55 protein-coding genes and 1 riboswitch (2 of these 56 cut by a window edge) are annotated in these 56,804 nt (G+C 61.0%); of the genes, 26 read left to right on the top strand and 29 right to left on the bottom strand.

The features are described from left to right. Positions 1-1,275 carry the 5' portion of an NADP-dependent phosphogluconate dehydrogenase gene (gene gndA / locus PYR65_RS11545; RefSeq protein ID WP_276118080.1) on the bottom strand. 156 nt of this gene lie to the left of the window's left edge, so the window shows 1,275 of its 1,431 coding nt (coding positions 1-1,275); the start codon lies at positions 1,273-1,275; its stop codon lies off the left edge, out of view. A 268-nt stretch (positions 1,276-1,543) separates the two neighbouring features. Between gndA and PYR65_RS11540 the strand changes: the two genes are divergently transcribed. Both PYR65_RS11540 and PYR65_RS11535 read left to right on the top strand, forming a co-directional pair. Next, positions 1,544-1,942, top strand: a complete 399-nt coding sequence (locus PYR65_RS11540) for an SRPBCC family protein (protein ID WP_276118079.1) — start codon at positions 1,544-1,546, stop codon at positions 1,940-1,942. A 20-nt stretch (positions 1,943-1,962) separates the two neighbouring features. Then, a complete protein-coding gene (locus tag PYR65_RS11535) occupies positions 1,963-2,313 on the top strand; it encodes a VOC family protein (protein WP_060640407.1) in 351 nt (116 codons plus the stop codon). Positions 2,314-2,359: 46 nt separating this feature from the next. On the opposite strand, the gene PYR65_RS11530 is transcribed toward PYR65_RS11535, so the two are convergent. The 13 genes from PYR65_RS11530 to PYR65_RS11470 all read right to left on the bottom strand — a co-directional run bounded on the left by PYR65_RS11530 (position 2,360) and on the right by PYR65_RS11470 (position 14,469). Next, positions 2,360-3,070 (bottom strand): PAS domain-containing protein, encoded by a 711-nt coding sequence (locus tag PYR65_RS11530; RefSeq protein ID WP_276118078.1) that lies wholly within the window; start codon positions 3,068-3,070, stop codon positions 2,360-2,362. A gap of 397 nt (positions 3,071-3,467) precedes the next feature. Then, complete coding sequence (locus PYR65_RS11525; protein ID WP_276118077.1) at positions 3,468-4,400, bottom strand: lipid A biosynthesis lauroyl acyltransferase; 933 nt, start codon at positions 4,398-4,400, stop codon at positions 3,468-3,470. Between the two features lie 11 nt (positions 4,401-4,411). After that, on the bottom strand, positions 4,412-5,440 hold the full coding sequence (locus PYR65_RS11520; protein ID WP_276118076.1) for a zinc-binding dehydrogenase: 1,029 nt from the start codon (positions 5,438-5,440) through the stop codon (positions 4,412-4,414). A 55-nt stretch (positions 5,441-5,495) separates the two neighbouring features. Beyond that, complete coding sequence (locus tag PYR65_RS11515; RefSeq protein WP_276118075.1) at positions 5,496-6,779, bottom strand: beta-ketoacyl-ACP synthase; 1,284 nt, start codon at positions 6,777-6,779, stop codon at positions 5,496-5,498. A gap of 12 nt (positions 6,780-6,791) precedes the next feature. Continuing rightward, positions 6,792-7,997, bottom strand: coding sequence for a beta-ketoacyl-ACP synthase (locus tag PYR65_RS11510; protein WP_060640510.1), 1,206 nt, complete (start codon positions 7,995-7,997; stop codon positions 6,792-6,794). A 2-nt stretch (positions 7,998-7,999) separates the two neighbouring features. Then, on the bottom strand, positions 8,000-8,485 hold the full coding sequence (locus PYR65_RS11505; RefSeq protein ID WP_276118074.1) for a 3-hydroxyacyl-ACP dehydratase FabZ family protein: 486 nt from the start codon (positions 8,483-8,485) through the stop codon (positions 8,000-8,002). Between the two features lie 229 nt (positions 8,486-8,714). After that, positions 8,715-8,999, bottom strand: coding sequence for an acyl carrier protein (locus PYR65_RS11500; RefSeq protein ID WP_112834592.1), 285 nt, complete (start codon positions 8,997-8,999; stop codon positions 8,715-8,717). 234 nt (positions 9,000-9,233) lie between these two features. Beyond that, entirely contained in the window at positions 9,234-9,662 is a 429-nt protein-coding gene (locus tag PYR65_RS11495; RefSeq protein WP_276118073.1) for a L,D-transpeptidase, read from the bottom strand. 148 nt (positions 9,663-9,810) lie between these two features. Next, positions 9,811-10,794, bottom strand: coding sequence for an adenosylcobinamide-phosphate synthase CbiB (gene cbiB / locus PYR65_RS11490; protein ID WP_276118072.1), 984 nt, complete (start codon positions 10,792-10,794; stop codon positions 9,811-9,813). Between the two features lie 12 nt (positions 10,795-10,806). Continuing rightward, positions 10,807-11,811: a threonine-phosphate decarboxylase CobD gene (cobD, locus tag PYR65_RS11485; protein ID WP_276118071.1), complete on the bottom strand. Its 1,005-nt coding sequence runs from the start codon at positions 11,809-11,811 to the stop codon at positions 10,807-10,809. Then, on the bottom strand, positions 11,808-13,112 hold the full coding sequence (locus tag PYR65_RS11480) for a cobyrinate a,c-diamide synthase (RefSeq protein WP_276118070.1): 1,305 nt from the start codon (positions 13,110-13,112) through the stop codon (positions 11,808-11,810). The genes cobD and PYR65_RS11480 overlap by 4 nt, the downstream gene beginning before the upstream one ends. Continuing rightward, a complete protein-coding gene (gene cobA / locus PYR65_RS11475) occupies positions 13,109-13,951 on the bottom strand; it encodes a uroporphyrinogen-III C-methyltransferase (RefSeq protein WP_276118069.1) in 843 nt (280 codons plus the stop codon). The genes PYR65_RS11480 and cobA overlap by 4 nt, the downstream gene beginning before the upstream one ends. Next, positions 13,948-14,469, bottom strand: coding sequence for a cobalamin biosynthesis protein (locus PYR65_RS11470; RefSeq protein WP_328518508.1), 522 nt, complete (start codon positions 14,467-14,469; stop codon positions 13,948-13,950). Before PYR65_RS11470 ends, cobA begins: the two co-directional genes overlap by 4 nt. A gap of 459 nt (positions 14,470-14,928) precedes the next feature. Between PYR65_RS11470 and PYR65_RS11465 the strand changes: the two genes are divergently transcribed. From PYR65_RS11465 to PYR65_RS11455, 3 genes are all read left to right on the top strand, one after another. After that, positions 14,929-15,168: a hypothetical protein gene (locus PYR65_RS11465; protein WP_276118068.1), complete on the top strand. Its 240-nt coding sequence runs from the start codon at positions 14,929-14,931 to the stop codon at positions 15,166-15,168. A 49-nt stretch (positions 15,169-15,217) separates the two neighbouring features. Beyond that, complete coding sequence (locus tag PYR65_RS11460; RefSeq protein WP_060640418.1) at positions 15,218-15,481, top strand: DUF1488 family protein; 264 nt, start codon at positions 15,218-15,220, stop codon at positions 15,479-15,481. A 123-nt stretch (positions 15,482-15,604) separates the two neighbouring features. Then, positions 15,605-16,390 (top strand): TSUP family transporter, encoded by a 786-nt coding sequence (locus tag PYR65_RS11455; protein ID WP_060640419.1) that lies wholly within the window; start codon positions 15,605-15,607, stop codon positions 16,388-16,390. 26 nt (positions 16,391-16,416) lie between these two features. Here the strand turns inward: PYR65_RS11455 and cobO are convergent, their stop codons facing one another. From cobO to cobU, 5 genes are all read right to left on the bottom strand, one after another. Next, a complete protein-coding gene (gene cobO, locus PYR65_RS11450; protein ID WP_060640420.1) occupies positions 16,417-17,061 on the bottom strand; it encodes a cob(I)yrinic acid a,c-diamide adenosyltransferase in 645 nt (214 codons plus the stop codon). After that, positions 17,054-17,644, bottom strand: coding sequence for a dimethylsulfonioproprionate lyase family protein (locus PYR65_RS11445; protein ID WP_276118067.1), 591 nt, complete (start codon positions 17,642-17,644; stop codon positions 17,054-17,056). The genes cobO and PYR65_RS11445 overlap by 8 nt, the downstream gene beginning before the upstream one ends. A gap of 9 nt (positions 17,645-17,653) precedes the next feature. Beyond that, positions 17,654-21,619, bottom strand: coding sequence for a cobaltochelatase subunit CobN (cobN, locus tag PYR65_RS11440; protein WP_276118066.1), 3,966 nt, complete (start codon positions 21,617-21,619; stop codon positions 17,654-17,656). A gap of 180 nt (positions 21,620-21,799) precedes the next feature. Further along, positions 21,800-22,864 (bottom strand): cobalamin biosynthesis protein CobW, encoded by a 1,065-nt coding sequence (cobW, locus tag PYR65_RS11435; protein ID WP_276118065.1) that lies wholly within the window; start codon positions 22,862-22,864, stop codon positions 21,800-21,802. 3 nt (positions 22,865-22,867) lie between these two features. After that, complete coding sequence (gene cobU, locus PYR65_RS11430) at positions 22,868-23,392, bottom strand: bifunctional adenosylcobinamide kinase/adenosylcobinamide-phosphate guanylyltransferase (protein ID WP_276118064.1); 525 nt, start codon at positions 23,390-23,392, stop codon at positions 22,868-22,870. Positions 23,393-23,568: 176 nt separating this feature from the next. Then, a riboswitch (cobalamin riboswitch) is annotated at positions 23,569-23,966 on the bottom strand. Between the two features lie 132 nt (positions 23,967-24,098). Between cobU and PYR65_RS11425 the strand changes: the two genes are divergently transcribed. Continuing rightward, positions 24,099-25,889 (top strand): chloride channel protein, encoded by a 1,791-nt coding sequence (locus PYR65_RS11425; RefSeq protein ID WP_276121040.1) that lies wholly within the window; start codon positions 24,099-24,101, stop codon positions 25,887-25,889. A gap of 12 nt (positions 25,890-25,901) precedes the next feature. On the opposite strand, the gene PYR65_RS11420 is transcribed toward PYR65_RS11425, so the two are convergent. Continuing rightward, positions 25,902-27,356 (bottom strand): cobyric acid synthase, encoded by a 1,455-nt coding sequence (locus tag PYR65_RS11420; protein ID WP_276118063.1) that lies wholly within the window; start codon positions 27,354-27,356, stop codon positions 25,902-25,904. Between the two features lie 246 nt (positions 27,357-27,602). Between PYR65_RS11420 and PYR65_RS11415 the strand changes: the two genes are divergently transcribed. The 4 genes from PYR65_RS11415 (at position 27,603) to PYR65_RS11400 (ending at position 31,747) form a co-directional block, all read left to right on the top strand. Further along, the gene (locus PYR65_RS11415) at positions 27,603-27,746 is read left to right on the top strand and encodes a hypothetical protein (protein ID WP_200953637.1); all 144 of its coding nucleotides are present in this window, start codon (positions 27,603-27,605) and stop codon (positions 27,744-27,746) included. Between the two features lie 763 nt (positions 27,747-28,509). Further along, positions 28,510-29,508 (top strand): ABC transporter substrate-binding protein, encoded by a 999-nt coding sequence (locus PYR65_RS11410; RefSeq protein WP_060640426.1) that lies wholly within the window; start codon positions 28,510-28,512, stop codon positions 29,506-29,508. A gap of 294 nt (positions 29,509-29,802) precedes the next feature. After that, positions 29,803-30,711, top strand: a complete 909-nt coding sequence (locus PYR65_RS11405) for an ABC transporter permease (protein ID WP_060640427.1) — start codon at positions 29,803-29,805, stop codon at positions 30,709-30,711. Next, on the top strand, positions 30,704-31,747 hold the full coding sequence (locus tag PYR65_RS11400) for a quaternary amine ABC transporter ATP-binding protein (RefSeq protein ID WP_060640428.1): 1,044 nt from the start codon (positions 30,704-30,706) through the stop codon (positions 31,745-31,747). Before PYR65_RS11405 ends, PYR65_RS11400 begins: the two co-directional genes overlap by 8 nt. A gap of 12 nt (positions 31,748-31,759) precedes the next feature. Here PYR65_RS11400 and PYR65_RS11395 read toward each other — a convergent pair whose 3' ends face one another. After that, complete coding sequence (locus PYR65_RS11395) at positions 31,760-33,046, bottom strand: acyltransferase family protein (protein ID WP_276118062.1); 1,287 nt, start codon at positions 33,044-33,046, stop codon at positions 31,760-31,762. A 354-nt stretch (positions 33,047-33,400) separates the two neighbouring features. Here PYR65_RS11395 and PYR65_RS11390 point away from each other — a divergent pair, with 354 nt between their 5' ends. Together PYR65_RS11390 and bmt are read left to right on the top strand one after the other, a co-directional pair. Continuing rightward, positions 33,401-34,726 carry an O-antigen ligase family protein gene (locus PYR65_RS11390; protein ID WP_276118061.1) on the top strand — a complete coding sequence of 442 codons (1,326 nt, stop codon included), beginning with the start codon at positions 33,401-33,403 and terminating at the stop codon, positions 34,724-34,726. Between the two features lie 80 nt (positions 34,727-34,806). After that, positions 34,807-35,826 carry a betaine--homocysteine S-methyltransferase gene (gene bmt, locus PYR65_RS11385; RefSeq protein ID WP_276118060.1) on the top strand — a complete coding sequence of 340 codons (1,020 nt, stop codon included), beginning with the start codon at positions 34,807-34,809 and terminating at the stop codon, positions 35,824-35,826. Positions 35,827-35,892: 66 nt separating this feature from the next. On the opposite strand, the gene PYR65_RS11380 is transcribed toward bmt, so the two are convergent. After that, positions 35,893-36,912, bottom strand: coding sequence for a glycosyltransferase family protein (locus PYR65_RS11380; protein ID WP_276118059.1), 1,020 nt, complete (start codon positions 36,910-36,912; stop codon positions 35,893-35,895). A 194-nt stretch (positions 36,913-37,106) separates the two neighbouring features. Here PYR65_RS11380 and PYR65_RS11375 point away from each other — a divergent pair, with 194 nt between their 5' ends. After that, positions 37,107-37,454 (top strand): hypothetical protein, encoded by a 348-nt coding sequence (locus PYR65_RS11375; RefSeq protein ID WP_276118058.1) that lies wholly within the window; start codon positions 37,107-37,109, stop codon positions 37,452-37,454. A 78-nt stretch (positions 37,455-37,532) separates the two neighbouring features. On the opposite strand, the gene PYR65_RS11370 is transcribed toward PYR65_RS11375, so the two are convergent. From PYR65_RS11370 to PYR65_RS11350, 5 genes are all read right to left on the bottom strand, one after another. Beyond that, complete coding sequence (locus PYR65_RS11370; RefSeq protein WP_276118057.1) at positions 37,533-39,641, bottom strand: vWA domain-containing protein; 2,109 nt, start codon at positions 39,639-39,641, stop codon at positions 37,533-37,535. Then, positions 39,641-40,162, bottom strand: a complete 522-nt coding sequence (locus tag PYR65_RS11365; RefSeq protein WP_276118056.1) for an RNA polymerase sigma factor — start codon at positions 40,160-40,162, stop codon at positions 39,641-39,643. Before PYR65_RS11365 ends, PYR65_RS11370 begins: the two co-directional genes overlap by 1 nt. A 72-nt stretch (positions 40,163-40,234) precedes the next feature. Beyond that, complete coding sequence (locus tag PYR65_RS11360) at positions 40,235-40,960, bottom strand: phosphodiester glycosidase family protein (RefSeq protein WP_276118055.1); 726 nt, start codon at positions 40,958-40,960, stop codon at positions 40,235-40,237. Positions 40,961-41,069: 109 nt separating this feature from the next. Beyond that, complete coding sequence (locus PYR65_RS11355; RefSeq protein WP_276118054.1) at positions 41,070-41,771, bottom strand: ferredoxin; 702 nt, start codon at positions 41,769-41,771, stop codon at positions 41,070-41,072. A 107-nt stretch (positions 41,772-41,878) separates the two neighbouring features. Beyond that, positions 41,879-43,450 (bottom strand): trimethylamine methyltransferase family protein, encoded by a 1,572-nt coding sequence (locus PYR65_RS11350; protein WP_276118053.1) that lies wholly within the window; start codon positions 43,448-43,450, stop codon positions 41,879-41,881. A gap of 368 nt (positions 43,451-43,818) precedes the next feature. On the opposite strand from PYR65_RS11350, the gene PYR65_RS11345 reads away from it, so the two are divergent. Continuing rightward, a complete protein-coding gene (locus tag PYR65_RS11345; RefSeq protein WP_060640438.1) occupies positions 43,819-44,517 on the top strand; it encodes a corrinoid protein in 699 nt (232 codons plus the stop codon). 78 nt (positions 44,518-44,595) lie between these two features. Here the strand turns inward: PYR65_RS11345 and PYR65_RS11340 are convergent, their stop codons facing one another. Beyond that, positions 44,596-44,754 carry an entericidin domain-containing protein gene (locus tag PYR65_RS11340; protein ID WP_060640439.1) on the bottom strand — a complete coding sequence of 53 codons (159 nt, stop codon included), beginning with the start codon at positions 44,752-44,754 and terminating at the stop codon, positions 44,596-44,598. A gap of 35 nt (positions 44,755-44,789) precedes the next feature. Between PYR65_RS11340 and PYR65_RS11335 the strand changes: the two genes are divergently transcribed. From PYR65_RS11335 to PYR65_RS11290, 10 genes are all read left to right on the top strand, one after another. Then, on the top strand, positions 44,790-45,410 hold the full coding sequence (locus PYR65_RS11335) for a DUF1638 domain-containing protein (RefSeq protein WP_060640440.1): 621 nt from the start codon (positions 44,790-44,792) through the stop codon (positions 45,408-45,410). Between the two features lie 123 nt (positions 45,411-45,533). Beyond that, positions 45,534-46,172, top strand: coding sequence for an exopolysaccharide biosynthesis protein (locus PYR65_RS11330; protein ID WP_276118052.1), 639 nt, complete (start codon positions 45,534-45,536; stop codon positions 46,170-46,172). 20 nt (positions 46,173-46,192) lie between these two features. Beyond that, on the top strand, positions 46,193-46,969 hold the full coding sequence (locus tag PYR65_RS11325) for a formyl transferase (RefSeq protein WP_276118051.1): 777 nt from the start codon (positions 46,193-46,195) through the stop codon (positions 46,967-46,969). A gap of 112 nt (positions 46,970-47,081) precedes the next feature. After that, on the top strand, positions 47,082-47,384 hold the full coding sequence (locus tag PYR65_RS11320; RefSeq protein ID WP_060640442.1) for a virulence factor: 303 nt from the start codon (positions 47,082-47,084) through the stop codon (positions 47,382-47,384). Further along, entirely contained in the window at positions 47,377-47,958 is a 582-nt protein-coding gene (locus PYR65_RS11315) for a methylenetetrahydrofolate reductase C-terminal domain-containing protein (protein ID WP_060640443.1), read from the top strand. Before PYR65_RS11320 ends, PYR65_RS11315 begins: the two co-directional genes overlap by 8 nt. Positions 47,959-47,960: 2 nt before the next feature. Next, entirely contained in the window at positions 47,961-49,055 is a 1,095-nt protein-coding gene (locus PYR65_RS11310) for a methylenetetrahydrofolate reductase (protein ID WP_276118049.1), read from the top strand. Between the two features lie 94 nt (positions 49,056-49,149). Beyond that, positions 49,150-50,130 carry a methyltetrahydrofolate cobalamin methyltransferase gene (locus PYR65_RS11305; RefSeq protein ID WP_060640445.1) on the top strand — a complete coding sequence of 327 codons (981 nt, stop codon included), beginning with the start codon at positions 49,150-49,152 and terminating at the stop codon, positions 50,128-50,130. 16 nt (positions 50,131-50,146) lie between these two features. Further along, complete coding sequence (locus PYR65_RS11300; protein ID WP_244490247.1) at positions 50,147-50,485, top strand: hypothetical protein; 339 nt, start codon at positions 50,147-50,149, stop codon at positions 50,483-50,485. A 68-nt stretch (positions 50,486-50,553) separates the two neighbouring features. Further along, complete coding sequence (locus tag PYR65_RS11295; RefSeq protein WP_276121039.1) at positions 50,554-52,554, top strand: ASKHA domain-containing protein; 2,001 nt, start codon at positions 50,554-50,556, stop codon at positions 52,552-52,554. A gap of 121 nt (positions 52,555-52,675) precedes the next feature. Continuing rightward, complete coding sequence (locus PYR65_RS11290; protein WP_276121038.1) at positions 52,676-53,701, top strand: DNA topoisomerase IB; 1,026 nt, start codon at positions 52,676-52,678, stop codon at positions 53,699-53,701. A gap of 18 nt (positions 53,702-53,719) precedes the next feature. On the opposite strand, the gene PYR65_RS11285 is transcribed toward PYR65_RS11290, so the two are convergent. Continuing rightward, positions 53,720-54,604 carry a LysR substrate-binding domain-containing protein gene (locus tag PYR65_RS11285; RefSeq protein WP_276118048.1) on the bottom strand — a complete coding sequence of 295 codons (885 nt, stop codon included), beginning with the start codon at positions 54,602-54,604 and terminating at the stop codon, positions 53,720-53,722. A 119-nt stretch (positions 54,605-54,723) separates the two neighbouring features. Between PYR65_RS11285 and PYR65_RS11280 the strand changes: the two genes are divergently transcribed. Together PYR65_RS11280 and PYR65_RS11275 are read left to right on the top strand one after the other, a co-directional pair. Beyond that, entirely contained in the window at positions 54,724-54,969 is a 246-nt protein-coding gene (locus PYR65_RS11280) for a hypothetical protein (protein WP_276118047.1), read from the top strand. 376 nt (positions 54,970-55,345) lie between these two features. Next, positions 55,346-56,804, top strand: the 5' portion of a protein-coding gene (locus tag PYR65_RS11275; RefSeq protein WP_328518488.1) for a sensor histidine kinase. The gene runs 362 nt beyond the window's last position; the window shows 1,459 of its 1,821 coding nt (coding positions 1-1,459); the start codon lies at positions 55,346-55,348; the stop codon falls past the right edge of the window.

Genomic DNA, 56,804 nt, shown 5'->3' with positions numbered 1-56,804 from the left:
GAGCGCTGGAACCGGCAGGCCGCCGAGCACGGCTGCCGACACGACCCGGCGAAGCGCGCCGTCGGTTTCCTTGACCATGCCGGAGAAGGCCGGTGTCACGATCAGGTTGGCAACATTCGGGTCCTTGGTGAAGGCGGTGGTGATTTCGTCGAGGAAGGCCGAGCGGATGATGCAGCCGGCGCGCCAGATTTTGGCGATCGTCGGCATCGGCAGGTTCCAGTTGAACTCGCGCGACGCTTCGGCCATCACGGCAAAGCCCTGCGCATAGGCGCCGATCTTGGCGGCCAGCAGCGCGCTTTCCAGATCCTTGAGGAACGCAGTCTTGTCGGCAACGTTGAACTCACCGACAGCAGGCAGGCCCAGTACCTTTTCAGCCGCTTCGCGCTCGCCCTTCACCGACGAGATGCTGCGGGCAGCAACTGCGGCTTCAATCGCGGTCGCCGGAATGCCCATGTTCTGCGCCTCGATGACCGACCATTTGCCGGTGCCCTTCTGGCCGGCCTTGTCGAGGATGAGATCGACGATCGGCTTGCCGGTGATCGGATCGGCCGCTTTCAGCACCTTCTCGGTGATTTCGATCAGGTAGGAATTCAGGCGGCCCTTATTCCACTCGCCAAAGACCTCGCCGATTTCGGTGGCGCTCATCTTCAGGCCGTCGCGCAGGATGCCGTAGATTTCGGCGATCATCTGCATGTCGGCATATTCGATACCATTATGGATGGTCTTGACGAAATGGCCTGCGCCATTTTCGCCGAGCCAGGCAACGCAGGGATCGTCATTGTATTTCGCAGCGATCGAGGTCAGCACCTTTTCAACGCGCTTCCAGGAGTCCTCCTTGCCGCCGACCATGATCGACGGGCCGTGGCGGGCGCCCTCCTCGCCACCGGAAACGCCCATGCCGATAAAGGTCAGGCCGCTATCCTTCAGATTGTCGAAGCGGCGCATCGTATCGCGGAAATTGGCGTTGCCGGCATCGATCATGATGTCATTCTTCTCAAGATAGGGCTTGAGCAGTTCCATCTGCTGATCGACCGGCTCGCCGGCCTTGATCATGATGATAATCGGCCGTGGCGGGCGGATCGCTGCCACGAATTCCTCGATGGTCTCGCATGGCACGATCTGGCTCTGCAACGCGCCGGCTTCGGCATAGAACTTCCGCGTCACTTCCACGGTGCGGTTGAAGACTGCGATCGTGTTGCCCTTTTCGGCAATGTTGAGCGCCAGATTCGATCCCATAACGCCAAGACCGATAAGGCCGATTTCTGCCTGTGCCACGTATGTGCCTCCGTTGGACAGTGAAGGTGCCAAAGCCCGGCTGGGCGTGCGCACGGCTCCACCAGATTGAAGTTGCAGGGTGACTTTGCTCAGGCTCCAAGAGCCAGGCACGCCCCGCAGATGCTGAGGGAGTTTTGGCATTCAAATCGATTAACGACAAGTGATTGTTGTCGAAAGTGATATATTTCCGGTATGGCGCGGTCGTCTTTGACGCCTCAGTGCAGGCTGCAAAAACCAGACGGCAAATGATCTGAACGGAGGAAACAGCATGGCTGCAATGGACGCGAAAATCATCCATATCACCATCGAAAGACAGTGGCGCGACGTCTACGCGTTTGCGGCAAAGCCTGAAAATATGCCCCTCTGGGCATCAGGTTTGGCCGCCGGACTTGAGCCGGATGGCGAGGACTGGGTTGCGCATGGAGCACTCGGCAATGCCCGCATCCGCTTCACGCCTCTCAATGATTTCGGCGTGCTTGACCATCTCGTCACACTGGAAACAGGAGTTCAGGTGCACAACGCGCTTCGCGTCGTGGCGAACGGCAGCGGAGCGGAAGTCATGTTCACGCTGCTCAGGCAGCCTGCTATGAGCAAGGAACAGTTCGACGATGATGCCGCATGGGTCAAGAAGGACCTCATAGCATTGAAAGAACGATTGGAAGCATAGAGCCTCGTAGGAGAGACAGTATGGGACAGAAGGGCACGGACCGCCAGATCGACAATATCGAGTTCGCAGTTGCCGATATCGCTCGCTCGAAGGCGTTTTACGGCGGCGCCTTCGGATGGTCATTCACGGAATACGGGCCACAATATTGCGAATTCACCGACGGCCGCCTGACCGGCGGTTTGACCACGGGAACGGCAAGACCCGGCGGCCCCCTGATCATCCTCTATGCCGATGATCTTGCTGAAACCCAAGCGCGGCTGGAAGCGCTCGGCGCCCGCATCACGGTCGAAACCTTTTCCTTCCCCGGCGGGAGACGGTTTCAGTTCCAGGATCCGGATGGTTACGAATTGGCTGTGTGGTCAGACAAATAGTCTTCAGAGGACATCGCGCGAGGGCAAGCGCCCTCGCCTCTCACGCTCAGGCCGCAATCGAACGGCGGCGGTCGGCGATTTCCTGCAATACCAGGATGGCGCCGATGACCTTGCCCGTGCCGGACATGCACGGTGTCATCCGGCAGCGGACCACCACGGTGCGGTTTCCAACATCCTTGGCGAAGGTATAGTCCACCAGTTCGCCGGAAAAACACCTGTCGAGATTGGGCTTCACCCGCTGCTCGAACCGCTGGATGCCGACGAACTCGACAATATGGCGTCCAACGAGATCCATCGGACGCTCTTCGAGGCGCGCTGCGTTGAGGGGATTGCTGTACAGATAGCGATAATCCGGCGTGATCACCGCAACCCGGTCCGGCAAACAGTCAAGGATGGCCTCGTTGAGAAACCCTTCGTCGGCCCGGCCCTTGAGGGCCACAACCGGAGCCGGCGATTTCCAGGATTGTCCGGCAATCTCGTTGCTGCCGGTGGAGAAATAGCGGTCGGCCAGCGTCTGCAGGGCCTCGCGCTGACGCAAAACGCTCGAGACGTCGTCGGCTTCCTTGCGCAGGAGGTCGAGGACGAACTGGAACTGCATGCGCGCGTCGTGGACGTTCCCGGCCTTTTCCTCATAGATCGCCGTCAGAACCGGATCGATCTCGCGATCCAGAATGCTGATCAGCAGATCATCGCCGGATTTCACCGCATATTGCAGCTGAGAATATTTGAACCAGAAGAGCTCGATCAGTGCCTTCAATTTCCACCCCACTCCCCACTCAATCCTCCATTTGAGCCAGAACGGCTCGGAAAATTGAACGCAATCAAAAATCAAATCGATTGAAGGCGCTATTTTTACAGACCCGAAGCGCTTGCAATCGTCCTATAGTAATATTCGAAGTTTACACCCAAAATTGTCCGGTTCAACACCCGAAAATTGACCTGAAACGTTTCCGGTGAAGATATTTTAGATGATTTATATAAAATGTCCGGTAAGGGGCAGCGATTTTATGCAACCGGAGCTGCCATCGGCATTCCCGGATCATCCACGGCGTCATAAATGTGCCGATTCCCACGCACAATGCCAGGAAGCCGCGTGGTCCCCTGCGGGATGTGAACACCGCCCCTCCAGGCGTCTCAAATGCGCGGGGTGATGCTTAGTCGTTCAGGGATTTCTTGATGTGCCAGCGGTCGTGATACCAGAGCCATTGTCCCGGATATTCGCGCACCCAGCTTTCCACCTTGTCATTCAACAGCTGCGCCGTTGCATTGACATCGACATTGCCGTTGGGCATGCGCGGGATTTCGATCGCAGGCTCCAGCTCCAGGCGGAAGCGGCCATCCGGCAGGCGGATCGAGCGGGCGGGATAGACCTCGCAGTTGAACTGCCGCACCAGCTTGGCCAAAAGCGGATTGGTGCGCACGTCGCGGCCGAAGAATTTCGTCATCAAGCCCTTGCGGAATTTCTGATCGACGAGAACGCCGACAGCCCCGCCCGCCTCCAGCCTGCGCGCCAGTGTGAACGAAGAGCCCGCATGCGACGGAACCAGATTTCCCATGCGCTGCTTGCGGAAATCGAAAACCTTTTCGGCCACATAAGGGTTGTTCGGCGGGCGGAAAAGAACCGTCACATCCAGCCCGAACGCCGCACTTGCCACCGGCAACAGCTCGAAATTGCCGGTATGGGCGGTAAACACGATGAAGGGACGCGGATTGTCGCGCAGTTCCAGGAACAGGGGAATCCCTGAAACCTCGATCCGGCCGGGCACCGGATTTTCCGGATCGAAATCGAAGATCTCGTCCAGAAACACATATTCGGCGGCAAGCCGGCCGATGCTGCTCCAGCTTTCCAGCGCGATGGCCTCGATCTCCGCCTCGCTCTTTTCCGGAAAGGCATTGCGAAGATTGGTCATCGTCAGCGTGTGGCGCCGCTTCAGTTTCGGCCCCAGCCAACCGGTGAAGCGCGCGGAAAATTCGATGGCGCCTCTCGCCGGAAACAGCTTGAGCAGACCCAAAAGCAGAAAGACGAACTGGGCGATCGACCACTGGCGAAAACGCAGCAGGGACAGAACCAGGCGTGTGATCAGCATGCGCACGGTGTTCAGTCCATCCGCAGAATGATTTTGCCGAAGACCTGGCGTGTTTCCATGCGCTCCAGAGCCTTGTCGATGTCGCCAAAGCCGACTTCGGTATCGATAACGGGGTGAACGAGCCCGCGCGCCATCTTCTGCATGGCGTTGGCCATGTTCTCCATCCGGCAGCCGAACGAGCCGAACAGCTTCAGCTGCTGCTGGAACAGCATCATCAGGTTCATTTCGGTGGAAACGCCGGAGGTCGAGCCGCAGGTGACCAGACGGCCGCCGCGCTTCAGGACGAACATGGACGCTGCAAACGTATCCTTGCCGACATGTTCGAAGACGACATCGACGCCCTTCTTCTTGGTCAGCTTGCGGGTCACGCCCTCGAAACGGTCCTTGCGGTAGTTGATGACATGATCGGCGCCAAGGGCCTTCGCCTTTTCGATCTTGTCGTCGGATCCAACGGTGGTGATCACCGTGCAGCCGATCTTCTTGGCAAGCTGGATCGCCGCCGAGCCAATGCCGGAGCCGCCAGCGTGAATGAGAATGGTTTCGCCGGGCTCAAGCTTGGCATTGTCGAACAGCATGTGCTCAACAGTGCCGAAGGTCACCGGAGCGACGGCAGCAGCAACCGCATCGACGCCCGGAGGAGCCGGAACGAGCAGGCGCGCTGGAAGATTGACCTTTTCCTGCGCAAAGCCATCGAGATGGAAGCCATGCACGCCGCCGACATGTTCGCACAGGTTGTCGCGGCCTTCGCGGCACGGACGGCAAAGGCCGCAGGTGCGCGCGCCGTAGATCGACACGAGCTGTCCCGGCAGGATGTTGGAGACGCCCGGACCGATCTGATCGACCACGCCGGAAGCTTCCGCGCCGATCACCAGCGGCATCTTGCGCTTCGCAAACGCCATGCCGCGCCAGCCCCAGACATCGATATGATTGAGCGCGACGGCCTTGACGCGAAGGGTGACTTCACCGGGACCCGGCGCGTCCGGCTCGGGCAGATCGGTGATTTCCAGCTTGCGGTCATCGACCAGTTGCAAAGCGCGCATGATATAAGTCCTTGAACCCGAGGCATATGTGCCTCGAAAAAAATGTGACGTCCGATTAGGCCGGTTCTGCGGCCATGACAAGGCTGGCATTCTGGCCGCCGAAGCCGAAGGAGTTCGACAGGACGGCGTTAACCTGCGTGTCCCGCTTCACATTCGGCACGACATCGAGAACGATGGACGGATCGGGGTTCTGATAGTTGATCGTCGGCGGCACGGTGCCGGTGAGAATCGTCTGCAGCGAAAACACCGCCTCGACGGCGCCTGCTGCCGTCAATGTATGGCCGATCATCGACTTGTTCGACGAGACCGGAATGGACGGCAAGGCGTCGCCGAATACTGACAGCATGGCGCCATATTCCATCTTGTCGTTTTCGGGCGTCGAAGTGCCGTGCGCATTGATATAGCCGATATCGCCTTCGCTCAGCCCGGCATCGGCAAGTGCAGCGCGGATCGTCGCGATCGCCGGGCCGCCATCGGGCGAAGACCGCGTGCGGTGGAACGAATCGGCCTTTTCGCCGCAGCCCTTCAGGATGCCGTAGATTTTTGCGCCGCGCGCGACCGCCGCTTCCAGCGATTCCAGCACCAGCGTCGCCGCACCTTCGGCAATGACGAAGCCGTCGCGATCCTTGGAAAACGGCTTGGAGGCGCGCTCGGCCGGGTCGTTCTGGGTCGATAGAGCCGACAGGAGGGCAAATCGGATCAGCGCCTCGGCACTGACCGAACCGTCGGTGGCGACGGTGAGCGCCCGGTCGGTGCGGCCCTGGCGGATCGCTTCGACACCCAGCTGGATCGCCGTTGCGCCCGATGCGCAGGCCGTCGACAGCGTCACCGGCAGTCCGCGCGTGCCAAACCTGTCGGACAGGCGCTCGGAGATTGCCCCGAACAGGGCGGCCTCGTGGAACACCGGATCGGCCCGCTCGCGCATGGCGGCGAGAAAACGGTCATAGGCGTCGCCCGGCTTCTGCGATGGCGGCGAACGGTCGGCGAGCTCGAAACGGGCGCTCCATTCCGGCTCGATCGGCGGCGCTGCCAAAAACAGAGGGCCGTTGAAATCGCCGGAAATTCCCGCCTGCGCCAAGGCTTCCGCCGTGGTCTCGCGGGCAAACGCATAGGAGCGCTCAACGGCGTTTTCCGCGGGCAAATCAATGAAATCGACGGTTCCGCTGATTCGGGTCGAGAGGCCTTCCGTCGGGAAGCGGGTGATCTTGTGGATGCCGGAGACACCGGAGGTCAACGCCTTCCAGTTATCCTCGACGCCTTGACCGAGCGAAGTGATGACACCCATGCCGGTGACGGCGATCAGCGGGCGGCCGAGATGATCCTTGTAAGCGCTGGTCATATCTACCGCTCCTTATTCTTCTGCCGAAAGCACGGCAATGCCTTCGCCGCGCGCATGGCCGATCGTGGTGACGATGGCCGTCTTAGCTGGTTGTTCCATGGCGGTCTCTGCACCCGGATCGAATGGCGGCACCTTGGCACCCGCGCCGAGCGACAGCGCGGCAAACGCCAGGCCCAGCGGAAACTGGGATTCCAGACCGTGGCCGACGAGCCCGCTATAGGCGCGCACGGCAGCCTTGGGAAACTGCGCATCGAGAAACGCCTTTTCACGCGCCGTCAGGTCCGGAAAGCCGGTCGCGCCGGAAAAAATCACCGTGCGCGCCGGATCGGCGTCTGCGGCAGGAGCCGTGAGGTATTGCAGGCGCTGCTCAAGACGGTCGCCCTCGCGGCTGCCGCGATCGCCGCCAACGGCATCGATCGTTGCGTAGATACGGGCATTGCGGGCCTCGGCATGCGCGCGCGATTCCAGCATCAGGAACGCGCCGACCGAACCCGTGATCATGCCGCCGCCATCTTCCGGCTTGCGCGACCAGATCGGGTAATGGGCACCCAGCGCATGACCCTGGATCGCTTCGATCAACAGGATCATGTCGAGACGTTCAGCCGAGAACGCACCGCCAACCAACGTATGGGTCGATTGTCCGGCCTTGATGCGGGCAAAGGCGGTTTCGATCGCCGAAATGCCGGCGCCCTCTTCGCCCATAAAGGTCCGCGAGGAACCGGTGACCTTGTGCACGATGGAGATATTGCCGGCCATCAGGTTTGAAAGCTGGGCCAGAAACAGCGTCGGGCGAAGTTCGGTCGTCAGTTTCTCGTTGAGAAGCTGTTCGCGATCGTTGCGCTTCAAGGCTTCATCGACGATCAGCGAATCGACATTGATATCGCGCTCGCCGCCACCGGCCGCCACGATCATGTCCATGCTGCCGCAGGCCTCCAGATCGTCCTTGAAACCGGCATCATCGAGCGCAAGGCCGGCGCTGAAAACGCCGAGCCGTTGCCAGTTTTCCATCTGCCGCTGGTCGCCGCGCTTGGAAATCTGCTGCGACCAGTCGATATCAGGCAGCGTATGCACAGGATACGGCGCGAAACGCTCGGTATCGACGCGCACGGCCGGGGTTTCTGCAGCGGTCAGAAATGCCGTGTGCACGTCCGCGCCAACACCCTGGCTGGTGACAATGCCGACACCGGTGATCACAACATCATTGGCGGATTTGCTCATCGTCATTCCCCCGTCGCAACTGACGCCGCAATCGCGGCCATCAGCCCCACTTCTTGAGCCCGCTTCTTGACGACCGGGCCGAGCGGCACCTGATCGAACGGCATGGTGCGCAACTTCAATTGCGCATCGCAGACTTTCTTGCCCTGCGAGGTGATCTTGGCTTTCACCACAGCAAAGCCGGAACCGTCATGTTCCAGGAAGGCCTCGATATCGAGCACCGCTTCCGGCTCGACAAACGTGCGCATCTTGGCGCTATCGACCGACATCAGGAACGGCATGGCGGCGAAATCGGTGGCAGCCAGCACCAGAAAGCCGCAGGCCTGCGCCATCGTCTCGATCAAAAGAACACCGGGAACCAGCGGGTAACCGGGAAAATGGCCCTCAAAGACGGGGCTTTTAGCCGGCACCACAGACCGCGCCGTCAGCGTCTTGGCATTGAGATCGACCGTTTCGACCCGATCGATCATCTGAAAATATTCAAGGAGCATCAGGAGCAAATCCAGCTTGGCCCGGAGCGCGGCGCTTTAGAAACGGCGCCTGAACGATTCCGGATTTCAAATTCGCGCATGATCCCGTCCGGACAGCGTCCGGTATCGCGATCATCCGACCGTCAAGTAAAAACGCAAATGCCGCCTGTCAAGCGCGGTCCACGCGACAGGCGGCATTGATGGGTGGTTCATGCACGGGATCGCGCGCTGAAAACGCGCAATATCGTCATCAGCCCTTGGCGGCTTTCAGTTCGTCGATCTTGGCGCAGAGGTTCTTCAGGACGAAATATTCCTCCGTCGAAACCTTGCCTTCGTTGACTTCCTGGGTCCACTGCTCAAGCGGGATCTTGATGCCGAATTCCTTGTCGATCGCAAAGACGATGTCGAGGAAGTCCAGGCTGTCGATGCCGAGATCGTCGATGGTGTGGCTTTCCGGCGTAATCGTCTCGCGATCGATTTCGCTCGTTTCCGCAATGATGTCGGCAACCTTGTCGAATGTAGCTGTCACGCGCATACCTCTTTAGAATACATGTTTTGGCGAACCTATAGGTAAATGCGGCTGAAAAGCCAATGGCCTTGGGCTCAAGAGTTGCATTTATGGCGGCGGTGTTGCGCAAACATCAAGTTCGCCCTGAAATACACGGTCTCAAAGCCCCGTTGAGGTGCGGATCAAGCTCGCCATGCTCCAGTTGGCAGCGCGGTTGGCGATGCCGCAGCGCTGTTAGCGATGCCGCAAGACTCACCCCAATCAGCGGCTGACGACGATCTGGGTGTTCTTCAGTCCGTATTCCCGTGCCAGCGAAAAGAATTCGGCAGCGTTTTCCGGATGCAGGCGGATGCAGCCATGCGAGGCGGGGCGGCCAAGGCGCTTCAAGTCGAATGTCGCGTGAACGGCGTAACCGCCGTTGAAAAACACCGCATAAGGCATGGGCGCATTGTCATATTTGCGTGAGCGGTGGTCTCTCGACAGCCACTTGGCGCTCCAGCTTCCCTGCGGCGTGACATAGCCTTTGCGGGCGGTGGAAACCTTCCACCGATACCGCACGAAACCATTCTGCGACACAGTCATGGTCTGAGAAGAAAGGCTCACTCTCGCAACAAGATTGGCGGCAAAGGCCGCCGGCGCATGAAATTGCATCAATAAGACGGCCAAACAGGCCACGAAGACTGTACGCATGAAAGCTCTCTCCGAAAAATACGCCGATTTTTACTGGTGTCCCCAACGGCACAGACTTTACAGCCTTTGACATGATAGACGTTTAAGACAATTGGAAAATTCTGCGTTAACGCCGGCGCATTCAATTTTATCGCGGGGAGTAGAAAGCTCAGACTATACTGAAAAGAAGCGCCGTTATGCCCACCAAGACTGTCAGCGAACCGCAGGCGCGGTAGAACACGGAAACGCCCGTCTCGACATCGGCGACTGTTGCCACGGCCCTGCCCGCTCCATTGATCATCGGCTCACTCACCAAAGCCCCGCCATAGATTCTGGGTCCTGCCAGTTGCACATCGAGTGCCCCCGCCATTGCAGCTTCCGGCCAGCCGGAATTGGGCGAACGATGCAATCCATGATCGCGCAATGCGACGCCAACGGCATTGCTTGCCGCGCGCCGGCCGCTCGTCAGGACGGCCCCGGCAGCAATCAAAAGGATCGACAGCCGGGCTGCAGGGATATTGGCGAGATCGTCGAGACGGGCCGAAGCCCAGCCGAAATGCAGATATTTTGGGCTCTTGTGACCGATCATCGAATCGGCGGTGTTGAGCATCTTGTAGGCAAGCACGCCCGGCAGGCCGAGCAGCGCATACCAGAATGCCGGAGCGACCACCCCGTCGGAAAAATTCTCAGCCAGGCTTTCAATCGCGGCACGGCACACGGCCGGCTCGTCCAAAGTCTGCGGATCGCGCCCGACGATCATCGACACGGCGCTCCGGCCACCCTCAAGCCCGCCGCTGCGAAGACCGGTTGCCACCCGCGACACGTGATCGGCAAGGCTTTTCTGGGCAAGAAAAATGGCAACGACAACGGCTTCAAGCAACCAGCCGAATAGTCCCACCTGCATGAACACACGGTGCAGCAGCCAGCCGCAGAACAGGCTCCACAACAGCAAACCTGCGATGACCAGAACACCGCTGATCCGCAGGGCATCCTCTCCCAGACGCTTGCGGTTGAACGTTCGGTCGCACCAGCCGATCATCGCCCCGAAAAGAACGACCGGATGCGGCATCCGCCGCCAGAGCCAATCGGGATCGCCAATGATCCGGTCGAGCAGCAGGGCGGCGATCAGGACGAGCAGAATTCCGGTCGACATTAGAGGGTCCGTTCAGGCGAGGTGCGCGCTGCGCAAGGCATCCGCCAAACGTGTATCGCCTGCCGCATCGGGTGCAAGTCCAATCCTCAGCCATGACGGCGCATAGGCGAATTTCCGCGTCAAAATCCGCTGCTGGCAGAGATGCGCGTGCAGATCGGCTGCCCGCGCGTGATCAACAAGCGTGAAAAGCGGCGTGCCGCCGATGATCGTCAGCCCGGCCCGGCGCATGACGGCCGCAAGCCCTTCACTCCGCGACAGAATCAGCGACTGCACCGCCGGTATATCCCCGCCCATCAGCTTTGCCGCCACCACAAGCGCCGGCCCTGACACCGCCCAGGGTCCGAGCCATTCCTGAAACGCGGATAGAACCGGCTCCGGCGCAATGACGAAACCAAGCCGCAGCCCCGCCAGGCCGAAGAATTTGCCAAAGGAGCGAAAGACAATGAGATTGCCGTGACCGGCGGTCTGTCCGGCGACGCTGAGATGAGGCGCGGTATCGCCAAAGGCTTCATCGACAAGCAGCAACCCGCCATGAGCCTCCATGCGCTGCGCCATGCCGACGACATCCTCGGGCGCAAAGGCGCGTCCGGTCGGATTGTTGGGATTGACCAGGATCGCCAGTCCATGATCCGGCGTCAGCTGACCGGCTGACGAAACCTCGTCGATCGCGAAACCGGCGCTGGTGAAAGCCCGCGCATATTCGCCGTAAGTCGGCGCGAAAATGGCGATGCGGCGGCCGGGCGCAACCAGGCGCGGCAGGAGCTGGATGACCGATTGCGTGCCGGGAACAGGAAACGGCAGGATGCTGTTGCTACGATAATAACGAGCTGCCGCATGCCGGGCGCTGTCCACCAGATGCCGGTCCGGCAGCCGGTGCCAGGCCTGAACGTCGATATCGGGCAAACGCACAGGATTGGGGTTGATGCCGGTCGAAAGATCCAGCCAGTCCTCCGGCTTGCCGCCGAACGCAGCTGCAGCCTCGGTAATCCCGCCGCCATGGACGATCGGCGCGATCATGCGCCGGCGGCCATGTCGATAAGATGCATGAAGGAACCGGCGACCTGCCCACGCTGCAGCCCGGCTGGCCCCAGCGGCGTGCCTGCGGCATCGGTAGTGGCAAACAGCCTGTCGGCGTCGCCCTCGGACAGGATCGTGGCATAGTGAAATTCGTGTGCCATCAGCGGACCATCGAAAAAGCTGGCATTGAGCGGCGTGACCCTCCGGTAGCCCAGATACCGTTTTCGCACGGCAAAACTGGTGGCGAGCGGCAGGAGGCCGAGCATTTCGTAGCGCGTGCCATCGGCAGCGGCAAGCCCCTCGCCCAGCACCATATAGCCACCGCATTCGCCGAAAATCCGGGCGCCGCGATCCCGGGCTGCCGCCATGCCGGATTTGAACGTTGCGGCACTGGCAAGTGTGCCCGCATGAAGCTCGGGATAGCCGCCCGGTAGATAGACGGCATCGGTATCATCAGCGGGCGCCTCGTCAGCAAGCGGCGAGAAGAACACGAGTTCAGCCCCCGCACGCCGCCAGCCCGCCAGAAGATGCTCATAGCAAAAGGCAAAGGCGATATCGCGGGCAATGGCGATCTTCTGGCCAAGCGGCTTCAAAGGCGCGATATCGGCCTGCGCACGCGATATAGGGCCCGGCCGGGCAAGAGACAGGATCGCATCCAGATCGCAGCCCTGTTCGACCTGTGTGGCGGCGTGTTCGATAAATGCATCCAGCGCGCCATGTTCCCCGGCCTGCACGAGGCCGAGATGCCGCTCGGGCAGCTTCAGGCCTGCATCCTGCCGCAACACGCCCAACACCGGCATGCCGATCGCATCCAGCGCACCGCGCAGCATCGTTTCGTGGCGCGCGCTGCCGACCTTGTTGAGAATGACGCCGCAGATTTGCACATCGTCGCGGTACGTGGCGTAGCCGCGCACCAGCGCTGCCACCGATTGTGCCATGCGACCGCAATCCACCACGAGGATGACGGAAAGCCGCAGCATGGCGGCGAGATCGGCGGGTGAGCCGGTGCCATCGACGGAACCGTCATAAAGCCCCATCATCGCCTCGATGATCAGCGCTTCGCCGCCTGCGCTTGCCATCGCGGCATTGGAACTGAGGAGCAGCGGTCGCATCGCCCATGGATCGTAGTTCAGGCATACCTTGCCGCTTGCGGCCGTATGGAAAGCCGGATCGATATAATCAGGACCAGCCTTGCCCGGCGCCAGCGATATTCCGCGATTGCGCAAGGCCCGGATCAAGCCGAGCGTCACCGTCGTCTTGCCGGAGCCGGAGGATGGCGCTGCGATCAGCAGTCCGGTCATGCCGGGTCCTTGTAGGCGCGGCTTGAGAGGGGATCGGATGTCAGGACCCGGCCATCGAGCGCACCCAGCCAGTCGAGCGAAGCCCGCAGGCGCACCACCTCCCCGACCACGACGATCGCCGGCGGCTGCAGCCCGGATGCGGTCATATCGGCCTCCGCCTGCGACAGCGTCGTTTCCAAAATCGTCTGTTGCGGCGTTGCGGCGTCACACACGAAGGCAACGGGTTCGTCCGGCGAGCGGCCGGCGGCCATCAGATTGGCGGCGATCTGGCCGATATGTTTCATCGCCATATACATGACGATGACGGGCGAACCTTTGGCGATGCCCTCCCAATGGATGCGGTCGGGAACAAGCCCGGAGGAATCATGGCCGGTGAGAAACGTCACCGCGTGATTGACCTCGCGATGCGTCACCGGAATGCCGGCATAGGCCAGCCCGCCGATCCCGGCGGTGATACCCGGCACGATCCTGAACGGGATGCTATGCTCGACCAGCATCAGCGCCTCTTCGCCGCCACGGCCAAAGACGAAGGGATCGCCGCCCTTCAGCCGCAGTACGCGCTTGCCCTGACGTGCCAGTTCGACCAGCCGGAGCGAAATGTCGCGCTGTTTCGGCGACGGCTTGCCGCCGCGCTTTCCGGCAAATTCCAGGACGGCGCCCGGCTTGGCGAGGCTCAGGCAATCGGCGTTTACAAGCGCATCATGGACGATGACATCCGCCTGGCCCAGCGCATTGGCGGCATGCAGGGTGAGCAGGCCGGGATCGCCGGGACCGGCACCGACCAGCCAGACAGAGCCCGGCGCCAGCTCGGGAAGACCGGAAAACAGTCCGCCTGTCATGACGCGGCTCCGCTCAGCGCGGATACGAGGCGCCCTGATTCCAGATGTGAAGATGCGGAATCACTGTGCCAGCGTCCGGCGGCAACATTCGGATTTGATTCGACAAATTCCCCGCAAGCAATGGCTGCGGTCGCATGGGCCGACTTGATCTTCGCAACGATGAGCGAGCCCGACTTGCCAGCCGCAGCCAGCGCCGCCGCTTCCGCCACGCCATGGCAGCCCGTCAGGGCAAAGACGATCTCCGACGGATTTTTAAGCCGTGACGTCTGCGCCTCCAGCGCGCCGGCATTGAAGACCAAAAAGGGTACGGAGAAATGCGTGGCGGCAGCCAGCATTGCCGGTTCTGCCGCACGCGTGTCGAGGGAGGCAATACCGGTCAGGTCACGGCGATCGAGACCCGCCAGACGCAACGCGTTTTCGGCCAGACGGATCACCTCGCCGTACGGCGTGCCGCGCTCGCAGCCAAGGCCGAGCACGAGCGGCCTTTGGCCCGCCTGATCGCCGATATCCCGATGCATTACCAAAACGCGCCTCCCGCGCCGCACGATCACGATGCGCGGGGCCTTCGACAGCCAAAGGCTTCGAAGCGGTCTGGACAGCACCGGATGAAGCCCCCTGACTGGGTCGGCCGCACCGGACGCTCTTTCAGCCCACCTCGATGGGCACCGTCGCACGTTACTCCTGTTTACCGGAGGCCACCTGCCCGGTCAAACCGGATTGCGCCATTCGCGCAGCCGCCCGCGTCATACAGACGATTATGCCATTTCAAGAAGCGCAAATGCGTCTCCCCACGCTTTGAACGCACTTAAACCGCATTTGACGCCCACGCCTCAGACAAGGTGCACCCAAAAAACGCAAAAGCCTGCGGCACCGCATTCCGTTTTGGAATATTTCTGACGATGACAAGCTCCATTGCTCCTGGTCATCGCGCTACCAATGACAATCAGTGACGGCACGAACCGCAGGATGCGCGTTCGGTGCGCGGGCATTTGATAGAACAGTATCGAGCGTTCGCTGCCGACAGCCAAGCCGATGCGGGAGGACTGTCCATGATGTTTTTCAAGAAAAAGCCGGCATTGATCCAGATTGTCTCGGCAACAACGTCAAGGCCGGTGCGCAAGATAGCCGAGATCAAGGTCAAGGCGGCCGGGAAACCAGACAGCGACGGTCAACACCGCCGCATGCTGCGCACTGTCGAAGATAACCGCCTTTTATAAGCCGGATTTCGGCAGCCGATATTTCAATCATTCAAGGCACAGATTTTTCATGGCATTGACCTTTCCAAACACCAGCCGCAGCTACGACGAAACTGCCAGACGCGTCCGCTTTCTGGGCCATGACGGCATGTTCGAGGTCAAATTCTTCGTTGAAATCGGCGCCCTGCCGAAGATCGTCTCGCGCGCACCCAGCGAAGCCGATTGCCTGGCCGCCTTCGATGCGGCGCGCACGTCCGTGCATGATATTGCCCGCAAGGCCTATGGGCGCGACCGGCGTGACAGCTATGTGTTGACCGAGGCGCATTTCAAATAGGGCACAAGCCATCATGATGTTTGCAAGGGGCGGCGCCGTTCTGGCCGCCGCCTTTGCATTTCCGGTGAACCTCTGACACACAGTGGCTGAATTTCCATCCGCTCCGGCCGTCCGAGTCTCCCCGTGCACGATCTTGCCCCCCATCTCCTCGCCTTCCTGTTCATCGCCGCCTTTGTTGCCGGGTTCATCGATTCCATCGCCGGTGGCGGCGGCATGATCACCATACCGGCCATGCTGATTGCCGGTATTCCGCCGCTCGAAACGCTGGGGACCAACAAGCTGCAATCGCTGTTCGGATCGGGCTCGGCGAGCATTGCCTATGCGCGGCGCGGCCACGTCAATCTGGTCGGACAATTGCCGATGGCGGCCCTTGCGATGATCGGCGGAGCGCTGGGTGCCGTGCTCGCCACGATCGTTCCCGGTGACGTATTGAAGGTGGCGCTGCCGTTTTTCCTGATCGCCATCGCGCTTTATTTCGGCCTGAAGCCGAATATCAGCGACACCGACCGGACACGGCGGATGACACCTTTTCTCTTCGGCCTGATCTTCGTTCCGTTGATCGGCTTTTATGATGGCGTGTTCGGCCCCGGCACGGGGTCCTTCTTCATGCTGGGCTTTGTGACACTGGCCGGTTTCGGCATATTGAAGGCGACGGCGCATACGAAATTCCTGAATTTCGGCTCCAATATCGGCGGCTTCGTCGTGTTCGCGCTGTACGGCGTGATCCTGTGGAAAGTTGGCCTCCTGATGGGCGCCGGCCAGTTTGCCGGCGCTCAGGTCGGATCGCGGTTTGCCATGAAAAACGGCGCCAAGATCATCAAGCCGCTCCTGGTCGTCACCTGTATCGCCTTGGCGATCAAGCTTCTCGCCGATCCGGGCCATCCGGTCCGGATCTGGCTCGGCTGGTAGGACGCGCGCGCGTCACCGCTAGACGGTCAGAACTCGACGCCAACCTGCGCCTTGATACCGGAGCGGAAGGGATGCTTGATCAGTTCCATTTCGGTGACGAGATCGGCGGCCTCGATCAGCTCTTCCTTGGCATTGCGGCCGGTCAGCACCACATGCGTCATAGGCGGCTTTTCGTCTTTCAGGAACCGCACCACCTCGGCCACGTCGATATAATCGTAGCGCAGCGCAATATTGATCTCGTCGAGCAGGACCATGGAATTGCGCTCGTCGCGGATCAGTTCCTTGGCCTTTTCCCAGGCCTTTTCGGCCATGGCGATATCGCGCGACCGGTCCTGCGTTTCCCAGGTAAAGCCTTCGCCCAGCGTATAGAACTGGCAGACATCGCCAAAATGCTTCTCGATCAGGTCGCGCTCGCCGGTTTCCCAGGCGCCCTTGATGAACTGCACGACGGCTGACGGCATGCCATGGGCGATATGGCGGAAGATCATGCCGAAACCGGCCGTCGATTTGCCCTTGCCCTTGCCGGTATTGACGATGATGAGGCCCTTCTGGTCCGTCTTCGTTGCCATGATCTTTTCACGCGCGGTCTTCTTCTTCGCCATCTTCATGGCGTGACGGGCCTCGTCGTGGACGGGGCCTGTTTCCGCTGCCTGTACGTCGTCTTCACTCATGGTGTGTCCCCTCAAATTTCGGTTTCTCAGCAAGCGGTCCGCCGCGCCACAGATAGAGTGCAACGAGCGGCCGGTCCGTGGTTTTCATGGCATGGTTGATGCCGGAAGGATGATGGATGACCTCACCGGCGTTGCGGCTTGCAAACGCGCCGCGATCCCGGCTCCACAGAGAGCCATCCGTCAACGGTACGTAGATCTCCTCGGCGATATGATGGTGATCCGGATAGTCGATATCAGGCCCCAGCAGAAGAAAACCGCCCGCCATGTCGCCGCTGGCAAAATGGCCGCGAGAGCCGAAAAGCTCCATCCAGCCATAGTTCCTGAGGAAATGCTCGCCGAAATCGGCCGAGCCATAGGTGCGCCCCCAATGGAGGCCATGCGCTTGCTGCGACAGCATCTCTAGAAGGCTATCGCCGGGACCTGCGGTGATCGACTGCAGTTGCCTGACGACCGGGATGGTTTCCGGGTCAAGCTGCCGCAACTGCAAATCCCAGTCGAAACCATCGAGAAAATCCGCGACATCAGCTGAATTCATCGAATCCAGATAGTCCCTGAATGCCGTGAGCAGCGTCCGCTTTTCCATCGCCGCCGCCTATTCCGCCGCCGCCGAAAGGCCCTGCAGCTCGAACCGGGCCGAGTTGGAGCGTGGCGACCACAGGCCGCGGTCGATCGCCTCCATCAGCTTGTCGGTCATCTCCCGCAGTGCATTCGGGTTCTTCTCTTCCATGAACTGGCGCACGCGCTCGTCCATCACATAGGCCTGGTAGACCGCCTCGAAATGATGGCTGCGCACGGCACCCGTCGTTGCCGCGAAGGCAAACATGTAATCGACGGTGGCTGCAATTTCGAAGGCGCCCTTGTAGCCATGGCGCATGATGCCGTCGATCCATTTCGGATTGACAACGCGGCCGCGCACCACCCGGCCGATCTCTTCTTCCAGCGAGCGGATCACCGGCTTTTCCGGGCGCGAATGGTCGTTGTGATAGATCACCGGGCGCGTGCCGGCCATTTGCTCGACGGCCAGGCTCATGCCGCCTTCGAACTGGTAATAGTCGTCGCTGTCGAGCAGGTCGTGCTCGCGGTTGTCCTGATTTTGCACCACGGCCTCGACCGTCTTCAATCGCGCTTCAAGCAGGCCGCGCTCGGCCTTGCCGTCCTCGCCCGCGCCATAGGCATAGCTTCCCCAGGTGAGATAGGCATCGGCAAGATCGGCGCGATTGTCCCAGCCGCCCTCGTCCATCAGCGCCTGCAAGCCGGCACCATAGGCGCCGGGCTTGGCCCCGAAGACGCGGTAGGAGGCGCGCCGCGCCGCATCCTTTGCCGAAACGCCGGCGGCTTCCAGCCGTTTGGCTTCCGCCCGCATGCGGGCGGCGATCATGTTGTCGGCATCATCCTCCTCGAGCCCGCCAACGGCGCGGATAGCCGTGTCGAACAGAGCAATCTGCTCGGGAAAGGCATCGCGGAAAAAGCCGGAAATGCGCAAGGTGACATCGACGCGCGGACGGCCAAGAATAGCAAGCGGCACGATTTCATAGCCCGTCACACGCCGCGACATCATATCCCAGACCGGCTTGGTGCCGATCAGTGCCATGGCCTGGGCGATATCGTCGCCGCCGGTGCGCATGTTCGATGTGCCCCAGGCGGTCAGCCCGAACGATGTCGGCCAGTCGCCGTGATCCTGCAGATAGCGGCGGATCAACAGCTCCGCCGATTTCTTTCCGAGTTCGAAGGCCGCAGGTGTCGGAACGGCGCGGCTATCGACCGAATAGAAATTGCGCCCCGTCGGCAACACGTCCGGCCGCCCGCGCGTCGGCGCACCCGACGGACCGGGAGCGACAAACCGTCCATCAAGACCAGTCATCAGGGCGGCAATTTCCGCATGCCCGGACTGGACGATCGACGGTTTGAGACGGGTTTCGACCTCATGCAGAACGGCACCGGTCTCTGCCCAGCCTTGCGGGCATGGCAAGTCGCCGGAGACGAATTTCGCCGCCAGAAGCTCGATGCGCTCGACGGTATCGCCAGCCGTCCGCCAGGGGGCGTCGGATGTCTCGGCAAGAATGGCCGGTTTCGGGCCGGTCCAGGGATCAGACAGGATGCAATCGAGCGGGTCAAAAAATCGCTCCGGGTTGATCTCCCCCCTTGCGGGGGAGATGTCGGCCCGGCCGACAGAGGGGGGTCGGTCGGGTTGAGAACGTGCAGAACCTTCACCTCCCTCTGTCCTGACGGACATCTCCCCCTCAAGGGGGGAGATCGTTGTGGAAACTCCCAACTTCGCATCCGCCGCAATCGCCCGCTGCAGGCTCTGGTCGCCGCCCTCGCTCTGTCCGCGGGGCACGCGCGCCAGCGCAACCGTCAGATCCGTCAGCAACCGGCCTTCCGGCGCCACCCCGAAGACATGCAGCCCATCGCGGATCTGCAATTCCTTGAGGTCGCAGAGATAGGCATCGAGTTTTTCAAGCGCCTTGTCCTCGCCGTCCGTACCGGCAATGCCGGCGTCATGGTCAAGGCCGATATCGCGGACGAGCTCGAGGATCTGCTTGCTGAGCAACCGCAGGCGCCGGGGATCGCCGCCGGCCGCGTCGTAATATTCGTCGACCAGCGCTTCCAGGTCCTTCAGCGGACCATAGGATTCAGCCCGCGTCAAAGGCGGCGTCAGGTGGTCGATGATGACGGCGGCCGTGCGGCGCTTGGCCTGCGTGCCCTCGCCGGGATCGTTGACAATGAACGGATAGAGATGCGGCATCGGGCCGAAGACGGCTTCCGGATAGCAATTTTCCGACAGCGCCAGCGACTTGCCCGGCAGCCATTCGAGATTGCCGTGCTTGCCCATATGGATGATGGCATGGGCCCCATAGTCGCGGCGCAGATAGGCGTAGAAGGCGAGATATCCATGCGGCGGCACAAGGTCCGGCGAGTGATAGGTTTCCTTCGGATCGATATGATAGCCGCGTGCCGGCTGGATGCCGACCAGCGTTTGCCCAAAGCGCGTCAAAGGCAGGGCGAAACGGCCATCCCGGAAAAACGGATCGCTCTGCGGCTCGCCCCACCGGCCGGTGACCTCAGCCTGAATCCGATCGGGAAGCGATGCAAAGAAGGCGTTGTATTCACTTAAGGAAAGTGTTTCGCGGATGTCGCAATCCGCTTGCGCGGAGTTGGTCGGACCCTCCATCAGATGCGCAATCAGCGCGTCGCCACTGGCGGGGATCGAATCGATGGCATAGCCGGCGGCCGCCATTGCCTTCATCACTTCGATGGTTCCTGCAGGGGTATCGAGACCGACGCCATTGCCAAGCCGCCCGTCGCGGTTGGGGTAATTTGCCATGATGATCGCCACGCGGCGCTCGCTTGGCGCGGCTTGGCGCAGCCTTGCCCAGTTGGCTGCAAGCTTCGCGGCAAAGGCGACCCGGTCGGCCAGCGGTTCGTGGCCGACGATATTGGCCTCGACATCCGCGTCATAGATTGCCGCCGCCTTGAACGAGACGGCCCGCGACAGGATGCGGCCATCGACTTCCGGCAGCGCCACGTTCATGGCGAGATCGCGCGCCATCAGCCCCTGCGGTGAGGCTTCCCATGCGGGTCGCGACGAACCGGAAAAGATCACCTGCAGAACGGGTGCATCCGAAAACTCCAGCACGGTCGGCTTACGGTCGGCGCCGGGCGCAGAGACCGCGAACCCGGTGGCATTCATCACGACAGTGGGCGCAACCTCGCCAAAAATTGCCTGCAGCGTGCCGATCGACACGGCATCTTTCAAGCTGGACACGAACACCGGCAGCACCGTCATTCCTTCGGCAACGAGTGCTGCGATCAGGGCTTCGACGGGTTTGGTTTCGCCACTTTGAACAAGCGCGCGGTAGAAGCACAATGCGACGGTCGGGGGGTGAAGGCTTTCTCCCGTCACCAAGTTCGAACGGGATGGGACGCTCTCGTTTCCGGGACGCATACCCCCCATCTCTCCGAAAGCACCAAACCCAGCCGCCTTCTTCCAGGCCTCAACCCCGATCACACCCTGCCCCGGCCACCAGATGCCGGCCTTCATCAGCGGCGCGGCCGATTCCGGTTTTTCCGCGCCGTCGATCAGGGCTTCGGCATAGCGCAGCAGCCGCCCCATATTGTCGGCGCCGCCCTCGGTGAAATAGGCCCACATCCGGTTGCGGTCCTCAACGCCAACGGTCGAAAACGGCTCGAGCCCGGGATCGGGCTTGTCGCAGCCGGGCAGCACGGCAATCTGGAACCTGTGGGTAACGGCCGCCGCATGCAACGCCTCCAGGACATACTGGAAATAGCTGGCGCCGCCCAGCGGCCGCACGATGATCAGTTTTGCGTGGCGGGCCGTACGCTCGACATAGGTATCGACCGACATCGGGTGCTTGAGCGTGAGCAGGCTCGCGACCCGCAGGCTCGCCTTTGCGTCGCGCATACGCTGTGCGCCGGCAATCGACGAAAGCTCCGTATCGGCAGCCGACAGAAATAGGATATCGCCTGGCGACTGGCCGAGATCGATCGCCTCTTCGCCGTCGGTGATCGTGCCCTTCTGGGCTAGGAGGAGATGCATGGTCCCTCCTTGAGACGGGGCAAAGTCCGTGCCGGCTTGCCAAGCTTACGAGTTCCCGCGCGAAATTCAGCCCACGCGATTATGGTGGCGCACCAAATTTGCGGCAAACGCAATCCGAGCCCCTCCACCTTGTGGGGAGGGGTTGGAGAGGGAAAATTCTCGCGCCCGGTCAAGATACCCTCAAACCGCAGCAGCGATCGCAGCCCGAACGGCTGCTTCATCCATGTCGTGCAGGCCGATGACGACCAGGCGGGTGCGGCGCACTTCGCCGGCAGCCCAGGGGCGGTCGAAATACTGGTCGATCCGGGCGCCGACGCCCTGGATCAAGAGACGCATCGGCTTTCCAGGTATATCGGCAAAGCCCTTCAGCCGCAGCACGTCATGCGCGGCAATGATCGGCTTCAGCTTTTCGATGAAGGCGGCCGGATCGGCGATCGGGCCGAGTTCCACCACGAAACTGTCGAATTCGTCATGGCTGTGCTCTTCGCCCGCCTCATGTTCCATCTCGTGATGGGACTTGCGATTGGCGATGTCGCTTTCGGTGCCGACGCCAAGGCCGAGCAGAACGGCTGAGGAGACCTCGCCATTCTTCGCTTCGATCATCGTCGGCTTGCGGCTGGTGCGCGAGGCGACTTCGTTGCGGACAAAGGCAAGGCCGGTCGAATCGAGCAGGTCGGTCTTGTTGAGAATGATCAGGTCGGCAGCCGTCAGCTGGTCCTCGAACAGTTCCTCGATCGGGCTTTCATGGTCGAGATTGTCGCCGTTGACGCGCAGAGCATCGACCTTGTCGTGATCGTCGGCGAAGCGTCCGGCGGCAACTGCAGCACTGTCGACCACGGTGATCACGCCATCGACGGTCACCTGCGTGCGGATATCCGGCCAGTTGAAGGCGGCGATCAGCGGCTGCGGCAGGGCAAGGCCGGATGTCTCGATAACGATGTGATCCGGGCGATTTTCGCGTTCCAGGAGCTTGGTCATGGTCGGGATGAAATCGTCGGCGACGGTGCAGCAGATGCAGCCATTGGTCAGCTCGATAATATCGTCCTCGCTGCAGGCTTCCGCGCCGCAGCCCTTCAAGACGTCGCCATCGACGCCGAGATCGCCGAATTCGTTGATGATCAGCGCGATGCGGCGGCCGCCGGCATTTTGCAGGATGTTGCGGATCATCGTCGTCTTGCCGGCACCGAGAAAGCCGGTGATGACGGTGGCCGGGATCTTGCCGTGAGCGGCTTTTTCAATGGTCATGGATCAACCCTTCATTTTCAGCGGCAATCCGGCCGCGATAAAATAGACGTCTGCGGATATCGCCGCAATGATCTGGTGCAGCCGGCCGGCATGGTCGCGAAAGTCGCGCGCCATCCGGTTTTCCGGCACGATGCCCAGCCCGACTTCGTTGGACACGAAGACCAGCCTGGCCTTGGCCTGCGGCACATAGGCCGCCAGCCGTTCAAATTCCGCCTGTATATCCCGATGCTCCATCATCAGATTGGTGACCCAGAGCGTCAGGCAATCGATGAGGATGATACGATCGGGCGCATCGATCGATTTCAGGCAGGAGGCGAGTTCAAGCGGTTCCTCATGGGTTTGCCAGTCATCCCCGCGGCGATCGCGATGCTCGGTAATCCTTGCCTGCATTTCGCCGTCCCAGGCCCTTCCGGTCGCGACGTAATGCATGCGCAGACCCGACGCCACGACAAGTTTCTCGGCGAAAGCGGATTTGCCGGAACGGGCGCCGCCCAAGACCAGCACGCAGCCTGACTGTATCGATGTCATAAAATGATCCCGGCCTCAGCGCGCGCCGGAAATAAACGCAATCTGTGCACGGCGGGTACCGGCCTGTGCGGCAACGCAAAACGGTCCGTTCCGGGAACGGGATGATAAAGCCATGACAACCTCCGTGCTGGCATCGGGAGCATTTCTCCCTGGATCGGGCGGACCCCAAAATAAAGATGGCGTCCTTGAGGGTGGCAGGTCTCCTGGCTCACGGCGCCACGTCCTTATCAGGGGACGAACGGGTCCGCCTCGCCTTCCCGGAGCTTTTGCGCCGGATTGCGTGACCGCAATCGGCGGGCATCGTGAAGAGGTGGACGATTCGTAGACATAGAGGCGTCCAGCCCCGGCTGATCACAATGCCGCTCCAGTGGCTTTTCCGGTTGGGCCGGTCCTGTCCGCCGCCGCGAATGCGGACAGTCCGGACGTATCGGCTTTCCCGGATGGCGAACCCTGACCGTTCTACAGTCGCGGGGTCGGCTGCGATAAGGACGCCCGGCATGGGTCCGGCCCGTCGCATTCCCATTTACTCCCGGCATGCAACGGCATACCGGGAACCATCCAATGGCTGATGATTAGGCGCTCGCCCGGATCAAGTCAATTGCGGCGCATCCGCAGACACCCGCACATCGGCAGACGAGGCTTGATCTCCGCTGCCATGCCTTTTACGACGGGTCAGAGACAGGACGGCCAAGCCATGAAGCTGAAAATGATACCGAAACTCGACCTGCGGCGGCTCAGCTCTCTTTCCCTGCTTTTCGACATCGGGCGGATACGCGCCTTTGCGCGGCGAAGCGAACTGGGTCTGGTCACCGCCGGTATCATCGTCGGCGTCACGTCTGGCTTGGCTGTTACGGCGATGAGCATCATATCCAGCCGTCTGCACAGCCTGATTTTCGGGATTTCCGACGCAGAGCGCCTCAGCTCCAGCAATCTAATAGGCGAAATCTCCGTGTTGATCGCGCCCATTGTCGGCGGCATCCTTCTGGGTCTGCTGATGTTGCTTCTGGCCTCCTGGCGCAAGAAGCCGATGGTCGATCCGATCGAAGCAAACGCCCTGCACGGCGGCCGCCTGTCGCTCACCGACAGCATTATCGTCGCAGTCCAGAACCTGATTTCCAACGGTTTCGGCGCCTCTGTCGGGCTGGAGGCCGGTTATACGCAGCTTGCGTCCGGCATCGCCTCCAAGCTCGGCATTTCCCTGCAGCTTCGCCGCTCGGACCTGCGCACCCTGGTTGGCTGCGGCGCGGCAGGCGCCATCGCCGCCGCGTTCAACGCGCCGCTCACCGGTGCCTTCTATGCCTTCGAGCTGATTATCGGCACCTATACGATCGTCTCCCTCACCCCGGTCGTCGTCTCCGCCCTCATCGCAAACCTCATCGCGAGATGGCTCTATGCGGGTGATTTCACCATCGATGTCGGTCAGTTCGGCGCAGTCGTCCCGGCTGACTATCTGCCCGCGCTGCTGCTCGGCTGCTTCTGCGCCGGCATGGGCATCCTGCTGATGAAGGGCGTCTCGTTGGTCGAAGGCTTTGCCCGCCGCAGCTTCATCCCGGCTCCGCTGCGGCCGGCCCTCGGCGGCATCGCGGTCGGGCTTCTCGCACTGATCTCGCCGCAGGTCCTGTCGGCCGGTCACGGTGCCCTGCATCTCAATCTTGCGAGTTCTCCCGCGATCCCGATGCTGATCGGCCTGTTCCTGATGAAATCGCTGGCATCGGCGATCTCGATCGGCTCCGGCTTTCGCGGCGGCCTGTTCTTTGCGTCGTTGTTCATGGGGGCGCTGCTGGGCAAGCTGTTCGCCTTTTCCGCACCCTATATTTTTGCCCAGGCAACGCTGACCCCGGTCATCTATGCCGTCGTCGGAATGAGCGCGCTGGCGGTCGCCGTCATCGGCGGGCCGCTCACCATGACGTTCCTGGCGCTCGAAATTACCGGCGACTTTCCCATCACGGTGCTTGTTCTTGCCGCCGTGATCACCTCCTCGCTCGTGGTGCGCACCACCTTCGGCTACTCGTTTGCCACATGGCGTTTTCACCTGCGCGGCGAGAGCATCCGCAGCGCCCACGATGTTGGCTGGATCCGCAACCTTACCGTCGGCCGCCTGATGCGCACCGATGTCCGAACGATCGACGCGCAAGCGACGCTCGACGATTTCCGCCGCGACTTTCCGCTGGGATCGACGCAGCGGGTCGTGGTCGTCGATGGCGCGAAATATGCGGGTATCATCCAGGTGCCGGAGGTCTATGCAAGCCCCGTCGAAGCCAGCGGCGAAAAACAGGACCTGTCCGCCTTCATCCGGCTGGGCAATGATTTTCTGCAGCCGAACATGAATGCCAAGCAGGCGGCGTCCCTGTTCGACACGACGGAGAGCGATGCGCTGGCCGTGGTCAACAACCTCATCGAACGGCGCGTCATCGGCCTCCTTACCGAAAGCCATACGTTGCGCCGCTATAGCGAAGAACTCGACCGCAGGCGCCGCGAGGCATCCGGCGAAATTTGAAGCGGCCCTGCTTCAGGACATCAGACCGTCCAGCCAGCGCGGATTAAGCACTGATTCCAGTTCGGCTGCGACATCGTCCAGCGCCCGGTCGACCGAGAGCCGGTAATTTTCGCCGCCGCCTTCGATGCCGAAGCTCTTGAGCAGCGCTGCGCGGTAGGCGTCGCTGGCAAACAGGCCGTGCAGATAGGTTCCGCTGACAAGACTATCCGGCGAGACCGCGCCGTCCGGACGGCCGTCGATGATGACTGCCGGACGCGCACAATCGGCGCCTATGGTGCGGCCAAGGTGGATTTCATAGCCTTCCAGCGCCACATCGTAGATTGCCGAGCGAGCGCTTGTGTTGCGCACCGTCTTTTCGGGCGCCATTTCCGTTTCGACCGCCAGAAGGCCAAGCCCTGCGATCTCGCTGACATTGCCTTCGATACCGTGCGGATCGGTGACGCGGTCTCCGAGCATCTGGTAGCCGCCGCAAATACCGATGACGCGGCCGCCGCGGCGCACATGCGCCAGAAGATCGCGGTCCCACCCCTGCGCGCGGACATCGAAGAGATCGGCGATCGTCGCCTTCGATCCGGGAATGACGACCAGTCCGGCATCGGCGGGAATGTGTTCGCCCGGCCGCACGAAGACGAGATCGACCTGCGGCTCTGCGGCCAGCGGATCGAAATCGTCGAAATTGGCGATACGCGACAAAACCGGCACCGCAATCTTCAAGGCCCTGCCCGTCCCGCGCGCCAGTTTTTCAAGAACGACCGAATCTTCCGCCGGCAGACGCGCCGCACTCTTCAGCCAGGGCACGACGCCGAAACAGGACCAGCCGGTAAATCCACCGATCGCCGCAATGCCATCGTCAAACAGCGACACGTCGCCCCGGAACTTGTTGATGATATAGCCGCTGATCATGGCGCGGTCTTCGCCGGGCAAAATGGCATGCGTGCCGACCAGCGAGGCGATGACGCCGCCCCGGTCGATATCCCCGACCAGCACGACCGGCACATTGGCGCGCGTGGCAAAGCCCATATTGGCGATATCGCCGGCCCGCAGGTTGATTTCGGCGGGTGACCCCGCCCCTTCGACGACGACCAGATCCTTGCCTGACCGGACGATCTCGAAACTTTCCAGGACGGCGCCCATCAGCTTCGGCTTCAAGGCCTGATAATCGCGCCCCCTCGCCTGGCCGGCCACCTTCCCCTGCACGATGATCTGGCTGCCGGTTTCCGACTGCGGCTTCAAGAGGACAGGGTTCATATGCACCGATGACGGAATGCGCGCCGCCATCGATTGCAGCCACTGCGCCCGGCCGATCTCGCCGCCATCATCCGAAACCGCCGCGTTGTTCGACATGTTCTGGGGCTTGAAGGGCGCGACCTTGAGGCCGCGATTGGCAGCGATGCGGCAGAGCCCCGCCACGAGTACCGTTTTTCCGACATCGGAGCCGGTTCCCTGAAGCATGATCGTCTTTGTCATGGCGCCTGATCTAGCATTGCGGCCACCGCAAGAAAAGCCTTATTCCGCCGCATTTCTGCCGCGTTTGACGGCAGTTTTTCACGCGATATTTCAGGCCGCTGCAAGGCTTGTACGGCACGGCCCTGAAACTATCCGGAAAGCGACATCGCATGGCAAAAATACTCGTTGTATTCCGCCAAAACAGGATTATATCAGCACCATCAAAGCACGGAGCGATAGGCGCTCCACACCCAAGGTCAAACCCAGATGTTGTTCATCTTCAGCAAGCCCAATTTCGTTCAGATCGCCTGGAACTCCAAGGTTCCCGACAGCCAGTCGCGCGTGCGCAACACGGTCATGGCCAGCCCCTTCGGCCCGCTGGGTTTCATCCGTACCCGCAGCGTCGGCTGATACTCTCCCGGACTGACACTTCGAGACCGCGCCGCTCTTTGAAGATGGCGCGGTTTTTTTATGCCTGAACGAGGGTGCCACACATGCGAAAACCGCACCCGCTCCCGTCAAGGAACCGTGCGGTCTGCCAAAACAAACACATGGCCGCTCCGGCATACACCCGGAGATCGCTCCAGCCGGGACGCAAAACCTGATCCGGCCGGGCGGCCAAGTCTCCCCCGCCGCAGGAAAACAATTAGCCTGACAGTGTTACCGGATGGTTAGTGAGAGCTTAACCAAAGGTGAATTCGCGCTTTTTTTCACTTTTTTTCACGGCGGATAAAAATCCGCGTGAAGACGCATACGGAACACAATTTGTCTGGGATAAAACACGCTCTGCAACTCTTGTGTGAAGCAGTGCTAATTTTACGCCACAGAGCGGCGTGTTTGCACAAAAATCTTGCCCGGCTCATTAAATTTCAACAGCTTGCGCAGGCCTCCCGCGGTTGCCGAAATGCTCTCGGAACGGCTTAAAACGATTCCGGAGGTTGATTTCTCCTGTGGAATACTTACGCTGCCCCTAACGGTAAAAAGAGAGATGGCTGACGACAGAGTTCCGCAGCCAGACAAGAAAACTCCAACGCCGTCGCAGCGGGGATGAAAGATTGGCCTTGCCACAAGATCCCCCCGGCCTGCTTCAACCTGAACGATTGGGTTTGCGGGAGATGCAGTATCCCGATGGACCCCACGATTTTGTCTGCAATAAGACTGGGAGGTCTTAAACATGAAGAAGCTCCTCGCTTCCACCATTCTCGCCGCCGGCGTCTATGCGCTTGCCGGTTCCGCTCAAGCCGCAGACTGCGGCGAAGTCAGCATCGCAGAAATGAACTGGGCCTCGGCAGGCGTCGCGGCGCATGTCGATAAGTACATTCTTGAAAATGGCTATGGCTGCACGGTAACGCTTGTCACCGGCGACACGATGCCGACCTTCACCTCCATGAACGAGAAGGCCCAGCCCGACATGGCGCCCGAATTGTGGGTCAATGCCGTGCGCACGCCGCTCGATGCCGCCATCAAGGAAGGCCGTCTGATCGAAGCAGCCCCGCTCCTGAGCGAAGGCGGCGTCGAAGGCTGGTGGATTCCGAAGTTCCTGGCCGACGCGCATCCCGACATCAAGACCGTGCAGGACGCCCTGAAGCATCCGGAACTGTTCCCGGCTCCGGAAGATCCGTCGAAGGCCGCCGTCTTCAACTGCCCGTCGGGCTGGAACTGCCAGGTCTCGACCGCAAACCTCTACAAGGCGCTGAACGCCGACAAGGATGGCTTCGAACTGGTTGACACCGGCTCGGCCGCCGGCCTTGACGGCTCGATCTCCAACGCCTTCGAAAAGAAAGCTGGCTGGCTCGGCTACTACTGGGCTCCGACGGCCATCCTCGGTAAGTACCAGATGACCCGCCTGAGCTTTGGCGTCGATCACAACAAGGCGGACTGGGATGCCTGCACGGCGGTTCCAGATTGCGCCGATCCGAAGGTCAATTCCTACCCGACCTCCGACGTCTACACCGTCGTGACCAAGGCATTCTCCGAGAAAGCCGGCGTTGCCATGGACTATGTCAAGGTCCGCAAATGGGACAACGGCACCGTCAACAAGGTTCTTGCCTGGATGACCGACAACCAGGGCACCAACGAAGACGCGGCCAAGTACTTCCTGGAAACCTATCCGGACATGTGGACCAAGTGGGTCGCACCGGATGTCGCCGAAAAGGTCAAGGCAGCCCTTTAAGGCATTGCCTGCGGCAGCGGAGCCTTCTCCGCTGCCGGCTTACCGCCGGCAATGCTGCCATGACACCGCAAGACAGTCGATCCCGATGCCGGCGACCCGAAATGCCGCCGGTATTTCCGTCAGATACGGGATAAGAAAACGAAAATCGTCGCAAACGGCATAGTCGCTTGTGATGAAAAGCTGTCACATTTTCGACATGCCGGGGTTCGGAGAAACCACCCAAGTCTGCGCGAAGGCCTAACGGCCTGACGACGTGGCCGGCACTATAAAACTTCCGGCAAAAAGGGGAACGACATGGCAATATGCAGTTACTTGCCAGATCTGCTTTGTAAATTTCCGGCGATCGACGACACGACGATACGAATGGCGCGCAAAAGCATCGATGACGGCTTCAAGGCCCTCGTGCGCGAATATGTCAATATTATCGACGCTCTCGTCCAGCCGCTCCAGGTATTCTTGAATTTTCTTGAAAAGCTGTTCGTAAGCTCGCCCTGGATCATCATTTTGGCCGTGATGGTCGCGATCGTCTATTACGGCAGCCGCGATATGCGGATCACCATCGGCACCATCGTCTCTATGCTCCTGATCGGCCTTGTCGGCCTGTGGAACGACACGATGGTGACCCTGGCCATGGTCACGGTCTGTACGTTCATCGCCATCATCGTCGGTATTCCGATCGGTATCCTGATGGCCCGCTCCGAGCGCGCCCAGTCGATCATCAACCCGATCCTCGACGTCATGCAGACGATGCCGAGCTTCGTTTACCTCATTCCGGTGGTGATGATCTTCGGCATCGGCAAGGTACCAGGCCTGATCGCCGTCGTCATCTATGCCGTGCCGCCGATGATCCGCCTTACCAATCTCGGGATCCGGCTGGTCGACAAGGAAGTGCTGGAAGCGGCTGACGCATTTGGGTCCTCCCCCTGGCAGCGGCTGAAAAACGTTCAGATGCCGCTGGCGCTGCCCACCATCATGGCCGGCATCAACCAGACCATCATGATGTCGCTTGCCATGGTCGTGGTCGCATCCATGGTCGGCGTCGGCGGTCTTGGCCGCAACGTCCTCCAGGCGATCAACAATCAGTTCTTCACCGTCGGCTTCTTCAACGGGTTCGCGCTTGTTGCAATCGCCATCATTTTTGACCGCACCAGCCAGGCTTACGGCAGGCGCCTGCAAAAGCATTCGGAGGTGATCCATGGCTAGTCACGCAATCGAGGTAAAGAACCTCTACAAGATCTTCGGACCGCGCGGCCGTGACTATGTCGATCAGGTCAAGGCCGGGCTCGGAAAGACCGAACTCAATGAGAAGCACGGCCATGTTCTCGGCCTGCAGGACATCAACATCTCCATGCCCGCCGGTGGCGTCATGGTGGTCATGGGCTTGTCCGGTTCCGGCAAATCGACGCTGATCCGCCACATCAACCGCCTGATCGATCCGACCGCCGGCGAAGTGCTCTATGACGGCGTCGACGTCTGCAAGATGAACGAAAACGCCCTGCGCGAATTCCGGCGTCACAAGACGGCGATGGTGTTCCAGAAATTTGCGCTCCTGCCGCACAGAACCATCATCGAAAACACCGTCTACGGCCTGGAAATCCAGGGCGTGCCGGAGGCGGAAAGCCGCAAGCGGGCACAGGGCTGGATCGAGCGGGTCGGCCTCAAGGGGTTCGAGAACCACTATCCCAACCAGCTTTCGGGCGGCATGCAGCAGCGCGTCGGGCTTGCCCGCGCGCTCACCAACGATGCCGACATCCTGTTGATGGACGAAGCCTATTCGGCGCTTGATCCGCTTATCCGCGTCGACATGCAGACGGTGCTGCTCGACCTGCAGAAGGAACTGAAGAAGACCGTTGTCTTCATCACCCACGATCTCGACGAGGCGCTGAGGCTCGGCGACAAGATCGCCATCCTGCGCGACGGCAAGGTCATCCAGCAGGGAACCGGACAGGACATCGTGTTGAAGCCTGCGGACGAGTACATCACGGCCTTCGTCAAGGAAGTAAACCGCGGCCGGGTCATCAATGTCGAAACGATCATGAAGCCGCTCTCGGGCAACCCGGAAGGCATGCCTGTGACGATCGGAACCGTGCTGGAAAGTGCGGCCCGGATGATGACGCTGGCCAATCAGAATGTAGCCCATGTCGTCGATGGCAATGGCCGCCCGGTCGGCTCGATCGATCTCGGCACGATCATTTCCGCCATGGTGACGCCGATCAGCCACGAGTTGCAGGCAGCCTGACGTCTGCCTTACTCACGGGGACAGGGCGGACAAACCGGCCTGTCCCGCCCCCTTTTTGCCCGTCGCTTCCGCGCGGGTCTCGCCGCCCACCCGATCGGCGATCGCCTTTGACAAGCGGATACCGGGCTTTTCGATCAGAAAATGCGCCACGAGCGCCGTCACGACGACGAGAGCGACCATCACCGTGGTCATGACCACGCCGAACGCCGCGCCGCGAATGCCAAACCCGAAGAACGCCTCCTGCCCGATCGAAAACGGGCCGACAAACGCCTGCCCCGTCAGCTTCTCGACAAGACTGGCGGCATTGATCATGCGGGCCTGCACGAAAATGTGCACCATGTAGATGCCGTAGGATAACGTCCCGAGCCACAGGAAAATCCGGCGGTTCAGCAAGCGGCTGAGCGCGCCGCCTTCATAGCTGAACACGCAGATGGCCAGCGCAAACACGAATGGCGCAAGAATGTTGACCGCTCCCTTCCCGGCCAGCGCCACAAAGCCGAGGATCGCAGCCAGCGTCAGCAATTCCACGCCTGTTGCCCAAAGAGACGTGACGCGTGGCGAGGATGCGTTGAGGTGATGGGCGACCAGCACCGGCCCGAAGAAGTGATAGAGCAGCGCGCCCAGCGAAAAACCGTAGAGGCAACGGACAAGGCCGAGATGCCATGTCGTGTCCATATGGTCCGGCGACCAGGCATAGATTACCGCCATGCCGGCTGCAATCACCGGAATGAACACAATCCAGTGGCGGCGGCCAAGCGTCAGCACGGCAAGACCGAACAGAAGATAGGTCCAGACCTCCGCCGAAATGCTCCAGCTCGGGCTGTTCCAGGTCAGGCGCACATCCATGCCGGCCCCGTTCAAAAGCAGCAGGCTGTTGATCAACTCGCCGATGGTGTTGCCGTCGGAAAATGGCGCTGCGCCGTCGCCCCGAAGCGCCGGGACCGTCAGCCTCAGCAGTTCGAAAGCAACGAACACCGCAAGCACGGCAAGATGCAGCGGATACACGCGGCCAAGCCGCACGATCGCAAAGCGCAGATAGGCAGCGCGGCTGGAAATGCTGGAACGGTACCGGTGCGCGATGACGAATCCGGACAGAACGAAAAAATAATCCACGAACAGATAGGCATTGCGGATGATGAGGCTTTCCGACAGCGGCCCGGAGGCTGGAAAGTGCATGATCGCAACCAGCAGCGCGCAAATCCCGCGCCAGGAATCCAGCACCGCGAAGCGAACCCGCGATGGGTTCTGAGCACCACCTGATGTTGCGGCGGCAGGATTGCGGATTTCGGAACTGGTCATGATGCTCTTTGCTCCATCGACGACGCAAACCATGCGCACGCAGCGCGCACGAAAAAAAGGATCGGGCGAGCGTTAGGCAACGCCCCGAAATTTTGCGTTAACCGGAGGGGAACCTGCATTGTAAATCCGGCAGATAGGTAAACGAATTCGATCGCTGAGCGCGGCGATTGCAGACATCTGGATGAACGGCAGGACCGGTCTTTACCGCGATTTAACCCTGTCGAGGCACTGTGCGAGCTGGCAATCCAGAACCGCTTTCAGACGCGCGCCGCGCAGCCGGGTCCGGATCGCTCTGGGCGGTGGATGAATGGCAAAACCCGCCGGCCGCTTCGCCGCCAGCCACGGATAACCGCCTTGCGCCAAGCAGACGCCAGAATCATCATACCGCAGGCAGCGCCCGAAGGGGCCGCAGCGATGATGCGGGCTGCAACGACATTCCTGTCGGGCTTTGGCCTGTTCATCATGATCTTCAGTCTCAATCCGTTCATGGGCGACGTCGTATCTGATGGCAATCCCGGGACGACGGCGAATGTCGTCAACCAGATCGGCTATATCGGGCTCGGCGCCCTGTTCATTTTCTTCATGCTGGCCACCGTTGCTCCGCGCACCTTGCTGCAACTGGTCTCGCCGAGCTGGCTGATCATTTTTGCCATCGCCTATTTCTCCTGCATGCAATCCTATGATCCGGCCGCTTCGGCGCGCGGCGTGACGCTCAGCCTGGTCGCCATGCTGATCGTTGCCGGCGTGCTGGTCTTGCCGCGCAGCGAGAAGGAATTTGTCGAGGCCTGTGCCAACGCGGTGCTGCTCCTGCTCGTCATCAACTATGCCGCCCTCGTTCTCCTGCCCGAAAGAGCGATCCATCAGGCGTCTGCGCTGGAGTCCTGGCATGCTGGCTACTGGCGCGGCCATCTCTCCCACAAGAACGTGTCCGCCCCAGTCTTTTCAGTGCTCGCGATGTTCGGCATCTACTGTCTTCGCTCCGGCGCGCGGCTGCGCGGCTGGGCGATCACATTGCTGGCCGTCATCTTCGTCCTGCACACCGGCTCGAAGACGACGATCGGTTTCCTGCCGCTGGCAATCGGCATCGTGCTGTGCGGCAGCGCTATCCGCAGCGCCGGGGCCATCGTCGCCGTGCACCTGTGTTTCGCCGCGCTCGTTACCTGCCTGACTGTCGGCACGATCTATTCGCCCGGTTTGCACGCCATGACGGCAGCCGTTCTGGAGGATCCGACCTTCACCGGCCGCGATGCGATCTGGCAGTTTGCGTCCGAGAGCATTGCCGCCCATCCCTGGTTCGGCCATGGCTATGCCAGCTTCTGGCAATCCCCGGTCATTCGCGGCATGGAAGCCAATTTCGAAGCGGATTGGGACGTACGCGGCATCGTATCGGCGCATAATACCTTTCTCGATGCGCTGCTGACCTTCGGTATTCCTGGCGGGGCGGTGATGATCCTGCTTCTGTTCGTCAAGCCGCTCATCGACTATCTGCGCGCTGCCCGCCACAGCGGCAGCCGCAATTTCTCCGAGTTCTGCATGATGGTCATCATTTTCATGACGTATAACGGCATGATGGAATCCTTCATCCTCAACCGTGCCGATCCGCAATGGATGCTTCTGGCGCTGGCGGTTTTCGGGCTGAATATGGCAGCGCATTGCAATCTGCGGCGCAGTGCGGATTGAGAACATCCGGTTTTGCAGGGTTGCAATCATATAAGGATATCTTTATATGATTAGAAAACCCGATGAGATCAGGATTTCCCATGACCGTGCACGCCAATCCGCTTTCCGACCTGCTCGCTGAAAAGGGCGTGCTTCTCGCCGACGGTGCGACCGGAACCTCGCTGTTTGCGATGGGTCTGGAAGCGGGCGAGGCCCCGGAACTCTGGAACGAAGCCAAGCCTGACAACATCACCAAGCTGCATCAGGATTTCGTCGATGCCGGCGCCGACATCATCCTCACCAACTCCTTCGGCGGCACGCGCCACCGCCTGAAACTGCACCAGGCCCAGGATCGCGTCTACGATCTCAACAAGCGCGCAGCCGAAATCGCCCGTGCCGTTGCCGACAAGGCTCCGCGCAAGGTGATCACGGCCGGTTCGGTCGGCCCGACCGGCGAGTTGCTGATCCCGCTGGGCGCCATGAGCTATGAGGATGCGGTCGAAGCATTCGTCGAGCAGATCGAGGGCCTGAAGGCCGGCGGCGCCGAAGTCGCCTGGATCGAGACCATGTCGGCCGCAGACGAAATCCGTGCGGCCGCAGAAGCAGCCGTCAAGGTCGGTCTGCCCTATGTCTATACCGGTTCGTTCGACACGGCCGGCAAGACGATGATGGGCCTGCATCCGAAGGATATGTTCGCGGTCGCCCAGGACATTGGCAGCGGTCCGGTTGCAACCGGCGCCAATTGCGGCGTTGGCGCATCCGACATCCTGTCGTCGCTGCTCGACATGACCGATGCCAACCCGCAGGCCAATATCATCATCAAGGGCAATTGCGGCATTCCGGAATTCCGCGGCTCGGAAATCTATTATTCCGGCACGCCGCCGCTGATGGCCGACTATGCCCGTCTTGCCCGCGATGCCGGCGCAAAAATCATCGGCGGTTGCTGCGGCACCTCGTGCGAGCATCTGGCCGCGATGCGCGTGGCGCTCGACAGCTACGTGCCGGGCGAACGGCCAACCGTTGAAACCATCGTCGAGCGCATCGGCCCGATGCGCAACAAGACCGCCAACGAAGGCCCCTCGGCCCCGGCCCGCGAACGCGGAAGCCGCCGCCGCGGCTGAGACATCTCGACCTACGCCCAAAATCAGGGAGCCTGAAAATCGGATGATTTTTAGGCTCTCTTTGTTTCAGGCGGCGGTAGCAGCCTGGAAGAAGCGGATATAGCCATCCTTCAGGCCCGGCTTGATGCAATCCGTCATCATCAACGCCAGATGAAATATCGAATCGATATTGCGCTCCTGCTCGATCAGTCCGGCGAGATAGACCACCACCTCGTCATAATCTTGAGCATTGGTCCGCACGCTCTTTAAGAATTCCGCCATGGCGAGCCGTCCGTTCATCAACAGCACCTCGCCGCGCTCCGCTGCAGTGAATTGCAGCGAGTGGCGAAGCGCCAGTATGTGGATGTCGAGGAAACGCAGGAGAGCGGCATGTTTTTCGCTGTCCGCAGGCAGTCCCGCCCTCTCATAGAGATCGCTTGAGGCAGCTGCGATGCCGCTTTCCGTTACCCATTTGCCCAGATCGTAGCGATAGATCAGCGACGGATCATGGATCATCCGGCCGCTGGCGATCAGTGCGAAGGACAGGCTCCAGTCGCAATAGCCGCCTTTGGTTGGATGTGCGCGGGTGAAGAACTGGAGCAACGGCACGAACGTGCTCGTCCGGTATATGCTGTAGAATATGCTGTTATTGCCCATCACCTTGCGGGAGAACTCCTGCAACCGTTCGGCAGGATTTGGCGCATCGATCGTATAGCGCTCCGTCTGGCAGACCCCGCCTGCAGCCGTCCAGATCTGAGTTTGCGGGCGAATACCCGCCACGTCCTGCGGCAGCGACGACAAATCGACCGGTGTTTCGCCGGGACTGAAATGGATTTCATCGTCGTCGCCCATCGGCAGCAGGAACGGCGTATCAGCCAGCGACATCGCTTCCAGCCAATTGCCGGACGCATCTGCGCTCTGTGACCAATGATAGACCAGATAGGCCGAACGGTTTTGAAGAAACGCCCGCTTTTCCGGATCACAGGAATTGTCGGACACGATCAGTTTCGCGCCGGTTTTCCCGGCATAGGCGAGCGCGCTCTCGATCGCAGCGCGCGATGTCGTCAGAGGCCGGTTGCTGGGCATGCAGATCGAAAGCTGGGCCACTGGTCTCTCCGTCCCTGAAGACGCCCGGACGCCTTTTCGGCAAAATCCGCCGCTTATGGGACCAGAACATTGCTTCATTAGCACTGCCAAGGATGTGCCAGCCTTGCTTGCCGCGCCCCAATCCAGTTTTGCCCCAGCCTCGGTCCGTAAAGTTCCTCACAATTGACCCGCCGATCACGAGAGAAAGCCAAGAGATGAACGGTACAGCCGCCCCGTTTCCCGCCCGCGATGCCGTTGCCGAAAAGCTGGCGGCTCTTGGCGACAGCGAGAAATCCTATCTGTTGCTGCTGATGGAAAATGCCGCACAGGATGAAAACCTGATCGAAGGCCTGTACCGCCAGCTCGATCTGGCCTCGACCGCGAAATTGCTGAATTCCCTCAAGCTCGAAAAACTCGGCGAATGGCTGGGGTCGAACGCCCCTGCCCGGTTGCAGATCCGGCTGATGGAGGCGGCCAAATCCAGCCAGCATGCGGCCTATCAGGCATTTCGCACAGGCCTGGTGCGTTCCGGCGGACTGGAAAAGGCCTATCCGAAAGCGTGAATGCATGAGGACCATCGGCTGAACGCAAGACGCCTTCCGTTTGACCGGAGGGCGTTTGCCACCATCCAAACCGGCGCCTTACTCTCCGCTGAGGCTTTTGGCGAGCCGCACCAGGTTGAGGAATTCCGCCCGGTAGCCATAGGCATCATCACCCCTTGCGCGGGACGCAAGGTCGAGGATCGAACCATAGGGATAGGCGGATACGGCATCCGTTCCGCGCAGCTTCTGGCCAAAGGCCGCGACCGCGATGGAGAAGCGGATATCCTCGCCCGCCTGCGCAAGCGTAGCCACCGCATTGCTTTCCGTCACCGGCGTGGTGATGAGCTTGCTGGTCTCGCTATCCGGCTGCTTGTAGCGGATTTTCAGGAATGCCAGCTCGCCGGATGGCTGAGTTGCCTGCGCTGGCTCAGACCCATAGCGCAGGTCGTCGTTCAGCACCGCCGGGCTACCCTTCGGCGTGATCTCGTAAACAGCGGTGACGCGATGGCCGGAGCCGATATCGCCGGCATCCACCTTGTCATTGTTGAAATCCTCCCGCTTCAGCGCGCGGGTCTCATAGCCGATCAGCCGGTATTCGGCGATTTGATCGGGGTTGAACTCCACCTGGAATTTGACATCCTTGGCAATCGGGAAGAGCGACGATCCTGCCTCCTCGACCAGCGACTTCTGCGCTTCGGCCAGCGTATCGATATAGGCGGCGGTGCCATTGCCGTTCTGCGCCAGCGTCTGCATCAGCGCGTCGTTGTAGTTTCCCCGGCCAAAGCCGAGCACCGACAGGAAGATGCCGCTCTTGCGCTTGGCCTCGATCGTCGCCTTCAACGCCTCGTCACTCGACGGCCCGACATTGAAATCGCCGTCAGTCGCCAGCATGACCCGGTTGACGCCACCCTCGATGAAAGCCTGCTGGGCCAGATCATAGGCCGCCTCAAGCCCTTGCGCACCGGCCGTCGAGCCGCCCGGCTGCAGCGTGTCGATCGCCGTCAGGATCTTCGCCTTGTCCCTGATCGCTGTCGGCTCAAGCACCGTGCCGGCATTGCCGGCATAGGTAACGATGGAGACGGTATCTTCGGGTTTCAGTTTCTCTACCAGAAGCCGGAACGCGCTTTTCAGGAGCGGCAGCTTGTCCGGCTCGTCCATCGAGCCGGAGACATCGATCAGGAAAACCAGATTGGCACGCGGCGCGGTGGCCGGAGCCACATCATACCCCTTGATCCCCACATGTATCAGCCGCGTCTGCGTATTCCACGGCGTCGGAAGGACTGTAACGGTGGCCTTGAACGGCGCATCCTTGCTGTCTGGACCCGGCCAGTCATAGGGGAAATAATTGATCATCTCCTCGACCCGCACGCTGTCGCGGTCCGGCATCTGCCCGGCCATCAACGACCTGCGCACCAGCGAATAGGACGCCGTGTCAACATCGGCCGAAAAGGTGGAGACCGGATCGGTGGCGACGGATTTGACCGGATTGGTGTCTACCGAAGTAAACCGGTCCCGGTTTTCCTCCGGTTGCGCGAGTGTATCGACCGGTGCGGGTGACCGCATGATGCCGGCACCCGATCCACCGGCCATCGATTGCGTCGCGATCGCAGCCGGTGCCGCAGATTGCTTCCCCAGCGACTGGCGCGCCGCGTCGAATTCGGCCTCCTGCTGTGCAGGCTCGGCTGCCGGGTTGCCGATCATGACTTTAATACCGCCTTTGCGCCGCGCTTCCCGTTCGACCGCCAATTTTTCGGCAACCTGATCAGCCAGGGTGCCGGAAGGCTCGGCTGCCGGCTTGCTCCGCCCAGCGAGCGTCTCTGACGTGGATTCGGTTCGGGGTTTCGCCGGCGCCATTTTCTTTGCGTCAGCCTGTTGTGCCTGAACGCCGGTTGTCGGCTCGACCTGCTGTTCCCCTGTCGCCACCGGCAAACCGTGCCGTGTCAGCTCCAGCGTGAGAAAAGCGGCGGCTGGCACCACAAGAAGCGTGGCAAGGGCCGAACCTGCGAGGAATTTTCTGTTCATGACGGGGCTCCATAGCCTGTTGATCATGGAGCTTCGACGCCGGCCACCCGCATTTCCTTGGGTGGCCTGCGCAGTATTTCCGGCTTCGTCATAGGCAGCACGCGCCAGCGACAGCGCACGGGCGCGTGCCGCCTGCGAAGGTTCCGGCGGGCGCATCTGACCCAGGTTTTTCAGATCGTCGTTCATCACACCGTCTCCCTGCCGAGCAGGATTTTCAAACGCTTGCGGGCCTCATGCACATGCCAGGACACGGTTGCCTCCGAACATCCCATGACATCTCCCGCGCCAGCATGCGACAAACCTTCCCCATAAACGAGCAGCACGGCGTCACCCTGTTTTTCCGGCAATTGCCGCACGGCCGCCCACAGCGCCTCGGCCTGATCGTGGTTATCGTTGGCGGCGTCGCTGGTCGGGTCGGCAAGGTAGTTTGCAGCATTGCGCCGTTCGCGCGACTGGCTTCTCTGGTGGTCGCGCGCCGCATTCACGGTCAGCGTATAAAGCCAGGTGCGAAAACGGCTGGCGCCGCGAAAGGCCCGGATCGCCTGAGCAAGCTTCAGGCACACCGTCTGGGCGATATCCTCGGCATCGACGGCATGACCGGACCAGCGCCAGGCGATGGAATGGACGAAATCATAGTGGCGCTCCACCAGCAGGCCGAAGGCATGCCGGTCGCCGTTCTGCGCCCTTTCGATCAGGTCCTCATCCAAATTCGCCGCCCGGTTCCATTGCAATTAGGTATGAGACGTTCGGTCTTGGCCAATCCTTGGGCCGGATCGAAATTATTTTTGCAAGCCCGGCATTTTTCGCATCACAGCGATGATCGGCCCCATCGGATGGATATTGTCGTAGCGATCGAGTGCCGGTGAAAACAGGCTGGAGATCGACCCATCCAGAAACAGCGCATTGTCGCAACCGAGCCCGTCGCGAAACAGCGTCGCGAAATCATGGAAGCGTACCGGCTGCAGCGACATGGCGAAGATTGCCATGCCGTTCTGATCGACGCCGGCACCATTGCGGATCTGCAGGCTGTCGCTCTGCGGCAGGAACGCCGGATGCAATTGACCGTCGATGACAAGCATCGGTCCGGATTGCGTGGCAAAGTCCGGCTTCACCGCCGCGTCCACATAGGCCTCGGTTTCGAGCACACCGGCCCGGCCCTTTTCCAGGAAGAACACGCCATTGGGTTTTAGATAGAAATTGCCCCAGCTATGTCCCCGGTCGAGCGCCTTGCGCTCGATACCATCCGTCACGAGCAGGCCGACCGATGACAGGTCGCGCTCATACATGCCGCCGTTCATGGCAAATTCCAGGTACTCGCCCTCCTGGCGCAGATCGCGCAGAAGCGGTTCAAAGCCGCCATAAGGCTGGCCATCGCGGCCGCGATGAACGATGCGGATGTGGCTCGCGGCCGGATCGAAGATGCAGACGGCATAGCTCTGCGTCAGGTGCATAACCTCACGGCAGGCGGCCTCGGCTTTCCCGGCGGCAAGTATGGATGCGGTCATGGCCAGTCCGATGCTGACAGCTGCGTACGATAAAGAACCAAACATGCTCACCTCATGTCACACGCATACGATCCTGTCGCGTGACAACAGCGAAATGGAGGCAGACACTCTATAAACCCAGCGCATCCATGTGAAAACGCAGCTGTTGTGCACTGTAGCGATAGGTGCTCCCGGCCGGACAGGCGTTGCGGGCGATGCAGCCGGTCTGCATGCACCCCGCTTGGCCCTCCGGGCTTTTCAGGTGGGTACGGCACGGCATAACCTGGAATCCTGCCGCGAGAATGGCGTTTGCCGGACAGGTTGAAAGGCACGGCTTATCCAGACAGTGGTCGCAGGCATGGCTTTGACTGACGGGAGTTTCCGCCACAAGGTGACGGTCGAAACCGAGAGCGCCGCGATATCCATGCCACAGGCCATAATCGGGATGAATGAGAATGCCGAGCGGTGAAGCCTTCAGCCCTTCCGCCCGCACCGCCCATTGCTGGAACGGCTGAAAGGGCGGATCGGACGGAAAATAAGCGGTGGCACCGAGTTGCCGTGCCACAGGCGTGATCACCGTTTTCGACCAGAGATCCAGCGGGTTGTCCCCGCCGCGATCCGGAAGACCCTCGCGCCAGCGTTCAAAAGCCGGCCAGATCGAACCTCCGATATTTCCGATGAGGACAACGGTTTTGACCGCCTGCCCGTTGGTCAGCACAGGTGCCGGTTCGCCGTCGGCAAACGAGACCGTTCCGCGTAAAAAAACTCCGTGCGGCGCAAGCGCTGCACGGAGTTCGTTCAAGACATCGCTGGATGCCATGGGACCGCTCATTTCGGTTTCGGCCCCTGCCTGTCGTAATGTGGGCGCCAGACTTCCTTTTGGATGAAATCTGCTACCTGCGCCGCTCCGCCTTGCTCCCTGGCTTGTTCGGGCTCTCTTCAAGTGAAGGCGTCGGGCATCGAATCCTTCTTCTTGGCGATGAAATCGAGCAGGGCCTCGTCGATGGCGGCATCGAGCGGCGGACGCTCGTAATGTTCCAGCCAGCTGCGAGCGAGCGCATTGGCGCGTTGCTCGACGCGCTTCTCGCCCTCGATTTCCCACTGTTCAAAGGAATTGTTGTCGGCGAGTGCCGAACGGTAGAAAGCTGTCTGGAAATTGGCCTGCGTATGGGCGCAGCCGAGATAGTGGCTGCCGGGGCCGACTTCGCGGATGGCGTCGAGCGCCTGCGCATCCACGGACAGGTCCACGCCTTCGGCCATCTTCTGCATCATGCCGAGCTGGTCCTGATCGATCATGAACTTTTCATAGGACGAGACCAGACCGCCTTCGAGCCAGCCGGCGGCGTGCAGGACGAAGTTCGTGCCGGCAAGCAGCGTCATGTTCAGCGTGTTGGCCGATTCGTGGGCTGCCTGGGCATCCGGAACCTTCGACCCGCAGAGCGAGCCACCGGTTCTAAACGGCAGGCCAAGGCGGCGGGCAAGCTGGGCTGCGCCATAGGACACCAGCGACGGCTCCGGCGTGCCGAAGGTCGGCGCGCCCGATTGCATGGAAATCGAGGCCGCAAACGTGCCGAACAGCACCGGCGCACCGGGCCGGATCAGCTGCGTGAAGGCGGCACCGGCCAGCACTTCGGCAAGAATCTGCGTCAGCGTTCCCGCAACCGTCACCGGGCTCATGGCGCCGGACAGAATGAACGGCGAGACGACACAGGCCTGATTGTGCCGGGCATAGACCTTCAAGGCACCGACCATCGTCTCGTCGAAAACCATCGGCGAGTTGGCATTGATCAGGTTGAGGGTGACGCAATTGTTTTCGACGAACTCGTCGCCGAACACCAGCTTGGCCATGGCGATCGTGTCTTCGGCGCGTTCCGGCGCCGTCACCGACCCCATGAACGGCTTGTCGGAATATTTGATATGGCTGTAGACCATGTCGAGATGGCGCTTGTTGACCGGGATATCGACCGGCTCGCAGACCGTGCCGCCGGACGAATGCATCGACGGCGCCATATAGGCGAGCTTCACGAAATTGCGGAAATCCTCGATCGTCGCATAGCGGCGCTGGCCTTCGAGATCGCGCACGAAGGGAGGGCCGTAGACCGGTGCGAAGACCGTCGCCTTGCCGCCGATCTGGACGTTGCGCTCAGGGTTGCGCGCATGCCAAGTGAAGGTGGACGGTGCGGTTTTCAACAGCCGACGGCACAGGCCCTTGGGGAAATGCACGCGCTGCCCGCGCACATCGGCTCCGGCCTGTTTCCACAACGCCAGTGCCTCTTCGTCGTCGCGGAACTCGATGCCGATTTCCTCGAGGATAAGGTCGGCATTGGCCTCGATCAGCGCCAGGCCTTCCTCGTCGAGAACCTCGTACTCGCGGATTTTGCGGGTGATGTAGGGAAGCGATGGCGGTGCGCCGCCGCCGGTGCGCGAAGCACGGCGGGCTGCGGCCCCCCGGCCCTCGCCGCGCGAGCGGCGTCCGCCGGTATCTTCCGTTTGCTCGGTCACATCTGCCATGTCTTTGTCCTCTCCCGCGCCTCACCGGCGCACATCTCAAGCCTATGCTACCAAGCCTTCGCATCCGAACGGTTCTCAATGCGCCAACGGGTGGCGCAACTCGAACACGATCGCAGGCGCAACCTGATCCGGCTTCAAGCGCCCAGCAGGTCTTCAGTGCCGATATCATATTTTCTAGCCTCGGCATCAGGCAATAGACTGTTTTGCCCAATGCTGCGAATGGTAAGGCGGAGCGATCGTCCTGCCGTCGTTTTTCATCGTATGCGGCGTCGCTTTCGAAAAGAGCTTTTGCCGCCGGTAAAGCTAAGTATAGTAGCTGCGTCGGGGAGGTTTGAGCCTGACAGCGCCAGGAACCGAGGAAAACCATCATGGCAGACGACGAAATCATTCTCGAGGATCTTTCCGACGACGAACTCGTGCAGCAGATGCACGACGATCTCTATGACGGCATGAAGGAAGAGATCGAGGACGCGACCAACATTCTGTTGAAGCGCGGCTGGGTTCCCTACGACATCCTCACCCAGGCACTGGTCGAAGGCATGCGGATCGTCGGCGTCGATTTCCGCGATGGCATCCTGTTCGTTCCCGAAGTGCTTCTTTCGGCCAATGCCATGAAGGCCGGCATGTTCATCCTGCGCCCGCTTCTCGCCGCCACCGGCGCGCCAAAACAGGGCAAGATGGTCATCGGCACCGTCAAGGGCGACATTCACGACATCGGCAAGAACCTGGTCGGCATGATGATGGAAGGTGCGGGTTTCGACGTCATCGATCTCGGCATCAACAACCCCGTCGAAAACTATCTCGACGCGATCGAGCGCGAAAAGCCGGATATCCTCGGCATGTCCGCCCTTTTGACCACGACCATGCCCTATATGAAGGTCGTGATCGACACGATGAAGGAAAAGGGCATGCGCGACGACTATGTCATCCTGGTCGGCGGCGCACCGCTGAACGAGGAATTCGGCAAGGCTGTCGGCGCCGATGCCTATTGCCGTGACGCGGCTGTTGCCGTCGAAACAGCCAAGGAATTCATGAAGCGCAAGCACAATCAGCTGGCCGGCGCCTGATCAAGCGAATTTGAGCATGCAAAAACCGGCCGCGCTGATGAACAGCGCGGCCGGTTTTCTTATATCGAACCCAACCGTTTAGTTGGCAGCGCGATCGACCTTGCGGCCGGCATCCTGGGTCGCATCCACGGTATTGGCTGCATCAGCACCCATGCCGCGAATGGTATTGCCGCACGAAGCGAGCGTGGTGACGGAAAAAAGCACGAGACCGATTGTGGCGATTGTCTTTGCGGTCATGGGTCGGGTTCCTTATTGTGACGGATAACGTTGGCATGGAAGAAAGATCTTCGGCTATGGAACGCACGAAAACGGAAAAAGTTCACGTCATCGCATGCGGTGCGATTGCCCGTGAAATTTTGGCCGTCTGCGAAGCCAACAAACTCGGCCATATCGACCTCGCCTGTCTTCCCGCCATCTGGCACAACACCCCCGACAAGATCACGCCCGGCATCAAATCCGCTATCGACAAGGCCCGCGCCGAAGGCTTCGGCCGCATCTTCGTCGCCTATGCCGACTGCGGCACCGGCGGCCTGCTCGACAGGCTCTGTGAGGAAGAAAAGGTCGAGCGCATCGCCGGTCCGCACTGTTTTTCCTTTTTCGCCGGCAATGCCGCCTTCGAGGCCGGGTGGGACGAGGATTTCACCTCGTTTTTCCTGACGGATTTCCTGGCCCGCCAATTCGAGGCGTTCGTCATCGAACCGCTCGGCCTCGACCGCCATCCGGAATTGCGCGACATGTATTTCGGCCATTACAAGAAGCTCATCTATCTCTCGCAGGTGGAAGACGAAAAGCTGCAGGAAAAGGCCCGCAAGGCCGCCGGAATGCTGGGGCTTGATTATGAATACCGGTTTACCGGTTACGGCGACCTGACGCCCGCACTTCTGCACGCCTGAACGGCCGGAAACCTTCTGTTAGCCTTGCTCACAATTTTGCTGCAAGCGCTGCATTTGATTTAAGTGCATCGTAACGGCCTGCCGCCAAAGTCGCCCGAACAACCACAAGAATAGGTGACGGGGATGACGGACATTTTCGCAACGGACCTTCCGGCAAGGGCACAGAGCCACCATCCGCAGCAATTGTCCCAGCTCCTGCGCAATCTCTCGCTCAATGCCGGTTCGAAAATCACCTTGCGCGAACTTGCCGCAGCCATGGAAAACCGCTCCTTCGGTGCCTTCCTCGTCGTCTTTGCCCTTCCCAACCTCATCCCGCTGCCGCCGGGCGCCACGTTCATTCTCGGCCTGCCGCTGATTTTCGTCGCCTGGCAGATGTTTGCCTCCCGGCGCAGCCGCATCTGGCTGCCGAAACGCATGGGCGACTATGCCTTTGACAACGCTACGTTCTTCGTCTTCGTCAACCGCATCTCGCCCTGGCTCCAGCGCGCCGAAACGCTGATCAGGCCGCGTGGCTGGTTTTTGGGCAGCCGGCTGGCCGAACGGCTGATCGGATTTCTGGCGCTTGTCCTGGCGGTGGTGATCTTCCTGCCCATTCCCTTCGGCAACTGGTTGCCGGCTTTCGCGCTCTCCGTGATCGGCTTTGCCCATATGGAGCGGGATGGACTGGGACTTGTGGCAGGTGCCCTGATCGGCATCATTTCGCTTGCCGTCGCTGCCAGCGTCATCCTCGCCGCCGGCGCAGTCCTCGCCTTCATGATCTGAGACGGACGGTGATCACCGACATGAGCTCACCCACCAACCGGAAGATCGTCATCGTCACGGCCGGCGGCCGCAATCCGCAGATCCTGATCAATGCGATCGAAAGCCATTTTGGCGATGTGACCGTTCTCTTGGAACAGCCGGAATCAAAAAAGCTCTTTCTCAAGCGCCGCATCCGCAAGCTGGGGCTGATCACAGCCGCCGGTCAGTTTGCGACGATGGTTGCCTCAAGGTTCGGCAAGCGTTTGACCGAGAAGCGCAGCGCGGAAATTCTGGGTGATTACCAGGCCGATGACCGCGAAAATCCTGCCATTCCTGTGATCGCGGTTGGCTCGATCAACACGCCGGAGGCAATCGAACAGATCCGCGCCATCAGCCCGGCGGTCGTCTTTCTCGTCAGCTGCCGCATGCTCTCCGTTACGACGCTGGCAGCCATGCCCTGCCCGGTCATCAATTTCCATGCCGGCATCAATCCCCAATATCGCGGCCTGATGGGCGGATATTGGGCACGCGTTCAAAATGACGAGGCAAATTTCGGTGCGACCATGCACCTGGTCGATGCCGGTGTCGATACCGGCGGCATTCTCTACCAGTCGCGCATGATGCCATCGAAAAACGACACGATGCACACCTATCCGCTGCTGCAGACGGCAGCGTCCACCGGCATTGTCCTCAGCGCCGTCGAAGATGCGCTTTCGGGCAATCTCAAACCTCTGCCGCCAGACGGCAATTCCCGCCAATGGTATCACCCGCCGATCTGGACATGGCTCTGGAATGGCTTCTCACGCGGCATCTGGTAGTTATAGTGCCAACGCCGGGGACAAGTCGCTTTTGAGCATGACGCGCGTCGTGCCAAGGTGAGCCATGACGTGGCAAGATGCGCATTGTCGGGCAAGAGGAGAATTCGGGCATATGGCAGATCGCATTATCGTTTACTGGCGCGATATTCCGGCGCAGGTCATCATCAAGCAGGGCCGCAAGACCGCCAAGCGCGAGCTGACCCTGCGCTTTACCGAAGCCATCGATATGTGCGCCATGCGAACCGGCGCTGCCGACAGCGGCGACTATCTGGCGGAATGGCGCAAGGCCGACCCGACACCGGTCTCCGACGACCTCGAGGCAGAGGCCGACAAAGCCGCAGCCGAGCTGGAAGCGGCCTATGACAGGGAGCGCCTGGTCGCCCTGGTCAAATCCGGCGGCAAAGACAATGGCTGACGCAAAACCCGGCAATGCCGCGCCCGCGAAAAAGGCCGCCACCGGCGCCTATACGCCCGCCAGCGTTTCGCCCAACCGCCGTTCGCGCCGCAGCTATACGATCCGGCTGTGGGCCGTTCGCCATTCGCGGTTCCTCGAATGGTTCTATCACCGCTTTGCCGACGTCTTCCTGCTGCTGCATCCCCTGTGGAAGGCCATCGGCTACAATCGCGTGGAAGCGCCGGTCACCTTCATCGAGCGCAATGTCAAAGGCCTGTTGTTCGACTGTCGCATGTGCGGCCAGTGCGCTCTGTCATCGACCGGCATGTCCTGCCCGATGAACTGCCCCAAGCAGCTGCGCAACGGCCCGTGCGGCGGCGTTCGCGCCAACGGCAATTGCGAGGTCGAGCCTGATATGCCCTGTGTCTGGGTCAAGGCCTGGGAGGGCTCGCGCAACATGGTCAAGGGAGACGCGATCCTGAACGTGCAGAAACCCGTCAATCAGTCGCTGCGCGAAACCTCGTCCTGGCTGCGCGTCACCGCGCAGGCCGCCGAAGCCCGCGAAGCCGCCGCTGCCGCTGCAAAGGACGCCTAAGCATGGCCCATATCGACGAAAATCCGCTTGGCCGCCATCTCCCGCTCGATCCCCTGCCCGGCCATTCCTCGCGCGGCCGGCTGGAGCGTGTTCTGCGCCGCGGCGAATTCGCCGTTACCGCCGAACTCAACCCGCCCGACAGCGCCAACCCGGAAGACGTCTACGAGCGGGCCGCGATCTTCGAGGGCTGGGTCGATGGCATCAATGCGGTCGATGCCTCCGGTGCCAACTGCCATATGTCCTCCGTCGGCATCTGCGCGCTTTTGACCCGCATGGGCTATGCGCCGATCATGCAGATCGCCTGCCGCGACAAGAACCGCATCGCCATCCAGGGCGACGTTCTGGGTGCCGCCGCCATGGGCGTTGCCAATATCATGTGCCTGACCGGCGATGGCGTCCAGGCCGGCGACCAGCCGGGCGCCAAACCTGTCTTCGATCTCGACTGCATGTCGCTGTTGGAGACGGTGCGCGTCATGCGCGACAATTCGAAGTTCCTGTCGGGCCGCAAGCTGACGACACCGCCGCAGGTCTTTCTTGGTGCGGCGATCAACCCCTTCGCGCCGCCCTATGATTTCCGCCCCTACCGGCTCGGCAAGAAGATCGAGGCCGGTGCCCAGTTCGTTCAGAGCCAGTACTGTTTCGACGTGCCGATGTTCCGCGACTACATGAACAAGGTGCGCGATCTCGGCTTCGATGAAAAATGCTTCATCCTCGTCGGCGTCGGCCCGCTGGCATCCGCCAAGACAGCCAACTGGATCCGCAACAACGTGCCGGGCATCCATATTCCGGACGCGATCATCAAGCGGCTGGAAGGCGCGCAGGATCAGAAAAAGGAAGGCAAGCAGCTCTGCATCGACATCATCAACGAGGTGAAGGAGATCAAGGGCGTTTCCGGCGTGCATGTGATGGCCTACCGGCAGGAAGAATATGTCGCCGAGATCGTCCATGAATCCGGCGTCCTCAAAGGCCGCACGCCCTGGACACGCGAAGCCAATCCCGGCGACAGCCGCGTTGCCGAAAGGCTCGACGCGATCCGCGACGGCAAGCAGGAAAACCAAGAGGAAATGGCCGACGTCGCAGCGCACCGGCAGCATTGAATAAAAAGCATCTGTGGTGCGGCCCTCAAGCCCTGCCTTTGACCAACCATCCCGGCGCCGATCAAGCAGCGCTCACCGACCCGAAGGATCAGACATGACCCGCACCATCGTTGCTTCCGCCACCCGCGAAATCATCATCGGCTTCGACCAGCCCTTCTGCGTCATCGGTGAACGGATCAACCCGACCGGCCGCAAGAAACTGGCCGCCGAGATGATCGAAGGCAATTTCGACACGGTGATCAAGGATGCGCTGGAACAGGTGGCGGCGGGCGCCACCATGCTCGACGTCAATGCCGGTGTTACCTCCGTCAATCCGAACGAGACCGAGCCTGCCCTTTTGGTGCGCACGCTCGAAATCGTCCAGGGCCTGGTCGATGTGCCGCTGTCGATCGACAGTTCCGTCTCGGCCGCCATCGAGGCCGCGCTTAAGGTCGCCAAGGGCCGCCCTCTGGTCAACTCGGTGACCGGCGAGGAAGAAAAGCTCGAGGCCATCCTGCCGCTCTGCAAGAAATACGACGTTCCGGTGGTCGCGATTTCCAACGATGAAACCGGTATTTCGATGGATCCGGACGTTCGTTTCGCAGTTGCGAAGAAAATTGTCGAACGGGCCATGGATTATGGTATCAAGCCGCACGACATCGTGGTCGATCCGCTGGTCATGCCGATCGGCGCGCTCGGCGATGCCGGCCGCCAGGTCTTTGCGCTTCTGCACCGTCTGCGCAACGAATTGAAGGTCAACACCACCTGCGGTCTGTCGAACATCTCGTTCGGCCTGCCGCATCGCCACGGCATCAATGCCGGCTTCATCCCCATGGTGATCGGTGCGGGCATGACGTCGGCGATCATGAATCCCTGCCGTCCGCAGGAAATGGAAGCCGTTCGCGCGGCCAATGTCTTGAACGGGACCGACCAGAATTGCGGCACCTGGATCATGACCTATCGCGATCACAATCCGGCAGGTGGCCATGCGGCCCCGGCCGCAGCAGCACCCGGCGCCTCCAGTGGCCGCCGCGGTGGCCGTGCTGGACGTGCCGGAGCAAGGGCTGAAGAGCCAGCCGGTGAAAAGGCGGAATAACCGCCAGAAAAGAGACATGATGTTTTTCAGTGCCGATCTCATCGACGAGTTCGCCAGCCTCTGGTTTCAGGCCCCGATGGTCATATCCTCGCGCATGCAGGATTTCGCGCTTTCGGGCGGGTCCGCGAGCGGCACGGCGGAAGTCAGCCGGATGATCACCGAAAAGCTTTCGGCCGCCACGGAAAGCGTCATGGCCGTCAGCGTCGCGATGGTCAACGAAGGCATGATCGCGGCCACCGCGCTGGCCACCGGGACCTGCGCCGGCCTTGCCGGAGCCTCCGACCGGGTCGCCGTTGCGGCACTGAAACCATATGGCAAGCGGGTCCGCGCCAATGCGCAGCGGCTCAGCGAATAGGCCAAACTGCATAGGATGAACTGACCGTGTCCGCCCAGGAAAACAAAAGCGATCCCCTCGTCCTGTTCATGCCTTCAGGCAAACGCGGACGTTTTCCCATCGGTACGCCGGTGCTCGATGCGGCACGCACGCTCGGCGTCTACGTCGAAAGCGTCTGTGGCGGCCGGGCCACCTGCGGGCGCTGCCAGGTCTCGGTGCAGGAGGGCAATTTCGCCAAGCACAAGATCGTCTCCTCGCTCGATCACATTTCCGCCAAGGGGCCGAAGGAAGAGCGCTACGAGAGCATTCGCGGCCTGCCGGACGGCCGCCGCCTCTCCTGCTCGTCGCAGATCCTCGGCGATCTCGTCATCGATGTGCCGCAGGATACGGTCATCAATGCGCAGGTGGTGCGCAAGGCCGCTACCGACCGGGTGATCGAGCGCAATGCCGCCGTGCAGCTCTGCTATGTCGAGGTCGATGAGCCCGACATGCACAAGCCGCTCGGCGATCTCGACCGGCTGAAGGTGATGCTGGAGAAGGATTGGGGCTGGAAGGATCTGCTGATCGCGCCGCACTTGATTCCGCAGATCCAGGGCATCCTGCGCAAGGGGAACTGGGGCGTGACCGCTGCCATCCACCGCGACATGGACTCCTCGCGCCCCTTCATTGTCGGTCTGTGGCCCGGACTGAAGAACGAAGCTTACGGCGTCGCCTGCGATATCGGCTCGACCACCATTGCCATGCATCTGGTATCGCTGCTCTCGGGCCGCATCGTCGCCTCTTCGGGCACATCCAATCCGCAGATCCGCTTCGGCGAAGACCTGATGAGCCGCGTCTCCTATGTGATGATGAACCCGGATGGCCGGGAAGCCATGACCAAGGCGGTACGCGAAGCCATCAATGTGCTGATCGGCAAAGTCTGCGCCGAGGGCGAGGTCGATCGCCACGACATTCTGGACATGGTCTTCGTTGGCAACCCCATCATGCATCACCTGTTCCTCGGCATCGACCCGACCGAGCTTGGGCAGGCGCCATTTGCGCTCGCCGTTTCCGGCGCGCTGCAATATTGGGCGCATGAGATCGATATCGACGTCAACCGTGGCGCCCGCCTCTACATGCTGCCCTGCATCGCCGGCCATGTCGGCGCCGATGCCGCCGGTGCGACACTTGCCGAAGGTCCTTATCGCCAGGACCGGATGATGCTTCTGGTCGATGTCGGCACAAACGCTGAAATCGTGCTTGGCAACAAGGACCGCGTCGTTGCCGCCTCCTCGCCGACCGGCCCGGCCTTTGAGGGGGCCGAGATTTCCTCCGGCCAGCGGGCGGCCCCCGGCGCCATCGAGCGCGTGCGGATCGATCCGGAAACGCTGGAACCGAAATTCCGCGTCATCGGCGTCGAAAAATGGTCGGATGAAGAGGGTTTTGCGGCGGAAGCCGCGACAGTGGGCGTGACCGGGATCTGCGGCTCGGCGATCATCGAGGTCGTCGCGGAAATGTATCTGAGCGGCATCATCTCCGAAGACGGCGTCGTCGATGGCGGCATGGTGGCAAAAAGCCCGCGCATCCTGCAGAACGGCCGCACCTTCTCCTATCTCCTGCATGATGGCGATCAGCGCATCACGGTAACGCAGAACGACGTGCGCGCCATCCAGCTGGCCAAGGCCGCCCTGTATGCGGGTATCAAGCTCCTGATGGAAAAGCTCGAGATCGAGCATGTCGATACGATCCGCTTTGCCGGCGCCTTCGGCTCCTTCATCGATCCGAAATACGCGATGGTCCTCGGCCTCATCCCGGATTGCGATCTCTCCGAAGTCAAGGCCGTCGGCAATGCGGCCGGAACCGGCGCTCTGATGGCGCTCCTCAACCGCGGCCACCGCCGCGAGATCGAGCAAACTGTCAGCAAAATCGAGAAGATAGAGACGGCACTTGAATCAAAGTTTCAGGAGCATTTCGTCTATGCGATGGCGCTTCCCAACAAGGTCGATACCTTCCCGAAACTCTCGTCTGCCGTCACTTTACCCGAACGCAAGGTGCTCTCGGACGATGGTGGCGAGGGCGGCGGCAGGCGCAGGCGCCGCAGCCGCGAATAGCGGGAAAAAATTGCCGGGCGGAACGGTTCAATCGGCGGGAACCAAATGACAGCAGCGGCGTTTTTGCGTCACTGTGGATCAGATTGTCTCTCAAAAGCCCGCCAAGTCCCCGCGCAGCGCCATGCAGAAGGCGGCCGACGAACTCGTCTACCTGTCAAACCTGGAAGGCGGCATCAGCCGCAAGCCCGGCAAGCGCGCCTTCAACTATTACAGCACCGATGGCCAGCGAATCACGGATCGCGAGGAACTCGACCGGATCGCTGCCCTTGCCATCCCGCCCGCCTATACCGATGTGCTGATCTCGGTCGATCCGAAATCGCATTTGCAGGCAACCGGCCGCGACGCGCGCGGGCGAAAACAATACCGCTACCATCCCGAATGGTCGGCCGAACGGGGCAAGACGAAGTTCGCGCAATTGCCGGATTTTGCCGCGCGTCTGCCGAAGATACGCGAAAAGGTCGATACCGATCTGCGCCTGCGAAAGCCGGGCATGGACAAGGCGCTGGCGACGATCGTCTGGCTGCTCGACAATCTCTACATCCGCGTCGGCAACGCCACCTATGCCGAGGAGAACGGCTCCTACGGTCTGACCACGCTGCGCAACCGGCATGTGAAGATCGAAGGCTCCAGCGTCCACTTCAACTTCAAGGGAAAATCCGGCAAGGAATGGCGCCTCAGTCACAGCGACCGGCGCATCACCAAATCGATCCGGATGCTGCAGGAATTGCCCGGTCAGCAGCTGTTCCAGTATCTCGATGAAGATGGCGGCCGCCACGCGATCCGCTCGCAGGATGTCAACGCCTATATCCGCGAGGCGTCGGGGGCGGATTTTTCCTCACGTCAATTCCGCACCTGGGGCGCAACGCGCATGGCAGCCAAAGCTTTGTCCATGGTTGAACCGGGACCGAGCCAACGGCAGATCACGCGGCAGATCAACGACGTCGTTGATGCGGTCGCGGCAAGACTGGTCAATACCCGCTCCGTCTGCCGCTCGTCCTATATCCATCCGAAAGTCTTTGAGGATTTCGAGAGCGGCGCGCTCGCCGATCTCGCCAAGCTGCGGCCAAGCCGCAGCGAGACATTGACGCGCTGGATGGACGACGATGAAATCCGCGTGCAGCGCTGGCTGAAGAAGAGCGGCGCTTAAGCGCCGCGCTGCCCCGACTTATTGCAGCCCGACGAAGGCGGTGCGTACGTGTTCGGCCACGGCCAGAACCGGCGGCGAGGCATTGTCCACGACCTGCAGGCCAATATTGTAATGGCCGAGTTCCGGCAGCCCTTCCGCCTCGCCCAGCGCCACGAGATCGCCCTGGACGAGATAGCGCGGCAGCGGCGCGATCGCGAGGTCAGCCTGGATGGCGGCGCGCTGGCCGGTCGTATGGGCGCTGAGGAAGGCGACGCGGAACTTGCGGCCGGACTGGGTCAACTGCTCCACCGCATCGGCGCGCCAGACACAGCCATCCTCCCACATCGAGATCGGCAGCGGTTCGCGCGTATGCGCCGTTCCGCACTTGGTGCCGGCCCAGACGAGCCGCTCGGACACCAGGATCTCGCCGCCACCGGTATTTTCGCCGGCCATGCTGTTGAAGATGGCAATGTCCATGCGGTGTTCATCGACACGCTTGCGCATGACGGAACTGGTACCGATGGTCACATCGACCGTGACGTTCGGATAGGATTCCGAAAACCTTTTCAGCACTTCAGGCAGGATACGCTCGCCAATATCCTCCGGCGCGCCGACACGCACGACGCCGTTCATATCGGGCAAAAGGAAGCGCGACACCGCCTCGTTGTTGAGCGCCAGCATGCGCCGCGCGAACCCAAGCAGCACCTCGCCCTTCGGCGTCAGCGAGACCGAGCGGGCATCGCGCAGGAAGAGAACGCAGCCGAGCATCTCCTCAAGCTTCTTGATCTGCATCGAAACCGCCGATGGCGTCCGGTAGACGGTCTCGGCCGCCGTGGTGAAGTTTCCGGTCTCGGCGATGGCGACGAAGGTTTTCAGGATGTCCAGTTCGAGAAGCGGAAGGACATGCCGCAGCATCATGTTCATGGGAGCCTCACGGATCAGATTTATTGAATGACAGCATCACTTCATTTCGTTTGATTGAACCTTAAACAGGCGCGATAGTCAAGTTGCAAACATTAGAGACGTGATGAAAGGAGCCTCCCATGTCCCTGCAACACGACACGACAGAGATGGATAAAAACACTATCCGGGTGCGCGCCGGCGGTTTTGTTTTCTCGATGCGCCAGATGTTTGAACCGTTCATCCAGCAGCTGAGCGAAAGCCACCATGCTTACCAGGTGGCGGAAACCCGCAAGGCAATACGGCGCGAAATCTCCCATCTGCCGTCCAGTCTACAACAGGATCTGGCCTTTTCCGATGGCACGGTAATCCCAATTTTACGCCATTAGAGCGCTTCATCTTTAAACGGAAGCATTCTGCCGGAAGGAATTTCGGCCAGGATCAAGGCGGCCGGTGAAGAGCGCAGCAGAAGCTGCGGTCGAGACGGCCGCCGCCGGTCATGGCCGAAATTCATCCGGCCCTTCGGGTTGGCTGAAAACGGCCGTCCACTGTGTCGGATGGCTTGCGCGATGGGTCGGCATCGCTCTGCGCCATCCTTCGTGTGGAACGGTCGTTTTGAGCCAACAGAATCGCGTCCGTTTAAAAATGAAGCGCTCTAAGCAACCTGCGCGATAACTCCGCTTGGAAACTGTCGCGCAGGCCTCTAAACTCGTTTCCAGCGGCACGATAGCCGCTGGCTGCGAATGAGGGAGGAGCTGTTCGTCCGTGAAATACCGCCTGCTTGCCGCCCTGTGTCTAGCGCCGCTTCTGCTGTTTGCCGTGGTTTTCCAGGGCGGCGCTTTTGCGACGCGCAGCTATATGGACGAGGCATCACTGCAAGCAAGCTCGGCACTGCGCCTGGCCGTCTCTGCATTGAGCGGACATCTCAGCCGCTACGAGCCGTTGCCGGCCCTCATTGCCGAACATGACGACATCAAGGACCTGATCAGCCATCCCGGCGACAAGGCCTTGCGCGATGCGGCCAATATCTATCTCAAAGAGATCAACAGCCTGCTGGAATCCGCCGATGTCTACGTCCTGACCCTCGACGGAAATACCATTGCCGCCAGCAACTATGAGAGCAAGACAAGCTTCATCGGCGAAAATTTCAGCTACCGCCCCTATTTCCAGGAGGCCGCCAGGGGAATGCAATCGCGTTTTTATGCGCGCGGCACGACCTCATTCGTTCGCGGCTATTATTTCTCGTCACCGATCCGCGTCGATGGCCAGATCCGCGGCGTCATCGTCTTCAAGGTCGATATTGATTCGATCGAAAACTCCTGGCGCGGCGGCGAATACAAGCTCTTCGTCTCCGACCCGGAAGGCATCGTCTTCATGACGGGCAGCCCGGAATGGCTCTATTCCAGCACCCTGCCTCTCAACAGCGCCCGCCTGCAAAGGACGCAGGCCTCGCGGCGCTACGCCGAAGCGGAACTGAAACCCTTGCCGATCACCCGCAGCAGGCTGGGCGATCACACGCTGATGACCATGACCACCGCCGACCGCCGCGAATATCTCGTCCTGTCGCAATATATGCCTGAGGCCGACTGGACCGTGAATGTGCTGATGGACACCGCCTCCGTCCGCGCGCAGGCCCGCACCACCATCATCGCCATCGTGCTTTTCCTCTGCCTTGCCGGACTTGCGCTGGCAATCGTCCTGCAGCGCCGTGCCCGCCTTGCCGAGCGGATGCGCATGCAGACGGAAGCGCGAAACGAGCTGGAACATCGGGTCGAGGAGCGCACGGCCGACCTTGCCCTCGTCAATCAGCGCATCGAGGAAGAGATCGCCGAGCGGCGCCTGACCGAGCTTGAGCTGCGCAAGACCCAGGCCGACCTGATCCAGGCCGGCAAGCTGGCCGGATTGGGACAAATGTCCGCCGCCCTCTCCCACGAACTCAACCAGCCGCTTGCCGCCGCCAAGACCTATGCCGACAGCGCGGCGATGCTGATCGATCTGGAGCGCGTGCCGGAGGCGCGCGATAATGTCCGCCGCATTTCCGGGCTGATCGACCGCATGGCCTCGATCAGCCGCCACCTGCGCAATTTTGCCCGCAAGCCGAATGAAAAGCTCGGCCCCGTGGCGCTGGATGCCGTCATCGCCGATACGCTGGAGATCGTCTCCGCCCGCCTGAAGACTGCCGACGCCGATTTGCTGATCGCACTTGGCAACGATGCCGTCATGG

It is taken from the genome of Pararhizobium qamdonense (genome assembly GCF_029277445.1).
Lineage (GTDB): Bacteria > Pseudomonadota > Alphaproteobacteria > Rhizobiales > Rhizobiaceae > Pararhizobium > Pararhizobium qamdonense.
The sequence above is the reverse complement of the archived record's forward strand: the minus strand, read 5'-3'. Positions and strand labels throughout refer to the sequence as shown.

Excerpts from the sequence above, each read along its gene's own strand:
- PYR65_RS11540 (WP_276118079.1), top strand. The coding sequence starts at position 1,544 with ATGGCTGCAATGGACGCGAAAATCATCCATATCACCATCGAAAGACAG.
- PYR65_RS11535 (WP_060640407.1), top strand. The coding sequence starts at position 1,963 with ATGGGACAGAAGGGCACGGACCGCCAGATCGACAATATCGAGTTCGCA.
- PYR65_RS11525 (WP_276118077.1), bottom strand. The coding sequence starts at position 4,400 with ATGCTGATCACACGCCTGGTTCTGTCCCTGCTGCGTTTTCGCCAGTGG.
- PYR65_RS11520 (WP_276118076.1), bottom strand. The coding sequence starts at position 5,440 with ATGCGCGCTTTGCAACTGGTCGATGACCGCAAGCTGGAAATCACCGAT.
- PYR65_RS11515 (WP_276118075.1), bottom strand. The coding sequence starts at position 6,779 with ATGACCAGCGCTTACAAGGATCATCTCGGCCGCCCGCTGATCGCCGTC.
- PYR65_RS11510 (WP_060640510.1), bottom strand. The coding sequence starts at position 7,997 with ATGAGCAAATCCGCCAATGATGTTGTGATCACCGGTGTCGGCATTGTC.
- PYR65_RS11505 (WP_276118074.1), bottom strand. The coding sequence starts at position 8,485 with ATGCTCCTTGAATATTTTCAGATGATCGATCGGGTCGAAACGGTCGAT.
- PYR65_RS11500 (WP_112834592.1), bottom strand. The coding sequence starts at position 8,999 with ATGCGCGTGACAGCTACATTCGACAAGGTTGCCGACATCATTGCGGAA.
- PYR65_RS11495 (WP_276118073.1), bottom strand. The coding sequence starts at position 9,662 with ATGCGTACAGTCTTCGTGGCCTGTTTGGCCGTCTTATTGATGCAATTT.
- cbiB (WP_276118072.1), bottom strand. The coding sequence starts at position 10,794 with ATGTCGACCGGAATTCTGCTCGTCCTGATCGCCGCCCTGCTGCTCGAC.
- cobD (WP_276118071.1), bottom strand. The coding sequence starts at position 11,811 with ATGATCGCGCCGATCGTCCATGGCGGCGGGATTACCGAGGCTGCAGCT.
- PYR65_RS11480 (WP_276118070.1), bottom strand. The coding sequence starts at position 13,112 with ATGACCGGACTGCTGATCGCAGCGCCATCCTCCGGCTCCGGCAAGACG.
- cobA (WP_276118069.1), bottom strand. The coding sequence starts at position 13,951 with ATGACAGGCGGACTGTTTTCCGGTCTTCCCGAGCTGGCGCCGGGCTCT.
- PYR65_RS11470 (WP_328518508.1), bottom strand. The coding sequence starts at position 14,469 with ATGCATCGGGATATCGGCGATCAGGCGGGCCAAAGGCCGCTCGTGCTC.
- PYR65_RS11460 (WP_060640418.1), top strand. The coding sequence starts at position 15,218 with ATGGCATTGACCTTTCCAAACACCAGCCGCAGCTACGACGAAACTGCC.
- cobO (WP_060640420.1), bottom strand. The coding sequence starts at position 17,061 with ATGAGTGAAGACGACGTACAGGCAGCGGAAACAGGCCCCGTCCACGAC.
- PYR65_RS11445 (WP_276118067.1), bottom strand. The coding sequence starts at position 17,644 with ATGGAAAAGCGGACGCTGCTCACGGCATTCAGGGACTATCTGGATTCG.
- cobN (WP_276118066.1), bottom strand. The coding sequence starts at position 21,619 with ATGCATCTCCTCCTAGCCCAGAAGGGCACGATCACCGACGGCGAAGAG.
- cobW (WP_276118065.1), bottom strand. The coding sequence starts at position 22,864 with ATGACCATTGAAAAAGCCGCTCACGGCAAGATCCCGGCCACCGTCATC.
- cobU (WP_276118064.1), bottom strand. The coding sequence starts at position 23,392 with ATGACATCGATACAGTCAGGCTGCGTGCTGGTCTTGGGCGGCGCCCGT.
- PYR65_RS11425 (WP_276121040.1), top strand. The coding sequence starts at position 24,099 with ATGATACCGAAACTCGACCTGCGGCGGCTCAGCTCTCTTTCCCTGCTT.
- PYR65_RS11420 (WP_276118063.1), bottom strand. The coding sequence starts at position 27,356 with ATGACAAAGACGATCATGCTTCAGGGAACCGGCTCCGATGTCGGAAAA.
- PYR65_RS11415 (WP_200953637.1), top strand. The coding sequence starts at position 27,603 with ATGTTGTTCATCTTCAGCAAGCCCAATTTCGTTCAGATCGCCTGGAAC.
- PYR65_RS11410 (WP_060640426.1), top strand. The coding sequence starts at position 28,510 with ATGAAGAAGCTCCTCGCTTCCACCATTCTCGCCGCCGGCGTCTATGCG.
- PYR65_RS11405 (WP_060640427.1), top strand. The coding sequence starts at position 29,803 with ATGGCAATATGCAGTTACTTGCCAGATCTGCTTTGTAAATTTCCGGCG.
- PYR65_RS11400 (WP_060640428.1), top strand. The coding sequence starts at position 30,704 with ATGGCTAGTCACGCAATCGAGGTAAAGAACCTCTACAAGATCTTCGGA.
- PYR65_RS11395 (WP_276118062.1), bottom strand. The coding sequence starts at position 33,046 with ATGACCAGTTCCGAAATCCGCAATCCTGCCGCCGCAACATCAGGTGGT.
- bmt (WP_276118060.1), top strand. The coding sequence starts at position 34,807 with ATGACCGTGCACGCCAATCCGCTTTCCGACCTGCTCGCTGAAAAGGGC.
- PYR65_RS11375 (WP_276118058.1), top strand. The coding sequence starts at position 37,107 with ATGAACGGTACAGCCGCCCCGTTTCCCGCCCGCGATGCCGTTGCCGAA.
- PYR65_RS11370 (WP_276118057.1), bottom strand. The coding sequence starts at position 39,641 with ATGAACGACGATCTGAAAAACCTGGGTCAGATGCGCCCGCCGGAACCT.
- PYR65_RS11360 (WP_276118055.1), bottom strand. The coding sequence starts at position 40,960 with ATGACCGCATCCATACTTGCCGCCGGGAAAGCCGAGGCCGCCTGCCGT.
- PYR65_RS11355 (WP_276118054.1), bottom strand. The coding sequence starts at position 41,771 with ATGAGCGGTCCCATGGCATCCAGCGATGTCTTGAACGAACTCCGTGCA.
- PYR65_RS11350 (WP_276118053.1), bottom strand. The coding sequence starts at position 43,450 with ATGGCAGATGTGACCGAGCAAACGGAAGATACCGGCGGACGCCGCTCG.
- PYR65_RS11345 (WP_060640438.1), top strand. The coding sequence starts at position 43,819 with ATGGCAGACGACGAAATCATTCTCGAGGATCTTTCCGACGACGAACTC.
- PYR65_RS11340 (WP_060640439.1), bottom strand. The coding sequence starts at position 44,754 with ATGACCGCAAAGACAATCGCCACAATCGGTCTCGTGCTTTTTTCCGTC.
- PYR65_RS11335 (WP_060640440.1), top strand. The coding sequence starts at position 44,790 with ATGGAAGAAAGATCTTCGGCTATGGAACGCACGAAAACGGAAAAAGTT.
- PYR65_RS11330 (WP_276118052.1), top strand. The coding sequence starts at position 45,534 with ATGACGGACATTTTCGCAACGGACCTTCCGGCAAGGGCACAGAGCCAC.
- PYR65_RS11325 (WP_276118051.1), top strand. The coding sequence starts at position 46,193 with ATGAGCTCACCCACCAACCGGAAGATCGTCATCGTCACGGCCGGCGGC.
- PYR65_RS11320 (WP_060640442.1), top strand. The coding sequence starts at position 47,082 with ATGGCAGATCGCATTATCGTTTACTGGCGCGATATTCCGGCGCAGGTC.
- PYR65_RS11315 (WP_060640443.1), top strand. The coding sequence starts at position 47,377 with ATGGCTGACGCAAAACCCGGCAATGCCGCGCCCGCGAAAAAGGCCGCC.
- PYR65_RS11310 (WP_276118049.1), top strand. The coding sequence starts at position 47,961 with ATGGCCCATATCGACGAAAATCCGCTTGGCCGCCATCTCCCGCTCGAT.
- PYR65_RS11305 (WP_060640445.1), top strand. The coding sequence starts at position 49,150 with ATGACCCGCACCATCGTTGCTTCCGCCACCCGCGAAATCATCATCGGC.
- PYR65_RS11300 (WP_244490247.1), top strand. The coding sequence starts at position 50,147 with ATGATGTTTTTCAGTGCCGATCTCATCGACGAGTTCGCCAGCCTCTGG.
- PYR65_RS11295 (WP_276121039.1), top strand. The coding sequence starts at position 50,554 with ATGCCTTCAGGCAAACGCGGACGTTTTCCCATCGGTACGCCGGTGCTC.
- PYR65_RS11290 (WP_276121038.1), top strand. The coding sequence starts at position 52,676 with ATGCAGAAGGCGGCCGACGAACTCGTCTACCTGTCAAACCTGGAAGGC.
- PYR65_RS11285 (WP_276118048.1), bottom strand. The coding sequence starts at position 54,604 with ATGAACATGATGCTGCGGCATGTCCTTCCGCTTCTCGAACTGGACATC.
- PYR65_RS11280 (WP_276118047.1), top strand. The coding sequence starts at position 54,724 with ATGTCCCTGCAACACGACACGACAGAGATGGATAAAAACACTATCCGG.